This is a genomic window from Paenarthrobacter nitroguajacolicus (assembly GCF_051027655.1).
Taxonomy (GTDB): Bacteria; Actinomycetota; Actinomycetes; order Actinomycetales; family Micrococcaceae; genus Arthrobacter; species Arthrobacter nitroguajacolicus.
Genome location: NZ_CP073234.1, coordinates 4,610,509 through 4,665,369, shown reverse-complemented (window position 1 = coordinate 4,665,369; position 54,861 = coordinate 4,610,509). Strand labels below are relative to the sequence as shown.

General features: G+C 61.8%; 59 protein-coding genes and 1 tRNA gene (2 of these 60 cut by a window edge). 41 read left to right on the top strand and 19 right to left on the bottom strand.

All coding sequences use genetic code 11. The annotated features are described in order from the left end of the window. The 5 genes from KCX59_RS22070 to KCX59_RS22050 all read left to right on the top strand — a co-directional run. Positions 1-1,264 carry the 3' portion of a CCA tRNA nucleotidyltransferase gene (locus KCX59_RS22070; protein WP_179018018.1) on the top strand. 206 nt of this gene lie to the left of the window's left edge, so the window shows 1,264 of its 1,470 coding nt (coding positions 207-1,470); its start codon lies off the left edge, out of view; its stop codon occupies positions 1,262-1,264. After that, positions 1,261-1,842, top strand: a complete 582-nt coding sequence (locus tag KCX59_RS22065; protein ID WP_091464242.1) for a histidine phosphatase family protein — start codon at positions 1,261-1,263, stop codon at positions 1,840-1,842. Before KCX59_RS22070 ends, KCX59_RS22065 begins: the two co-directional genes overlap by 4 nt. A 605-nt stretch (positions 1,843-2,447) precedes the next feature. After that, positions 2,448-2,588, top strand: a complete 141-nt coding sequence (locus KCX59_RS22060) for a hypothetical protein (protein ID WP_017197242.1) — start codon at positions 2,448-2,450, stop codon at positions 2,586-2,588. Positions 2,589-2,734: 146 nt separating this feature from the next. After that, entirely contained in the window at positions 2,735-4,252 is a 1,518-nt protein-coding gene (locus tag KCX59_RS22055) for a glycosyltransferase family 87 protein (protein ID WP_179018017.1), read from the top strand. Further along, positions 4,245-5,690: a phytoene desaturase family protein gene (locus tag KCX59_RS22050; RefSeq protein WP_179018016.1), complete on the top strand. Its 1,446-nt coding sequence runs from the start codon at positions 4,245-4,247 to the stop codon at positions 5,688-5,690. The genes KCX59_RS22055 and KCX59_RS22050 overlap by 8 nt, the downstream gene beginning before the upstream one ends. A gap of 7 nt (positions 5,691-5,697) precedes the next feature. Here KCX59_RS22050 and KCX59_RS22045 read toward each other — a convergent pair whose 3' ends face one another. Continuing rightward, positions 5,698-6,303: an NAD(P)-dependent oxidoreductase gene (locus tag KCX59_RS22045; protein ID WP_179018015.1), complete on the bottom strand. Its 606-nt coding sequence runs from the start codon at positions 6,301-6,303 to the stop codon at positions 5,698-5,700. A gap of 85 nt (positions 6,304-6,388) precedes the next feature. On the opposite strand from KCX59_RS22045, the gene KCX59_RS22040 reads away from it, so the two are divergent. Next, the gene (locus tag KCX59_RS22040) at positions 6,389-6,787 is read left to right on the top strand and encodes a winged helix-turn-helix transcriptional regulator (protein WP_179018014.1); all 399 of its coding nucleotides are present in this window, start codon (positions 6,389-6,391) and stop codon (positions 6,785-6,787) included. A gap of 48 nt (positions 6,788-6,835) precedes the next feature. On the opposite strand, the gene KCX59_RS22035 is transcribed toward KCX59_RS22040, so the two are convergent. After that, complete coding sequence (locus KCX59_RS22035; protein ID WP_179018013.1) at positions 6,836-7,537, bottom strand: ABC transporter ATP-binding protein; 702 nt, start codon at positions 7,535-7,537, stop codon at positions 6,836-6,838. 24 nt (positions 7,538-7,561) lie between these two features. Beyond that, a complete protein-coding gene (locus KCX59_RS22030; RefSeq protein WP_179018012.1) occupies positions 7,562-8,641 on the bottom strand; it encodes an ABC transporter permease in 1,080 nt (359 codons plus the stop codon). 195 nt (positions 8,642-8,836) lie between these two features. Between KCX59_RS22030 and KCX59_RS22025 the strand changes: the two genes are divergently transcribed. The 3 genes from KCX59_RS22025 (at position 8,837) to KCX59_RS22015 (ending at position 12,934) form a co-directional block, all read left to right on the top strand. Continuing rightward, positions 8,837-10,117, top strand: a complete 1,281-nt coding sequence (locus tag KCX59_RS22025; protein WP_179018011.1) for a sensor histidine kinase — start codon at positions 8,837-8,839, stop codon at positions 10,115-10,117. Next, positions 10,114-10,770 (top strand): response regulator, encoded by a 657-nt coding sequence (locus tag KCX59_RS22020; RefSeq protein WP_091464223.1) that lies wholly within the window; start codon positions 10,114-10,116, stop codon positions 10,768-10,770. The genes KCX59_RS22025 and KCX59_RS22020 overlap by 4 nt, the downstream gene beginning before the upstream one ends. Before the next feature lie 166 nt (positions 10,771-10,936). After that, positions 10,937-12,934 carry a penicillin-binding transpeptidase domain-containing protein gene (locus tag KCX59_RS22015; RefSeq protein WP_179018010.1) on the top strand — a complete coding sequence of 666 codons (1,998 nt, stop codon included), beginning with the start codon at positions 10,937-10,939 and terminating at the stop codon, positions 12,932-12,934. Here the strand turns inward: KCX59_RS22015 and KCX59_RS22010 are convergent. Then, positions 12,918-14,507, bottom strand: a complete 1,590-nt coding sequence (locus KCX59_RS22010) for a serine hydrolase domain-containing protein (protein WP_179018009.1) — start codon at positions 14,505-14,507, stop codon at positions 12,918-12,920. The two genes, KCX59_RS22015 and KCX59_RS22010, sit on opposite strands and share 17 nt — an antisense overlap. A gap of 160 nt (positions 14,508-14,667) precedes the next feature. Between KCX59_RS22010 and KCX59_RS22005 the strand changes: the two genes are divergently transcribed. From KCX59_RS22005 to KCX59_RS21995, 3 genes are all read left to right on the top strand, one after another. Continuing rightward, the gene (locus KCX59_RS22005) at positions 14,668-16,350 is read left to right on the top strand and encodes an ABC-F family ATP-binding cassette domain-containing protein (RefSeq protein WP_091464216.1); all 1,683 of its coding nucleotides are present in this window, start codon (positions 14,668-14,670) and stop codon (positions 16,348-16,350) included. Between the two features lie 155 nt (positions 16,351-16,505). After that, a complete protein-coding gene (locus tag KCX59_RS22000; protein ID WP_179018008.1) occupies positions 16,506-17,273 on the top strand; it encodes a DeoR/GlpR family DNA-binding transcription regulator in 768 nt (255 codons plus the stop codon). Beyond that, complete coding sequence (locus KCX59_RS21995; protein WP_091464212.1) at positions 17,270-18,457, top strand: MFS transporter; 1,188 nt, start codon at positions 17,270-17,272, stop codon at positions 18,455-18,457. The genes KCX59_RS22000 and KCX59_RS21995 overlap by 4 nt, the downstream gene beginning before the upstream one ends. Here KCX59_RS21995 and KCX59_RS21990 read toward each other — a convergent pair. Further along, positions 18,402-19,106: a phosphatase PAP2 family protein gene (locus KCX59_RS21990; protein ID WP_179018007.1), complete on the bottom strand. Its 705-nt coding sequence runs from the start codon at positions 19,104-19,106 to the stop codon at positions 18,402-18,404. The genes KCX59_RS21995 and KCX59_RS21990 overlap by 56 nt on opposite strands. Before the next feature lie 54 nt (positions 19,107-19,160). On the opposite strand from KCX59_RS21990, the gene KCX59_RS21985 reads away from it, so the two are divergent. The 9 genes from KCX59_RS21985 to KCX59_RS21945 all read left to right on the top strand — a co-directional run bounded on the left by KCX59_RS21985 (position 19,161) and on the right by KCX59_RS21945 (position 28,549). Beyond that, positions 19,161-20,663 carry a bifunctional phosphatase PAP2/diacylglycerol kinase family protein gene (locus KCX59_RS21985; protein WP_179018006.1) on the top strand — a complete coding sequence of 501 codons (1,503 nt, stop codon included), beginning with the start codon at positions 19,161-19,163 and terminating at the stop codon, positions 20,661-20,663. A gap of 164 nt (positions 20,664-20,827) precedes the next feature. Next, positions 20,828-21,772, top strand: coding sequence for an ABC transporter ATP-binding protein (locus KCX59_RS21980; RefSeq protein ID WP_091464204.1), 945 nt, complete (start codon positions 20,828-20,830; stop codon positions 21,770-21,772). A gap of 2 nt (positions 21,773-21,774) precedes the next feature. Further along, positions 21,775-22,626 (top strand): ABC transporter permease subunit, encoded by an 852-nt coding sequence (locus KCX59_RS21975; protein WP_179018005.1) that lies wholly within the window; start codon positions 21,775-21,777, stop codon positions 22,624-22,626. Between the two features lie 27 nt (positions 22,627-22,653). After that, entirely contained in the window at positions 22,654-23,943 is a 1,290-nt protein-coding gene (locus KCX59_RS21970) for a sensor histidine kinase (RefSeq protein ID WP_179018004.1), read from the top strand. Beyond that, positions 23,940-24,632: a response regulator gene (locus KCX59_RS21965; RefSeq protein WP_091464196.1), complete on the top strand. Its 693-nt coding sequence runs from the start codon at positions 23,940-23,942 to the stop codon at positions 24,630-24,632. The genes KCX59_RS21970 and KCX59_RS21965 overlap by 4 nt, the downstream gene beginning before the upstream one ends. Before the next feature lie 97 nt (positions 24,633-24,729). Then, the gene (locus KCX59_RS21960; protein ID WP_178994629.1) at positions 24,730-25,491 is read left to right on the top strand and encodes a hypothetical protein; all 762 of its coding nucleotides are present in this window, start codon (positions 24,730-24,732) and stop codon (positions 25,489-25,491) included. Then, positions 25,488-26,027 carry an RNA polymerase sigma factor gene (locus KCX59_RS21955; RefSeq protein ID WP_179018003.1) on the top strand — a complete coding sequence of 180 codons (540 nt, stop codon included), beginning with the start codon at positions 25,488-25,490 and terminating at the stop codon, positions 26,025-26,027. The genes KCX59_RS21960 and KCX59_RS21955 overlap by 4 nt, the downstream gene beginning before the upstream one ends. 164 nt (positions 26,028-26,191) lie before the next feature. Next, positions 26,192-27,634 carry an amino acid permease gene (locus tag KCX59_RS21950; RefSeq protein ID WP_179018002.1) on the top strand — a complete coding sequence of 481 codons (1,443 nt, stop codon included), beginning with the start codon at positions 26,192-26,194 and terminating at the stop codon, positions 27,632-27,634. Between the two features lie 138 nt (positions 27,635-27,772). After that, a complete protein-coding gene (locus KCX59_RS21945; RefSeq protein ID WP_178994623.1) occupies positions 27,773-28,549 on the top strand; it encodes an IclR family transcriptional regulator in 777 nt (258 codons plus the stop codon). On the opposite strand, the gene KCX59_RS21940 is transcribed toward KCX59_RS21945, so the two are convergent. From KCX59_RS21940 to KCX59_RS21930, 3 genes are read right to left on the bottom strand one after another with little or no spacing between them, the layout of a single operon-like run. Then, positions 28,495-29,319 carry an IclR family transcriptional regulator gene (locus KCX59_RS21940; RefSeq protein ID WP_179018001.1) on the bottom strand — a complete coding sequence of 275 codons (825 nt, stop codon included), beginning with the start codon at positions 29,317-29,319 and terminating at the stop codon, positions 28,495-28,497. The genes KCX59_RS21945 and KCX59_RS21940 overlap by 55 nt on opposite strands. Before the next feature lie 50 nt (positions 29,320-29,369). Further along, positions 29,370-30,110, bottom strand: a complete 741-nt coding sequence (locus tag KCX59_RS21935; RefSeq protein ID WP_179018000.1) for a cyclase family protein — start codon at positions 30,108-30,110, stop codon at positions 29,370-29,372. Then, positions 30,107-30,550 (bottom strand): hypothetical protein, encoded by a 444-nt coding sequence (locus KCX59_RS21930; RefSeq protein WP_179017999.1) that lies wholly within the window; start codon positions 30,548-30,550, stop codon positions 30,107-30,109. Before KCX59_RS21930 ends, KCX59_RS21935 begins: the two co-directional genes overlap by 4 nt. 163 nt (positions 30,551-30,713) lie before the next feature. Here KCX59_RS21930 and KCX59_RS21925 point away from each other — a divergent pair, with 163 nt between their 5' ends. From KCX59_RS21925 to KCX59_RS21915, 3 genes are all read left to right on the top strand, one after another. Next, positions 30,714-31,595 carry an intradiol ring-cleavage dioxygenase gene (locus tag KCX59_RS21925; protein WP_179017998.1) on the top strand — a complete coding sequence of 294 codons (882 nt, stop codon included), beginning with the start codon at positions 30,714-30,716 and terminating at the stop codon, positions 31,593-31,595. Between the two features lie 37 nt (positions 31,596-31,632). After that, positions 31,633-32,940, top strand: a complete 1,308-nt coding sequence (locus KCX59_RS21920) for a M18 family aminopeptidase (RefSeq protein ID WP_178994615.1) — start codon at positions 31,633-31,635, stop codon at positions 32,938-32,940. 224 nt (positions 32,941-33,164) lie between these two features. Continuing rightward, entirely contained in the window at positions 33,165-34,571 is a 1,407-nt protein-coding gene (locus KCX59_RS21915) for an amino acid permease (protein WP_017197270.1), read from the top strand. 85 nt (positions 34,572-34,656) lie between these two features. On the opposite strand, the gene KCX59_RS21910 is transcribed toward KCX59_RS21915, so the two are convergent. After that, positions 34,657-34,803, bottom strand: a complete 147-nt coding sequence (locus tag KCX59_RS21910) for a hypothetical protein (RefSeq protein ID WP_179017997.1) — start codon at positions 34,801-34,803, stop codon at positions 34,657-34,659. 118 nt (positions 34,804-34,921) lie between these two features. Here KCX59_RS21910 and KCX59_RS21905 point away from each other — a divergent pair. Beyond that, positions 34,922-35,004 (top strand) — tRNA-Leu (locus KCX59_RS21905). A gap of 63 nt (positions 35,005-35,067) precedes the next feature. Here the strand turns inward: KCX59_RS21905 and KCX59_RS21900 are convergent. Further along, positions 35,068-35,406, bottom strand: coding sequence for a YnfA family protein (locus KCX59_RS21900; RefSeq protein WP_178994612.1), 339 nt, complete (start codon positions 35,404-35,406; stop codon positions 35,068-35,070). 233 nt (positions 35,407-35,639) lie between these two features. Between KCX59_RS21900 and rpsF the strand changes: the two genes are divergently transcribed. The 4 genes from rpsF (at position 35,640) to rplI (ending at position 37,416) form a co-directional block, all read left to right on the top strand. Further along, positions 35,640-35,945, top strand: coding sequence for a 30S ribosomal protein S6 (rpsF, locus tag KCX59_RS21895; protein ID WP_011776755.1), 306 nt, complete (start codon positions 35,640-35,642; stop codon positions 35,943-35,945). A gap of 50 nt (positions 35,946-35,995) precedes the next feature. Next, the gene (locus KCX59_RS21890; RefSeq protein ID WP_011776754.1) at positions 35,996-36,577 is read left to right on the top strand and encodes a single-stranded DNA-binding protein; all 582 of its coding nucleotides are present in this window, start codon (positions 35,996-35,998) and stop codon (positions 36,575-36,577) included. A gap of 128 nt (positions 36,578-36,705) precedes the next feature. Beyond that, a complete protein-coding gene (gene rpsR / locus KCX59_RS21885) occupies positions 36,706-36,945 on the top strand; it encodes a 30S ribosomal protein S18 (protein WP_003800144.1) in 240 nt (79 codons plus the stop codon). An 18-nt stretch (positions 36,946-36,963) separates the two neighbouring features. Continuing rightward, positions 36,964-37,416 carry a 50S ribosomal protein L9 gene (gene rplI / locus KCX59_RS21880; protein ID WP_024818808.1) on the top strand — a complete coding sequence of 151 codons (453 nt, stop codon included), beginning with the start codon at positions 36,964-36,966 and terminating at the stop codon, positions 37,414-37,416. 130 nt (positions 37,417-37,546) lie between these two features. Here rplI and KCX59_RS21875 read toward each other — a convergent pair whose 3' ends face one another. The 3 genes from KCX59_RS21875 to KCX59_RS21865 form a co-directional block, all read right to left on the bottom strand. Further along, entirely contained in the window at positions 37,547-37,969 is a 423-nt protein-coding gene (locus KCX59_RS21875) for a DUF1801 domain-containing protein (RefSeq protein ID WP_054809001.1), read from the bottom strand. Between the two features lie 169 nt (positions 37,970-38,138). Further along, entirely contained in the window at positions 38,139-39,671 is a 1,533-nt protein-coding gene (locus KCX59_RS21870; RefSeq protein ID WP_179017996.1) for a DUF6297 family protein, read from the bottom strand. 1 nt (position 39,672) lies between these two features. Next, complete coding sequence (locus KCX59_RS21865) at positions 39,673-40,350, bottom strand: ABC transporter ATP-binding protein (protein WP_178994609.1); 678 nt, start codon at positions 40,348-40,350, stop codon at positions 39,673-39,675. Between the two features lie 58 nt (positions 40,351-40,408). Here KCX59_RS21865 and KCX59_RS21860 point away from each other — a divergent pair, with 58 nt between their 5' ends. The 3 genes from KCX59_RS21860 (at position 40,409) to KCX59_RS21850 (ending at position 42,634) form a co-directional block, all read left to right on the top strand. After that, positions 40,409-41,200, top strand: coding sequence for an IclR family transcriptional regulator (locus KCX59_RS21860; RefSeq protein ID WP_178994608.1), 792 nt, complete (start codon positions 40,409-40,411; stop codon positions 41,198-41,200). 23 nt (positions 41,201-41,223) lie between these two features. Next, entirely contained in the window at positions 41,224-41,574 is a 351-nt protein-coding gene (locus KCX59_RS21855) for an iron chaperone (RefSeq protein ID WP_178994607.1), read from the top strand. A gap of 160 nt (positions 41,575-41,734) precedes the next feature. Then, positions 41,735-42,634 (top strand): diacylglycerol/lipid kinase family protein, encoded by a 900-nt coding sequence (locus KCX59_RS21850; RefSeq protein ID WP_178994606.1) that lies wholly within the window; start codon positions 41,735-41,737, stop codon positions 42,632-42,634. Positions 42,635-42,639: 5 nt separating this feature from the next. On the opposite strand, the gene KCX59_RS21845 is transcribed toward KCX59_RS21850, so the two are convergent. Continuing rightward, complete coding sequence (locus KCX59_RS21845) at positions 42,640-43,512, bottom strand: hypothetical protein (RefSeq protein WP_256871499.1); 873 nt, start codon at positions 43,510-43,512, stop codon at positions 42,640-42,642. 154 nt (positions 43,513-43,666) lie between these two features. Between KCX59_RS21845 and KCX59_RS21840 the strand changes: the two genes are divergently transcribed. From KCX59_RS21840 to KCX59_RS21825, 4 genes are all read left to right on the top strand, one after another. Then, entirely contained in the window at positions 43,667-44,224 is a 558-nt protein-coding gene (locus KCX59_RS21840) for a hypothetical protein (protein ID WP_179017995.1), read from the top strand. A gap of 35 nt (positions 44,225-44,259) precedes the next feature. After that, complete coding sequence (locus KCX59_RS21835) at positions 44,260-44,808, top strand: hypothetical protein (protein ID WP_179017994.1); 549 nt, start codon at positions 44,260-44,262, stop codon at positions 44,806-44,808. Further along, a complete protein-coding gene (locus tag KCX59_RS21830; protein WP_054809004.1) occupies positions 44,808-45,101 on the top strand; it encodes a DUF4287 domain-containing protein in 294 nt (97 codons plus the stop codon). The genes KCX59_RS21835 and KCX59_RS21830 overlap by 1 nt, the downstream gene beginning before the upstream one ends. A 79-nt stretch (positions 45,102-45,180) precedes the next feature. After that, entirely contained in the window at positions 45,181-45,630 is a 450-nt protein-coding gene (locus KCX59_RS21825; RefSeq protein ID WP_178994601.1) for an SRPBCC family protein, read from the top strand. Positions 45,631-45,681: 51 nt separating this feature from the next. On the opposite strand, the gene KCX59_RS21820 is transcribed toward KCX59_RS21825, so the two are convergent. The 4 genes from KCX59_RS21820 to KCX59_RS21805 are packed head-to-tail and all read right to left on the bottom strand — an operon-like array spanning position 45,682 to position 50,389. Then, positions 45,682-46,671 carry a 2-hydroxyacid dehydrogenase gene (locus KCX59_RS21820; protein WP_178994599.1) on the bottom strand — a complete coding sequence of 330 codons (990 nt, stop codon included), beginning with the start codon at positions 46,669-46,671 and terminating at the stop codon, positions 45,682-45,684. 2 nt (positions 46,672-46,673) lie between these two features. Next, a complete protein-coding gene (locus tag KCX59_RS21815; RefSeq protein ID WP_178994597.1) occupies positions 46,674-47,657 on the bottom strand; it encodes a hydroxymethylglutaryl-CoA lyase in 984 nt (327 codons plus the stop codon). After that, positions 47,654-48,904, bottom strand: a complete 1,251-nt coding sequence (locus KCX59_RS21810) for a CaiB/BaiF CoA transferase family protein (protein ID WP_178994595.1) — start codon at positions 48,902-48,904, stop codon at positions 47,654-47,656. The genes KCX59_RS21815 and KCX59_RS21810 overlap by 4 nt, the downstream gene beginning before the upstream one ends. Positions 48,905-48,949: 45 nt before the next feature. Then, positions 48,950-50,389, bottom strand: a complete 1,440-nt coding sequence (locus KCX59_RS21805; protein WP_178994593.1) for a GntP family permease — start codon at positions 50,387-50,389, stop codon at positions 48,950-48,952. 137 nt (positions 50,390-50,526) lie between these two features. On the opposite strand from KCX59_RS21805, the gene KCX59_RS21800 reads away from it, so the two are divergent. The 5 genes from KCX59_RS21800 to KCX59_RS21780 all read left to right on the top strand — a co-directional run bounded on the left by KCX59_RS21800 (position 50,527) and on the right by KCX59_RS21780 (position 54,318). Then, positions 50,527-51,039 (top strand): GNAT family N-acetyltransferase, encoded by a 513-nt coding sequence (locus KCX59_RS21800; protein WP_179017993.1) that lies wholly within the window; start codon positions 50,527-50,529, stop codon positions 51,037-51,039. A gap of 173 nt (positions 51,040-51,212) precedes the next feature. Next, positions 51,213-52,178, top strand: a complete 966-nt coding sequence (locus KCX59_RS21795) for an alpha/beta hydrolase (RefSeq protein ID WP_256871498.1) — start codon at positions 51,213-51,215, stop codon at positions 52,176-52,178. A 59-nt stretch (positions 52,179-52,237) separates the two neighbouring features. After that, positions 52,238-53,185 (top strand): alpha/beta hydrolase, encoded by a 948-nt coding sequence (locus KCX59_RS21790; protein ID WP_179017991.1) that lies wholly within the window; start codon positions 52,238-52,240, stop codon positions 53,183-53,185. 100 nt (positions 53,186-53,285) lie between these two features. Further along, positions 53,286-53,912 (top strand): FMN reductase, encoded by a 627-nt coding sequence (locus KCX59_RS21785; RefSeq protein ID WP_179018105.1) that lies wholly within the window; start codon positions 53,286-53,288, stop codon positions 53,910-53,912. 49 nt (positions 53,913-53,961) lie between these two features. Beyond that, on the top strand, positions 53,962-54,318 hold the full coding sequence (locus KCX59_RS21780) for a zf-TFIIB domain-containing protein (RefSeq protein WP_364308550.1): 357 nt from the start codon (positions 53,962-53,964) through the stop codon (positions 54,316-54,318). A gap of 3 nt (positions 54,319-54,321) precedes the next feature. Here KCX59_RS21780 and KCX59_RS21775 read toward each other — a convergent pair whose 3' ends face one another. Beyond that, positions 54,322-54,861 carry the 3' portion of a hypothetical protein gene (locus tag KCX59_RS21775; RefSeq protein WP_179017990.1) on the bottom strand. The gene runs 36 nt beyond the window's last position, so only the last 540 of its 576 coding nucleotides appear in the window; the start codon falls outside the window, past its right edge; it ends in the stop codon at positions 54,322-54,324.

Sequence of the window (54,861 nt, the reverse complement as noted above, 5' to 3'; positions counted from 1 at the left end):
GGCGGATAACTTCTGGGAAATCGGGCGCGCCTTCGGCACCGTCGGTATGAAGAAGAATGGCTTCCAGATCGAAGTCACCACGTATCGCGCGGAGGCTTACGACCCCGATTCGCGAAAGCCGGTGGTAGCGTTCGGCAACTCCCTGACCGACGACCTGCTGCGCCGCGACTTCACCATCAACGCCATGGCGCTGCGGCTGCCAAGCCTGGAACTCGTAGATCCGTTCGGCGGCGTCCGCGATCTCCACGCGTCCGAGCTCGCCACGCCAGGCGCCCCCGAGGCCTCTTTCTCCGACGATCCGCTGCGCATGATGCGCGCGGCCCGATTCGCCTCCCAGCTAGGCGTCTCGGTTCACGACGACGTCCGGCTCGCCATGTCGCAGATGGCCGACCGCATCAAGATCATCTCCGCCGAGCGCGTCCGGGAAGAGCTGGTCAAGCTCATCAACGGAGCGCACCCGCGGGTAGGCATAGACCTCCTGGTGGACACGGGGCTCGCTGAGTTCGTGCTCCCTGAGGTTTCCGCCCTGCGCCTCGAAGCCGATGAACACCACCGGCATAAAGACGTGTACCAGCACTCGCTGCAGGTCCTTGAGCAGGCTGCCGCATTGGAAACAGGACCTGACGGTCCCGTGCCCGGCCCTGATTTTGTGCTGCGGTTCGCAGCGTTGATGCACGACGTCGGCAAGCCGGCTACGCGCCGCTTTGAACCGGGCGGTGCGGTGAGCTTCCGCCACCATGACGTTGTTGGTTCCAAGCTGACAGCCAAACGGATGAAAGCGTTGCGTTTCGACAACGAGTCGATCAAAGCTGTGTCCCGCCTGGTCGAACTGCACATGCGTTTCTACGGTTACGGCGATGCCGGCTGGAGCGATTCCGCTGTACGTCGCTACGTCACCGATGCAGGTCCTCTCCTGGAACGCCTGCACCGGCTTACCCGCTCCGACGTCACTACGCGTAACCAGCGCAAGGCCGACCGTCTGTCCTTCGCCTACGATGACCTTGAGCATCGCATTGCGGCGCTTCTGGAACAGGAATCGCTGGCGGCCGTCCGGCCTGACCTTGATGGAGCGCAGATCATGGCGCTCCTGGGACTCAAGCCCGGCCCGGTAGTGGGGCGGGCTTACAAGTTCCTTCTGGAAGAACGGATGGAACACGGACCACTATCCCCCGAGGAAGCCGAGCAGAAACTTTTGGCTTGGTGGGAAGCGCAACCCGAGTCCGCCGTCGTCGAGCCTTTGACCGAAACTGAGGAGCCCTCATGAACGCAGCGACTTCCCCGCGTCCGCAACTCTGGATCCTTCGCCATGGTGAGACGGAATGGTCCAAGAGCGGGCAGTACACAGGTCTGACGGATCTTCCCCTCACTGTTGAGGGTGAACAGCAGGCTGTTGAAGCCCGCAAGGTCCTGGAAAGCATCGACTTCGACCTCGTCCTGACTTCACCGCTTCGCCGTGCACGCCGCACGGCAGAACTTGCAGGCTACCCGGAGGCTGTCCATGAGCCGCTGGCCGTCGAATGGAACTACGGCGACTATGAAGGCATCAGCTCGGACCTGATCCGCAAGGACAACCCCGACTACCTCATCTGGACCGATGGCGTGCCCAACGGGGAAACACTGGACGAAGTTGCTGCACGGGCCGACAAGATCATTGGACGCGTCCTGGAATCCGGAATGGACAACGTCCTGATAGTGGCCCACGGTCATTTCTCCAGGATCCTCACCGCCCGCTGGCTGGAAATGGATGCCCGCGAAGGCCGGCACTTCATCCTGGGAACGGCGAAAGTCTGCACCCTTGGTTGGGATAAGCGGACGCCCGCAATTGTTCGTTGGGGCCTCTAAAACAAGAGTTTAGAAAAAGTTTTAGCGAATTAGCTAATTTCGCTGGTCAAACTCCTTCTTCATGAGGTAGCTTATATCTTGTTCCCAGAGCGACCCGCCGGGAACAAGGCGCGCATTCCCTGGTTCAGTCAGCCGGGACAATGCCACAGCAGGCTGCTTATCAGCCAGAAAAGGAGGTTGGGAAAAATGATTACTTTGACTAGCGGACGGAAGTTGACCGTCACTGCTACCCCGGCCTCTGCTGATGATCGACGCCATTTTTGCTCTCTGACCCACTCCTGAACCACCGGACCGGCTTGTTTGCCGGCGGTGTTCCTGACGGCCTTCCTGTCTTTGGGTGGCTGAGTAGTCAGTTGTAGGCGCGGACCCACGCAGCATGCCGCGGGTGCGCAGTTTCCCCATAGTTCGGAACCAGCTTCTTGTTGGGTCGACTGCTGGAAGCACGCGCTATTGCACGGCGATTCGGGCTTTCCCGATTCGGTCCGCAAATCCCCTTATTAGCCTCGGCTATTTATGCCCTTTTGGCCCTTGATTTCTTTTGAATTCATTTGGCTTTAATTGTCGCGCCTAAATGCCGGTATTTCTTTGACGAAAGGAGGTGAACCATGCGCAAACGCCCCGAAGACATGCGTTTCTACAAGAGCACCGATGCTCCCAAGGACCGCACTTTGTTCAACGGCCAGCTGCTCGACCAGCGCCGTGAAGACGTCTACGTTGTCCTGCACCAGATGGGACTCATCCGCTGATTCCCTTCAGCCAGCAAGAAGGAGTTCAGATGCCACACATTCATGCTGAACCTCAAGGAGCCCACGCGGCTACGCGTGGGCTCCTCCCCTTTTAATCCCATGAAGCTCTGACCCCGTGCACCTCGCAGGACTGTAAGCTCGATCGCATGCAGGAGACGAAGCCTCACCGGCTACAAAAACGTGCCCGCTTTGTGGTTCCTAGCCGCAGCGACTCCCTGCTTCGCAACTTCACGGAACTCGTGGGGGGACCCTTGGGCAAGCATTCGTCGCCAGGGAACATTCAACCCGGCCCGTTCACTGTAGAACGGGTCCTGATAATCCTCACCGTTGTGGCTGCACTGCTCGCCGTAATCGCAAAGGATTACTGCCGCATCCGTGGCTGGGAGACTCCTGGCCAGTTCTACGCGACCTGCTATTCCGACTTCCCTGAGCTCTTCCGGAACCGCGGCCTCGGTGAGGGCATATTTCCCTTCTTCACCCAAGGCAGCCTGTTCGAGTATCCAGTGCTCATGGGCATCATCGCCGGCGTGACAGCTTTTCTAGTGCCCGGCCAAGGCATGGGGAACGAACGCATCCTGGGTTACTTCGATGTCAACGCAACACTGATCGTCGCGATTTGGATCGTTACCGTCCTCCTGACCGCCAGGATCAACAGGCGCCGCCCTTGGGACGCAGCCATGGTGGCCGTAGCACCCGGGATCATCCTCGCCGGGTTCATCAACTGGGACATGTGGGCTGTGGGGCTGCTGGCTCTGGGCATGTACTTGTTCTCCAGGGACAAGCTGATCCTGGCTGGAGTGGTCATCGGTCTGGGAGCTGCCACCAAGCTGTACCCGGCCCTCATACTCGGTGCCGTGTTGCTGTTGGCCCTCCGAACCGGCAAGCTGCGCGCCTTCTTCATCACAGCTGGTGCGGCCGCAGGATCCTGGCTGGCGGTGAACTTGCCCATCGCAGCGATGAACCCTTCGGGCTGGCGATACTTCTTTGAATTCAGCCAGGATCGCCCTGCCGGGTACAGCTCACCTTGGTTTGCGTACAACCTCGTGGCGGACAGGGTCCGTTGGGTGCAGATTGACGGCGCAGCCATCAATTCCATGGCACTGTTCCTGTTCGTCCTGGCGTTCGTACTTATCGGTGCTTTGGCCTTATGTGCTCCACGGCGACCCCGTCTGGCCCAACTGGTGTTCCTGATTGTTGCCGCATTCATCCTGACCAACAAGGTTTACTCGCCCCAGTTCGTCATCTGGCTCATACCGCTCCTCGCTCTGGCCCGGCCCCGCTGGCGCGATTTCCTCATCTGGCAAGCCGCAGAAGGGCTGCACTGGGCCGCCGTCTGGATGTATCTGGGCCAAACCACCAGTGGCGGATCCGTCCAGCACAACATTGATATGTCCTACTACGTGCTGGCCGTGGGCTTACATATGGTTGTAACGGCATATCTCATGCTGCGGGTGGCCATCGATATTTGGGACCCTGCCCAGGATCCACTACGCGCGTATGGCGAGGACGATCCCCATGGTGGACCATTTGACGGCGCCCGGGACTGGCTGAGGCTCGACGCTTTCCGCCCCTCCCGGTCAGTGTTGCCGTGGCGTCCTCGGGCTACGGTGGAGACTATCGACCCCAAAGCATCCCAGCGTACGGAGGTAAACAGCGATGGTTGATGTCGCCGTCGTCGGCGCCGGTCCTAATGGCCTGGCCGCCGCAGTGGTTATGGCCCGTGCGGGCCTGAGTGTCCGTCTCTACGAAGCAGCCGATGCGATCGGTGGTGGGTCCCGGACCAGTGAGTTGATTGAACCCGGCTACCTCTACGACGTGTGCTCCGCGGTGCATCCCATGGCTGTTGCGTCGCCCTTTTTCCGCGCTTTCGAGCTGTCGCAGCGCGTGGACCTGAGGGTGCCGGAGGTCCAGCATGGTACGCCGTTGGACATCGGCGGTGCGGCCTTGGCCTACCAATCCCTGGATCGGACGGTGCAGGAGCTGGGTGTCGATGGACCCGCTTACCGACGCCTGATGCAGCCGTTGCTGGAGCGGGTGGACGGGGTTGTGGAATTTACGTCCAACCAACTCCTGCGCATTCCAAAGGATCCTCTGGCGGCAGTCAGGTTTGGGCTGGCGACCCTGGATCAGGGGACCCCGATCTGGATGCGCCGATTCCGCGAAGAAGCCGCCCCTGCGCTGCTGACGGGTGTGATGTCGCATGCCCTTGGATCGCAGCCGTCCCTTAGCTCAACGGGTGCCGGGCTGTTGCTCAGCACTCTGGCCCACGCGGGCGGTTGGGTGATACCTGTTGGCGGCTCCATGTCCATTGCCCGTGCCATGGCTGACGATCTTACTGCTCACGGCGGCACCATCCATGTGGGCGAACGCGTGGGTTCGCTGGATCAGGTCCGGCCGGCGAAGGCCATCCTGCTGGATGTTGCCCCGCCAACTCTGGCGCGCTTGGGTGGCTCGGAAGTTCCCGACCGTTACCGTCGAGCACTTGAAGCATTCCGCTTCGGGAATGCAGCATGCAAGGTGGACTTCATCCTGTCCGGCCCTGTTCCTTGGCGTGATTCCGCATTGGCGAAGGCAGGGACTGTCCACGTTGGCGGTTCACGGCGGGCAATGGCAGAGTCCGAGAACCTGGTGGACATGGGCAAACATCCAACGGAACCCTATGTCCTGGTGTCCCAGCCATCCGTGGTGGATTCGACGCGGGCTCCGGAAGGTCGCCACGTTTTATGGTCTTATTGCCACGTCCCCGCCAACTCCAAGGTGGACATGGCCGAAGCTGTCACAGCGCGCATCGAGCGGTACGCACCAGGCTTCCGGGATGTTGTGGTGGCGTCAAAGACCACGACGGCGGCGGAACTGTCCGCGTACAACGAGAACTATGTTGGTGGTGACTTCAGTGCAGGACTGTTGGACCTGCGTGGTCTGGTGCAACGGCCGGTTGTGTCCAACGTGCCTTGGCGAACGCCAATGGAGGGCGTGTATCTGTGTTCCTCGTCAACGCCGCCTGGTCCGGGGGTTACGGGAATGCCCGGGTACCACGCGGCAAGGTATGCCCTGAAGGACATATTCAAGATGCGAGTACCCGGGCTGGGCGTCGGACTGTAGCGGCTCGTTAGTTGGCGGCGGTGAAGCGGGCGCGGCGGTGCGCCGGGCTCTCGATCTCGTCCAGCATGGCTACTGCGTAGTCCTGCGTGGAGATGCTGTTGCCGGCCGGTGAATCCTTGGCAACCGTGTATTCACCGGTGCGCTCACCCGGCTGGATGACGGGAGCGGGAGCCAAGACGGTCCAGTCGATGGTCTCCGGGGTCTGCTTCACGGCTTCGAAGGCCTTGGCTGCGGTGGTGGCCTCTGCCTTGTAGGCCTCGGGGAAGTCGGGGGAATCGAGCAGGCGGACGCCGTCGATCTCCAAGGTGCCGGCACCGCCGACGATCATGAGGCGGGTTCCCTCGGCATTGCTGTAGGCGGAAGCCATCGCGTCGAGCCACTCGCCGTGGTCGCCGCCGGTGCGGCTGGGGCCCGTAGCCAGCACAACGACGTCGTGATCCTTGGCGATGGAGACGAAGGCCTGGGCGTCAGCCAGATCAGCTGCCTGGGCAGCGGCACCGGGAACCTCTGCACCCTTGCGGGAGATGGCTGTGACCTCATGGCCGCGGGTGATGGATTCGTTGACGATCTGGCTGCCGACCATACCGGTTGCGCCGTAGACTGCGATTTTCATAGCTCTCCTTGAGGTTGGTATCCTTGCCAATAACCCCAACGGTATCCAGAGGATACTGATAGCTTCAAAGGAACTGAGTTACCTTTTGGATACTAACGACCTCCCGGCAAATATCCTCGACCCCAACTGTCCTTCGCGGGTGGTCTTCCAACGCATCGGCGATAAATGGGCTTCGTTGGTGATTCAAGTGCTCGGTGACGGGCCGGTCCGCTTTTCGGAACTGCGCAAAATGGTGAACGTAGTTACTCCCAAGGTCCTGACGCAAACCCTGCGCGCCCTGGAACGCGACGGCCTGATTACCCGTACCGTCTACGCGCAGGTACCGCCACGGGTGGAGTATGAGCTGACAGGTTTAGGCGAGTCCCTGTTGCAGCCGCTCACCATGTTGCGCCACTGGGCGGAGAATCATGTGCCCAGCATTCTCGAAGCCCGTGACGCCTACGACGAAGCGCAAGACGAAGCCCTCCTCGGCTCCCCCAACTAGGTAACAGCAAATGTCCCATTGAGCGCTCAAACCGACAGGTGCTGTTACCTAGTTGGGCTGCGCGGACGGGACCAGCGCACGGCTGATTCGTCCATCACGCATCGTGGTCACGGCGTCAGTGAGAGGCAGGAACTCTGTGTCGTGAGTGACCATGACGGTGGCTGTCTGGAATTCATCCGTGACCTGCCGGAGTAGCCGGACGATCGACTCGCTGCGTTCGTGGTCCAGCGCGGCCGTTGGTTCATCGACGAGAAGAACCGTTGGGCTTCCCATGAGGGCCCTCGCAATGTTCACCCTTTGACGTTGGCCTCCGGACAGCTGGTGTGGCCTCTTGTGTGCCACCCCGGACAGCCCGACGACGTTCAGTAGTTCCGCCGCCATCTCGCGTTCGTCGCGCACGGGCTTTCCCCGCAGATGTTCGCGGATCAGCAACTGCTCGACGGCGGTCAGTGAGGGCAGCAAGTTGGCCTGCTGGAAGATGATGCCCACCTTGTCCCGGCGAAGGGCTGTGCGTTCAGCCTCCGAAAGGGCCGACACATCCTGTCCGTCGATGATGATTAGCCCCGCCGTAGGTTTGACGAGAGTCGCGGCGACGGCCAGCAAGGAGGATTTTCCGGATCCGGAAGGACCCACGAGGGAGAGGAATTCACCCCTGCGGATGCTGAGGTTGACGGCGTCCAATGCCTTGAGAGTGGAACTGCCGTCAGGGTATTCGAGGGAGACGTTGTTCAGGGTCAGTGCCGGAGTCATGATGCATGCCTTTCTGGGAATGTATTAGTTGCCGCCGAGGGCCAGCAGTGGATCGACCTTGGTGACATTTCTGACGGCCAGGACAGCCCCTGCCAAACCGAGGAGGACGATCCCTGCGATGGGAACCAGCGTGGTCACAGGCGTGATCAGGAAGGGTGCCGCTTGAGCCGCGAAGAATCCGCCTGCCACGCCAATCAGTCCGCCCACACCGGCGCCGATCAGCAGGACCAGGGCGGCCTGGGCAAGGGCATCCCGCAGCACGTAGCCGGATGAAGCTCCCATCGCTTTGAGTACGGCTATGTCTCGTGTGCGTTGCACGGTCCATACGGTCAAGAAGGCGACGATCACCAAGGCTGAGATCCCGTAGAGGAATGCCTGCATGAGCATGAGTGACCCGTTTTCACTCTTGTAGGAGGCCAAAGCTTGGAAGGAGCCCACGGGATCCGAGCTGACGGTGCCAGCCGCGGCGTTGGCGGCGTTGAGGTCCACGGAAGATCCGGCGTCGTAAGTTGCGGTGATAACAGTCGCTGTCCCGGGGGCCGCGTGGGCGATGGTCCGCCACGTGTCGAGCGTCGTCCAGACCACTCCGGTGTGGGAGTACCACTGGTCCTCCACAACCTCGGCCACGGTAAGGTCTGTCCGGCCCACACGGACCCGGCCGCCGGCCTCCAGCGAGAGCTCCTTTGCCAGAGTTTCGCCAATCACCACCGTCCCGTCCTCCACAGCTGCCGGAGCCCCTGCCCCACCAAAGACGGCGGTGTTCGCAGTACCGCTCGGTGCGCCACCTTCCCCTAGCGACAGCACACGGCTTTGGCTGATTCCGAGTGCCTGCGCCGAAGTAACGCCGGGCTGGTCCCTCCACGTCTCCAGCTGCGCGGAGGAAACTTCCGATTCTGTGAAGGACGCCTTTGGCTCCCCGCCGGTAGGTGCGCCGAAGACGATCTGCTGAACGGGCAAGGCCCCAATGGCCGACGTCGACTGGTTGCCCAAGCCCGCCGTAAGCCCGGAAAGCATGACGAGCAACAAGGTGATCAGGGCGACGACGCTGGCCATGAGCGCAAAACGGCCCTTGGCGAAGCGAATGTCGCGGATGGCAAGAAACATCGTATTCCTTCGATTCATTGCGGGCTTGGTCCCGTCCATATCAACTCTTCCGGCGATGCGTGGAAGGGACATCGGGAGCCGGATGGATTGGCTGGCATCGTGGGGTTGAGCTGACGATCAACCGAATGGTTGATTCAGGCTTCAGGGGACGGAAACGCGGTTTCTCCGAGGAATGTCGGGGATACGCTGGGATGCATGCAGTCTCCCGCTGGCGCCGCCACAATACTCCGCGTGCTGCGAGTGAGCCTGCATGTCGGTTTCGCGGTTCTGTTGCTTGTGGCCGTTGTCCGTTTGGTGACGGGAATGGGAACCAGCGGCGCACCGTCGGCTCTGGCTGTGGCCGCTGGACTGGGGCTTTCGGCCTTGCTGGCGCTGGTGTACCTCAGTGGCACGCTTCTGGAAAAGCGTCATGCAAGCGACGCAACGCGCTTCAATCCCGCACCTTACGCGCGCTGGTGGTTGGGCGCGGTGATGCTCGTGTGGCTGCTGCTCCTCCTGGTCAGCAGCGACTTCGCATGGGTGGCCTTCCCTCTGTTCTTCCTGCAACTGCACCTGCTCCCCCGCGGACTCGCCTTGCCCGCGATTGGTCTGAGCACTGCCCTTCTGGTGGGCACGCTGTGGTTCCACAGCCGGGGAGCATCCGACGGCGGCCTGCAGCTTGCGATGATCCTGGGACCGGTGTTCGGGGCCGTGTTCGCGGTGGTCACGGGGCTGGCGTACCGTGCCCTCTTTCTCGAAGCCGAAAACCAGCGCACTGTTGCTGACGAACTCCGCAGAACACGAGCGGAACTTGCCCGAACCCAGCACGACGCCGGAATGCTGGCTGAACGTGAAAGGCTCGCCCGGGAAATCCACGACACCCTGGCCCAGGGTTTCTCCAGCATCGTCTTGATGGGAAGATCCGCAGAGAGAGCCTTGGACGATGGCGATGCCACTGCTGCCAAGGAGCGGTTACGGACGGTACAGGACACGGCGTCGGCCAATTTGGCTGAAGCGCGCAGCTTTGTTCGCGGCCTGCGTTCGCCGGACCTTGAGGAGTCAGGACTCGTCGACACCCTCCGCCGACTCTGTGGGAAAACGGAAACGGAGGCCGCTGCGCGGGGTTCCGCGCTGCGCTGCCGCTTCGAGCTGGTTGGTACGCCTGTGGAACTGCCGAACACGTACCAGACCACCCTGCTCCGGGCCGCCCAGGCTTCCCTCGCGAACGTATGGGCTCACGCCCACGCGCGGGCCGCCGTCGTGACCCTGTCCTTCCTTGGCGATGAGGTAACCTTGGACGTTTTCGACGACGGCGTTGGTTTCGAACCGTCGACGGCGGTGGGTCCAGCGCGTGGCGATGGGACCGGCGTCGGGCTTCAGAGTTTGCGGGAACGGCTGACCGCGCTGGACGGGCGCTTGGAAATCGAGTCGGCACCCGGTGAAGGAACAGTGGTTGCGATTCGCGTGCCGCTGCCGGCGGATGAAGGTGCTGCGTGAGTGATATCCGTGTCTTGCTAGTGGATGACCACCCGGTGGTACGGGCGGGGCTGCGGGCCATGCTCGCCGACTTTCCAGGTGTCACGGTGGTGGCCGAAGCGGCGGATGGTGACGCCGCCCTGGTGGAACTCAGCAAGCTGCACACCCTTGGCGAGCCCGTAGACCTGGTGCTCATGGACCTGCAAATGGGCAGCGGCATGGACGGTGTGACAGCCACGGAAAAAATCAAGGCCGGCGAGGCTGGGACTCCCCCGCCCCCTGTGCTGATTCTGACGACTTACGACACCGACGCCGACATCCTCGCCGCGGTGGAGGCCGGTGCCAGCGGCTACATGTTGAAAGACGCCCCGCCGGATCAGATTAGACAAGCCGTTTTGTCCGCTGCTGCCGGGCAAACCGCGCTGGCACCCGAAGTTGCGGCGCGGCTCATGGGCCGCATCCGGAATCCTTCGCCCGCCCTGAGTGCCCGGGAAGTCCAGCTGTTGGAGCTCTTGGCGACGGGCATGAGCAACCGTGCCATGGCCAAGCAGCTCTTCATTTCCGAGGCCACGGTGAAGACGCACTTGGTGCACATCTACTCGAAGCTTGGCGTCGACAACCGAACCGCGGCCATTGCCGTAGCGACGCAGCGCAGGGTCATCCGCGGGCGCTAACTCCCAACTAAGTAGCATTAAATGCCGTTTTGAGCGCTCAAAACGGCATTTAATGCGACTCAGTTGGGTTCGGGGCGCCGGGTTTACGTGGGCTCCTTGGCCCGGGCTTCGTCCGTCTGCTGGCCGGGACAAGAAACTGTCAGGGGAACGGTGCATAATGTCGCAAATGGGGAAATTGAAAAAACACAGCCTTGTACTTGGTCTCGTATCGCTGGTCACGGCTGGTTCATTGACCGCCTGCGATGACGGCCGCGCCGGTGCGGAAGGAGCAGCCAAGCAGCTCGCGTCCTCGCTGGCAGCGCTCGACGTCGGCCAACTGGCCGTTGAGGGTAAGGACGCCGCCGCGGCCAATGATCAACTCAAAGCCGTGTTCGAGGGACTCGACGCCAAGCCGGCGGTCGCATCCGGCGACGTAAAACTCGACGGCGACACCGCAACCTTTCCCCTTAACTACACCTGGAACATCGGCTCGGCCAAGTGGGAGTACAGTTCCGAGGCCACGCTGAAGAAGTCCGGCGACAAGTGGGCTGTCCAGTGGACCCCCGCAATTCTGGCTCCCGAACTCTCCGAGGGTGAAACCTTGTCGGTCAAAACAGTTCCCGCCCAACGTGGTCAGATCCTCGGCGCCGGGGATGCGCCGATCGTTGAGGACCGTCCGGTCTTCCGTGTGGGCATCGACAAAACCAAGGTTCCGGCAGAGCAAGCCGATGCTTCTGCCCGTGCCATGGCGACGCTGCTCGGGCTCGATGCAGAAGAATACGCCAAGCAGGTTGCCGCCTCAGGTCCGCAGGCTTTCGTCGAGGGCATCGTGCTGCGTGCCTACACGGCGGAGGTCACTGAGGCGAAAATCGAGGCCATTCCGGGCGGTTCGAGCATCCTGGACTCCATGGCTTTGGCTCCCACCCGGACTTTTGCCCGCGCCTTGTTGGGCAGCGTTGGCCAAGCCAGTGCCGAACAGATTGAAAACTCCAACGGTGCGCTGCGTGCCGGGGACACCACGGGCACCGGCGGCCTGCAGCAGAAGTACGACTCCTTACTGCGAGGCAAAGACGGCGTGGAAGTTCTCGCCACGCCCGAGGTGAAGTCTGAAGGCGAGACGCTCGGCACAAAGGTGTTCTTCTCGTCTCTCCCGTCCCCCGGCACTACGCTCAAAACCACCCTTGACCTGAAACTCCAGCAGTTGGCCGAAGAGACGTTGGCTGGTGTTGGACCAGCGTCGGCCATTGTTGCCCTCAAGCCGTCCACCGGAGCCGTCCTTGCTGCCGCGTCCGGACCCGGCAGCAACGGGTACAACACGGCTCTGCTTGGTCAGTATGCGCCCGGGTCCACGTTTAAGATCGTCGATTCACTGGCGATGTTCCGCAACGGCGCTACACCGGACTCGAAGGTTGAATGCCCCTCAACGCTGACTGTGGACGGCCGCACGTTCAAAAATGCCGAAGGCTACCCCGAAAGCTCCCTTGGCTCGGTGGCCCTGCGTGACGCGTTCGCACACTCCTGCAACACTGCCTTCATCAACGCCCGTGATGCCGTCAGCCAGGACCAGCTCGAATCCGCAGCCCAGGCCCTCGGCGTAGCGGTTGAAGCTCCCAAGCTTGGCGCTGACGCGTTCCTGGGTTCGGTTCCTGGCGCTGCCGAAGGTACCGAGCATGCTGCTTCCATGATTGGCCAGGGCAAGGTGCTTTTTTCCCCGCTCTCGGCCGCGGTCATGGCTGCTTCCGTCGCCAACGGCGCTCCCGTTTCTCCGCAGCTCGTGTTGAACGCCGATGGCGCCCAGAACGCTGACGCCGCCCAGAACCCCAGCGCCAGCGCCGCGACCACCGAAAGTGGCGGCGCGTCGCCGTCGTCCGCTTCAGTAAGCGCCGCTCCCGTGTCACCGGCGTCCACCAAACCGATCACCAAGGAAGAAGCCGCTGCGCTCTCAGACATGATGCGGGCCGTGGTGACCTCCGGGCACGCGGGATTCCTCGCGGAAGTCCCCGGGACGCCGGTAGGGGCAAAGACCGGTACCGCGGAATTCGGGAATGACAACCCGCCCAAGACGCATGCGTGGATCGTCGCAACGCACGGGGACCTGGCAGTTGCCGTGTTTGTGGAAGAAGGCGGCCTCGGCGCCACCACCAGCGGACCCCTGCTGAAGTCCTTCCTTAGCGCGGCTGGCTGATACCGCTTGGATGCGGAGCCATCCGCACCTTCCAGAGCAAGAGAGCTGTTCGCGGGATGGGCCAGAGAAGGGCCAAAGCCAGGACCGGCACCAGGAAAAGTCCGACGTCGGGAAACTGGCGGACGATGACGGTGAGGTTCGTGTCAAACCTGGCGGGTGCATAAACGAAGCACAACCATAGTGCGAACGCGTCCAAGACAAGCGCGCTGAAAACCAAGGTGAGTGGCTTCCACTTTGGGGGTGATGTGCGGCTCCTGAGCAGGATGGAAAGTGCCAGCCACAAACTGAGCAACTCTGCGAGCAGCAATGCCAGTGCGACGACCCAGCTGTAGCGCTGCAGCCAGTCCTCCTGCACAACTGTTGGTGCAGGGGGCTGACCGTGGAGGATCCGCAGGACATTGCTATCCACGGCCTTCAGTCTTGAGGGTGAAGAGGTGTCATTGGCGTTGATAACCAACGCGACACCAATTCCGGAAGCGGGAATCATTGCCAGATACGTGTGGGAGTTGCCCCACTCGCCCTGGTGTTCCAGCAGCAGCGGCAATTCTCCGTCAAGTGGTTGCTTGGAAGTATCCGCGGACTCCACAAGTGGACGGGTGAACCACCCCATGCCGTACCCCTTGGAGCCGTCCACTTGTACGCGGGGCTCGAACATCGCGTTCACGCTCTGCGGCTGGAGGACGCGTCCTTCGCCGTACCGCCCCTGTCCCAGCAGTGCCGTTAACTCGTGACCCAAGTCCTCGGCGGAAGAGTACATGGTGGTGGACGGCATGCCAGTGGCTGGCGCAGGTGCATCCGTCTGACCCCAGAACGAGCCAAACCATAACGAATACCCGGCAGCCACATTGTCAGCGCGGGCAGCCGCCTGCGTCGGGTGGCTGTGGATCATGTCCAAGGGTTCGAAGACGTGCTGCCTCACGTAATCGCCGAAAGGCTGGCCTGAGACCGTTTGGACCAGGAGGCCCAGAATGTTGTAGTTTGCGTTGGCATACCCAAAGGCTTCGCCGGGTGACCTGGCCAGAGGAGCGCCTGACAGTGCACGGACACCTTCTTCCAGGGCTTCGGGACCTTGGGTGTCGCTGCCTTCAAACGCCGTACCTGCTGAAGCCATTCCGCTGGTTTGGTGCAGCAGATGGCGGACTGTGATCGCGGACGCGCGGCTATCCTTCAATGCAAACCACGGCAAGTACGTCTGGACAGGCTCATCCAACTCCAGCCTGCCCGCCTCAACCTGCTGCATCACGGCAATTGCTGTGAGTGACTTGGTGGTGGACGCCAGGAGCACCGGCGTCTGAGCGGTCATGGGCCGTCCCGAGTTGTCGGCGCGGCCAAACGCAGCTGAATGCACCTGGACACCGTGCTGGACAACCACGACGGCGGCACCGGGAACCCCGAGCGTCTCAAGCTGGGCCTGGAGGAAGGTGTCCAAGGCCTCGTAGGCCGATCCGGTGATCTCCGCATTCGCTGCCGGGATGGCGGCGTTACCCGCTGCCGGCGGGCCAAGGCCTCCCACCATAATGGCGGCCAGCAAACAAGCGAGAAGGCTTCGCGATGACCGGGAACCAATTTGCATGCCATCACCTGCCCTGGGCTGACTGTCCCTTCACGGTAGCTCTTCACGGCAGAGGGGGACAGAAGGAAACCATGCACCGCCAGCGGGGCGTAAGTCAGCCGGGCACCCAAGCCGGCCGCCGCCGTCGAGCGCTATTACGCCGCCGTGGGAGGATTGAAACGTGGCCCATATTGACGTTTCCGGCATCGACTACTTCCTCTCCGACGGCACCCAGCTGCTCAACGGGGTGACTTTCAAGGTCCCCGATGGCACCAAGACGGCGCTCATCGGACCCAATGGAACGGGCAAGACCACCCTGTTCAAGATCATTTCCGGCGATCTCACCCCTGACGAAGGTGTGGTGGGCCGTTCCGGAAACATGGGCATCATGCGGCAGTTCGTTGGGCAGGTCCGTGACGAATCGACCGTCCGGGACCTCCTGGTTTCCACGGCACAAGCCGGCCTCGCCGCTGCTGCGAAGGCCGTGGAGGACGCCGAACTGGCCATGATGGAGCACGATGACGAGCCCACGCAGATGAAGTACGCGCAGGCGATCGTGGACTGGGGAGACGCCGGCGGGTACGACGTCGAAACCGTCTGGGACGAAGTGTGCATGGCAGCACTCGGAATTTCCTTCGACAAGGCGCAGTTCCGCCGCGCCTCCACGTTGTCCGGTGGTGAGCAGAAGCGCTTGGTGCTCGAAGCCCTGTTTGCGGGTCCGGATGAGCTCCTGCTCCTGGACGAGCCGGACAACTATCTGGACGTCCCTGGCAAGCGTTGGCTGGAGGGGAAACTCAACGAGTCCAAGAAGACTGTGCTGTTCATCAGTCACGACCGTGAGCTGCTTAACAACGCCGCCGGCCGCATCGTCACTCTCGAGCCCGGCATCAACGGTGCCGGGGCGTGGATTCATGGCGGTGGCTTCGGATCCTACGTTGAGGCACGCGCTGACCGTAACGCCCGTTTCGAGGAACTCCGCAAGCGCTGGGACGAGGAGCACATCAAGCTCAAGGAACTCGTCAATATGTACAAGAACAAGGCCGCGTTCCGCTCCGACATGGCTAACAGGTACCAGGCAGCGCAGACCCGCCTCGCCAAGTTCCTGGAAGCCGGCCCGCCCGAGGCATTGCCGATCGAGCAGAACGTCAAAATGCGCCTTAAAGGTGGTCGAACGGCCAAGCGTGCTGTGGTGGCCGAGAAGCTCGAACTGACCGGGCTCATGAAGCCGTTCTCCACCGAGATCTGGTTTGGCGATCGCGTTGGTGTGCTCGGTTCCAACGGTTCCGGCAAGAGCCATTTCCTGCGCCTCCTCGCCACCGGCGGCACAGACCCCGAGCGCGAGCACCTGCCGGTGTCCGACGTCGTGATCGCTGAAGTGCCCCACGAGGGCACTGTGAAGCTGGGAGCCCGCATCCGGCCCGGCTTCTTTGCCCAGACACACGTCCGCCCTGATCTGTTGGGCAGGACCTTGTTGGAGATCCTGCACCGTGGAGACGAACACCGCTCCGGCCTTCCCCGCGAGGCGGCAGCTGGAGCCTTGGATTCGTACGGCCTGGCCGGTCAGTCCGAGCAGAAGTACGAGTCCTTGTCCGGCGGCCAGCAGGCTCGTTTCCAAATCCTGCTCCTGCAACTCTCCGGCGCCACCCTGCTGCTGCTCGACGAGCCCACGGACAACCTGGACCTTCACTCGGGCGAGGCTCTGGAGCGGGCCATCGATGCTTTCGAAGGGACCGTCCTGGCAGTCACGCACGACCGCTGGTTCGCCAAGTCCTTCGACCGCTTCATGATCTTCGGGTCGGATGGCAAGGTCTACGAGTCCGAGGAACCTGTTTGGGACGAGAAGAGGGTGGAGCGCGCCCGCTAACCCCGGACGCTCTCTCACTTTCCAGCGGTATTCCGCGAACGCTCTTGCACCTGCTGCGAGAGCGTTTCGCTTTAGGCCATGGGATGTGCGAGAGCGTCGGTGCGCAAATGAGCACACCGGATGATTAACTGAGCAAACATTGCTACGGTTGAAGCATGGGGACTGCTGACCGCCACCGACTCATTGGCGAGTTGTTGCGCAACCGCGAAGAAGCCACGGTGGATGAACTCGTCCAAGCGACGGGAGCCTCCGGGGCCACCATCCGCCGCGACCTCGAGAGCCTCGCTGCCAACGGTGTGCTGAAACGGGTCCACGGGGGCGCCCGCAGCCTGGTGGCCCGAGGCGACAACCCCGGCTACGGGCAACGCGAGTTGGAAGACCACGACGCCAAAATACGGATCGCAGCAGCCGTGGACGCGCTCCTCAGAGACCGCGAACACGTGTGGCTGGACAGTGGATCCACCGCCACGGAGATCGCACGCAGGCTCAGCAGGCGCGAACTCACCGTGATGCCCATGTCCTTGCACGGCGTGGAGGCACTGACGCGTACCAAGGATGGCCGCACACCCGAGCTCATCCTCCCAGGTGGCAGCCTCATCCCAGGTGAGCAATCCTTCCGGGGACCCATGACGCAAGCCAACATCCGCTCGCTAAGGTTCGACACCGCCGTCGTAACTCCCTGCGCCCTCAATCTGAAAGACGGCCTGCTGGCCCACGACCTCGAGGACGCCGCAGTCAAGCGCGCCGGTCTGGAATCGGCAAGCCGGGTGATAGTGGCGGCTTCAGGAAGCAAATGGAATGCCAACGCGCTAGCACTCGTTGCAGCCATGGACACCGTGGCCGTCATCGTGACAGACCAGGAACCACCCCCCGAAGATCTTGCCCGGCTCAACAAACTCTCCGTGGAAGTTGTGATTGCATGACCACCAACACCAGAAGCACCACCAACGTCAACGCCGCTGCGGTGGCGACGTTCCTGATCTTCGGCATGAACGGTTTGGTCTTCGCCAGCTGGGCTGCCCGCATCCCCGCCGTGACCGAGGCACTCAGCCTGACGTCCGGTCAGATGGGCACTCTGTTGCTCTGCACCGCCGTCGGGTCCTTGCTGGCGCTTCCATCAGCCGGATGGGTGGTGGGCAGGATAGGTACAGCCAATACGGTCCGGGTGGCCGGCATCGTGGCTGGGGCTGCCGGCGCGGCAATCGCCTTCTCACTGATGGCCGCGTCCGTTCCGGGCACAGCCGTTGCCCTGTTCTTCTTCGGCATCGGCATCGGCCTGTGGGACGTGGCGCAGAACATTGAAGGCGCCGACGTCGAGCACCGGCTCAAGCGCACCATCATGCCGCAGTTCCATGCTGCCTTCAGCGGTGGCGCGTTCCTGGGCGCACTGATCGGTGCCGGCCTCTCCCAACTGGGTGTCGGCTTGCCGGAGCACTTGTTGGTCATCGCGGCCATCGCCGTCGCTTTGGCGCTGACGGTCCCTAAGTACTTCCTGCCGCACGCGGTTGAAGAAATTCACGACGGCGGCGTGGCGGCTGAGAAGGGCCCCACGGCTTGGCGGGACGGCAGGACGCTGCTCATCGGCGTCGTAGTCCTCGGCGCCACCCTCACCGAAGGGGCAGGCAACGACTGGATCGCGAAGGCTGCCGTGGACGGGCTTGGCGCCTCGGAATCCACAGGCGCGTTGCTGTTCGCGCTCTTTGTTCTCGCTATGACCATCATGCGGTTCTTCGGCGGCAAGGCGATCGACAAGTTTGGACGAGTGAACGTCCTCCGGGCCAGCATGGCCGCGGCCGCCGTTGGCCTTGCATTGTTCGTCTTCGCCGGCAATGTAATCCTGGCAGGCGTTGGAGCAGCCCTTTGGGGCATCGGCGCAGCGTTGGCTTTCCCTATGGGAATGTCGGCCGCAGCGGACGATCCGAAGCACGCAGCTGCACGCGTTTCAGTGGTTTCCACCATCGGCTACGTAGCGTTCCTGGCTGGCCCGCCACTGCTGGGCTACTTGGGTGACCACACCGGAATCCACTTGGCCTTGCTGGCCATCGGAGCGCCTATTTTGCTTGCCCTGCTGCTTGCCGGCGTTGCGAAGCCCTTGCCGCCCAAATAGTCTGTCCGTCCGCTTGCGCATTCTCCTTGATGCATATATCACGGAAACGCCACCACATCAGCAGGACAATGCCGGCGGCGAGGCACGCACCACCGAGTACGTCGCTTAGCCAATGGGCCGAAAGGTAGGTGCGGCTGATCATCATGGCGATAACACCAATGACTGCCATCAGTGCCATCCACCAACGTCCAATCAGTATGGAAAGCACCAGCAGGAAGGCAGTTGTCGCAGAGACATGCCCCGATGGGTATGAACCTGTATCAGATAAAACCCTGGCGCCCTCCGGCCTATCTCTACCCACCACGGCTTTGGCAAGCTGCGTCAGCGCCAGCACGACGATGCCGCTCAACGCGGCGAAGACCGCCGCCATGGGTCGCTGCCATATGACGAGCGAAATCGCGAGCACCACATGGAAGACGAGCATCCCCGCGTAGCCGGCCCAGTTGAGGACGACGTTGACTCCATCCCAGAAGGGTGAGTGCAGGCTGAAGGCGTAGGCCTGCCATATGGTGTCCACGCCGTTGAATGCCGGTTCCCCTTGCCCTGCCATAAGCAGCACCCCGGGAACTGCGAACGCACAGAGCAGGAGCACTCCGGGGGTGACCAACTGCCAGCTGGGAGGTTGACGCGGATGGAGTACACGAATCATCCATTCATCGTAGCGACGGCAGCTTGGCGACACCGCAGGCGTTAGTGTGATGGCATGCGAGGCTTCTTGGGCAAAGGCCCCAAACGGGTTGCGAGATTCGATCACTTCCTGGTCCGGGCTGTGTCCCGGCAACCCCAGGGTGATCACGACGTGTTCTTTCGCGAACTCTCTGCTGCGGCCACCAAAGGCAAACTTTGGTTCGGTATTGCAGGGATCATGGCTACTTTCCCCGGAAAGCCCCGGAGGGCAGCCCTGCACGGCCTCCTTGCCTTGGGTGTTGCCTCCGGGGTTACAAATCTGGTCTTCAAAACGGCGCTGCCCCGGACCCGCCCGCTGCCCGAGCATTTGCCCATCTTTCGTTTCGTGCACCCCCAGCCGATCAGTTCTTCCATGCCGTCCGGTCATTCCGCGTCGGCGGTGGCCTTTGCAGTAGGCGCCGGTATTGTCTCCCCGACGCTGGGCGCCTTGTTGGCTCCCATCGCTGCGGGGGTCGCCTACTCGCGCGTGCACACGGGTGCCCATTGGCCCTCCGATGTGGTGTTCGGTTCCGCCCTGGGGGCGGGAGCGGCCTTACTGACCCGCAAGTGGTGGCCAGCGCGACCGCCCGAACCGACTCCCCGGCGGACTCCTGCGGAGGCCCCGGCAATTTCCGACGGCGAAGGGCTGAGTATCGCTGTCAACGTCCTAGGTGGCTCTTACTCCCCCGAGACTGCGGAATTGTTGAAAGTTATATTCCCTAAGGCTTATATACGGGAAATTTCTGAGGGTGAGGACGTCGCGGCCGAGATAGATGCGGCGGCAACCCGGCCAGGCACCGTTGCGCTCGGTGTCTGGGGCGGTGACGGAACGGTTGGCACTGCCGCGGCTGCCGCCGTCGAGCATTCACTGCCCCTCCTGGTGCTTCCGGGCGGAACCCTCAACCACTTCGCCCGCGACCTCGGCACCAGCTCGATTGACGACGCGATCGATGCTGTGACTAAAGGACATGCGGCGTCCGTCGACCTGGGACACGTGGTGGTGCAGCGGGGCCTCCCCGAGACGCCGGAGACAACGAATCTGGCCATGCTGAACACTGCCAGCGTCGGCGTGTATCCCAACTTGGTGAGGCGGCGGGAGCGGCTCCAGCCGGCCATGGGCAAACCGCTGGCCGGCTTGGTGGCGTCCCTGCGTACGTTCGGCGTGAACTCCCCCACCACCCTCCTGGTGGATGGGGTGAAACACAAGCTGTGGATCCTCTACATGGGCAGGGGCCGGTTCTATCCCAGCGATCACGCGCCGCTTCGCAGGCCGGTGTTGGACGACGGTGTTTTCGATCTGCGCATGATCACAGCCGATGAGCCGTTCGCCCGGGCGCGACTACTGTGGGCGGTAGTGACCGGCACCGTTGCCGCGTCCAAAGTCACCCACTTGACCGAGGCCACCACAATCACGGTGGAGGCTATTGGGCAACCATTGGTCCTGGCGGTTGACGGGGAGCCGAAGCCCGGAGTCCGGAGTGCGAAGTTCACTGTGAAACCGCGCGAGCTCACCGTGTACTCGCCGCTGCCGGCGGACTGAGTTGGCCGACGGGATTGACCGGACCGGGTCATCCGCGAGGACTACCCTGACTGAACCCTGAATCATCCCTGAGACAGGCGATTTACCGCCCCTCCGTGAGTAGCGTTGTAGGTACATTCAAAACTCACTTGCACACATATGTGCTCCGAGGAGGGAACGCTTCCATGATCGAAGCAAAAGGCCTGACCAAGGTCTACGGCGAGAAGACCGCCGTTGGCGGCGTCAATTTCACTGTCCAAGCCGGACGGGTGACGGGCTTCCTGGGCCCGAACGGTGCCGGCAAGTCAACAACAATGCGCATGATCATGGGACTGGACGCTCCTACGTCGGGTTCTGTAACCGTGAACGGTGAGCCCTTCGCCCAGCACAAGGCGCCGCTGCGCGAGATTGGTGCCCTTCTGGACGCCAAGGCCGTCCACACGAGCCGCACTGCCTACAACCACCTTCTTGCCATGGCGGCGACGCACAGCATCCCCAAGAGCCGGGTTCGTGAAGTCATCGAGATGACCGGCCTGGGTGACGTTGCCAAGAAGAAGGTCAAGGGATTCTCGCTCGGTATGGGTCAGCGCCTCGGCATAGCCGCCGCGCTGCTGGGCGATCCACAGACCATCATCCTGGACGAGCCGGTCAACGGCCTCGATCCTGAAGGCGTGGTTTGGGTTCGCAACCTCGTCAAGTACCTGGCCTCCGAAGGACGCACAGTTTTCCTGTCCAGCCACCTCATGAGTGAGATGGCGCTGACGGCAGACCACCTGATTGTGATCGGTCGAGGCAGGATCATCGCCGACGCACCCATTGCCGAAATCATCACCGGCAAGGGCCAGGCACGCACCCGAGTCCGCACTGATCAGCCGGAACGCCTCATGCAGCTCCTTGCCGGAACCGGTGTCTCCGTGGAGGTCCACGAACGCGAACTGCTGGAGGTTTCAGGGCTGGATCCCCGAGGCATCGCACGCACCGCCTTGGAGAACCAGGTCATGGTCTATGAGCTGACCCCGCTCCAGGCAAGCCTTGAAGAGGCTTACATGGAACTCACCAAGGACGAGGTCGAATACCACTCGCACATCACCACCGGGGCCTCGGTTCCCGCTCAGGTCGGAGGGAAATAAACATGAGCACCACTACCTTGGACCGCAAGTCCATCCGTAACTCCGTCGGTCCCGGACCGGCGTTCCACCGTGTACTCAACTCGGAATTCATCAAGTTCCGCACTTTGATGTCCACTCTGATCCTCCTGGCCTCCACGGCACTGGTCATGGTGGGCTTCGCAGCTCTCTCTGCTTGGGGAACAGGACAGTTTGCGGAGCAGGCCGCCGCCGATCCCGAAGTGGCAGCCGCCATGGCTGCCCAAGGCGGGGATCTGGCAGTCAGCATCCCCACGTCAGGTATTTCGTTCGCCCAGCTCATCCTCGGTTCCTTGGGCGTCCTGCTCATGAGCTCCGAGTTCACCACCGGCATGGCACGCTCAACGTTTGCCGCCGTTCCCAAGCGGCTCACGCCATTCCTGGCCAAGCTCATTGTGGTCATGGTCAGCGCCTTCCTGCTGACAGCGGTGTCCATTTACATCGCCGGCCTGGTGTCGCTACCAATCGTTGATACCTACGACCTCAAGCTGGATCTCGGCAGTTCGCAATCCATCAAGCTCCTCCTGGTCAACAGCCTCTACGTTGCAGCTGTGGCGGCCATTGGCATGGCCCTGGGAACAATCGTCCGTAACTCGGCCGGTGGCATCATGAGCCTGGTGGGACTTCTGTTCGTTGCACCCATAGCTTTCCAGCTCATCCCCGGCGACTTCTTCAAGGAAGCCAACAAGTACCTGCCCACCAGCACCATCACTCCGATGACCGCCGTCGAGCACGTCCCGGACACGCTGGAAGCGTGGCAGGCTGCGCTGGTTCTTGGTGCTTGGGTGGTTGTGCCGGTAGCCCTGGCCATGGTTCTGCTCAAGAATCGGGACGTCTAGGACGGGGTTGCCGTCTAGGCTCGATCCATGACTGAAGTTTCGCAGATGAAGGACGCGTCGGGCACCACGGCCGACGCGTCCTTCGCTGAAATTACCCAGCGCCGCAGGGGCAGGATCCGGCGCTACTTCTACAAGCGCCCACGGGCCATGGATGCCGTGGTGATCCTTTGCTACCTTCTGTTGGCGTTGCCCACCATCATTACCTCGATCATCGATGGCAAGTGGCTCGTGGTGACAATCCTGCTGTTGATCGCCATCGCGTTGATTTTCAGGCGGCAGTTCCCGCTTCAGGTGGTGCTCGCCGTCGCGCTTCTGGAAATCGCGGCGACCATCCTGAACCCGTGGGGCTCGAACGTTTCTGCGGGTCTTTGGTTTGCGCTCTATGCCGTGGCGTCCCTGAGGAAGCGTGCACTGGCACTGGTGGTTTTTGCTGCAGCCAGCCTGCCGCTGAGCCTTCTCTACTTGTTCATGTGGACGAGCCCCAGCCAGATGGACAACTTGCAGGACGTCCCGGAGAACTTCCACCTCATCAACAACATCGCCACTGCGGCATCCATCATGCTGTCCAACCTCCTGGCTACTGGCATCGGCATCTCGGTACGGCAGCGCAGGGAGCATGAAGCGGAAATCGCGGCGTGGGCCGCGAGGACGACGCAGCTCGGCAAGGTCACCGAGCGCAACAGGATCGCCCGCGAAATGCACGACGTCGTGGCCCACTCGCTGACAGTCATGATCAGCCTTTCAGACGGGGCCGCCGTGGTGGTCAAGAAGGATCCGGATCGAGCCGGTGAGGTCCTCGGTGAACTGTCCCGCACCGGAAGGGTCGCGCTGGCCGATATGCGCAGGGTCCTCGGGGTTCTGCGGGATGATTCCGGGCGACCGGCACCGCTGACGCCCCTCGAATCCGGGCAGAACCTGGCGAAACTCCTGGACGGTTTCCGCACCGCCGGACTGCCGCTGCACTACGCCCATTCGGGGCCGGGCCTCCCGGCCGACCCCGCTTTTGAACTGACCGTCTACAGGATCGTGCAGGAGTCGCTGACCAACGTCCTGCGGTACGGTCGGTCGCTGAGCCGCGTTGACGTGCACGTGGCCCGCGACGGCGATTTGGTCACCATTGACGTGCTCGACGACGGCCGCGGAACCCGCGAGGGCAGCAGCGAATCCGTGGGCAGCCTGGGGACCGGACAAGGCATTGCGGGAATGAATGAACGTGCCGGAATCTATGCTGGAATCGTTACTGCCGGTCCAGGAAAAAGGGGAGGCTGGGCAGTCCATGCCGAGCTCCGCTGGAACGGCGAAAAGGGGGAATCATGACCGAAGACAACATCAAAGTGCTGCTGGTGGACGATCAGCCACTGCTGCGGATGGGCTTCCGGCTCATTCTTGAAGGCCAAGAGGACTTCCACGTTGTGGGCGAGGCTTCCGATGGGATTGAGGCCGTGCGCCAGGTTGAGGCCCTGCAACCGGACGTAGTGCTGATGGACGTACGCATGCCCGGCATGGACGGCATTGAAGCCACGCGTCGGATCTCGGATTCAGGCTCCGATGCACGCGTCATCATCCTGACCACGTTCGACCTTGATGAGTACGCCTTCACCGGACTACAAGCCGGGGCCTCCGCATTCCTGCTCAAGGATGTTGCTCCCTCTGAGCTGGTCCACGCAGTGCGCCTGGTTGCCAGTGGCGATGCTGTGGTGGCGCCACGTGTTACGCAACGGCTGCTGGAAACTTACGTTCGCGGGGGCGTCGTGCCCGGTCACGCGCCGAGTCCGCATCGGGACCCGCTCCTGGATGAACTCACACCGCGGGAAACGGAAATCCTCACCACCATCGCGGAGGGCCTCTCCAACGCTGAGATCGCCCACAAGTTCTTCCTATCCGAGGCCACGGTGAAGACCCACGTCCGCCGAATCCTGAGCAAGCTGCAGCTCCGGGACCGGGTGCAGGTTGTGGTCTACGCCTACGAAACCGGGCTCGTGGTGCCGAGCAACCCGGACTACTGACACTCAGTCTGCCCTCGAAATAGCTTGCTGCAACGTTTGCTGCGCGTCCGGACATGTACAGGTTGTTAGGACACGGTACGCAAGCTTTGGGGGAACGATGAACGATGAGCAACTGGATGCGCAACTCCAGCGGGCAGATCCGGCAAACAAGTGGGCCTTCGAACCTGATGCTGCTCACAACGTCGTCAAGGAACTGCGGGCGGGAGCATCCCGCAAGTCAACTCCCCGGAAACGGAGTAGTTGGATTTCGCTGTTGGTCGCAAGCGCGGTGGGAGCGGCCGGCGTCGGGGTGGCTTCCCCGGCGGTAGCGCAGTTCATGGGATTCCTGACCGAGGAGGTCGAAAACCCGTTACCTGTTCCAACATCAACCGGGGACGGCAACATCCGGAACCTGGACGTACCGGGTTCGGAATGGATCAATCCGCTTGCCTCCGACTACGCAGAGTTCGCCAAGTCCAAATACAGTTCGCTGCCGTTGCCCCCGAGGTATGACGAAGAGCGACTCAAGAACGCCTCCTCCCTGAAGGAAGCGAAGGTGTATCAGGACAATGATCAGGGCAGTGGCACCGTCACTCAGGACATCGCACCTACCGTCCGGTACGAAGGGTTGGTTCGGTGCCTATGGGAAGCAGAATGGCTGGACCGGCACTCTGCAGGCGACCAGGAAGGGCAAGCGAAGGCGGTCTCTGTCCTCAAGCAGTCCCTCGCATGGCCAGCCACGATTGCCACGGACGGGGGTGGCGTGGTGGACCGCATGACGGCGTCCGTTGCCGCAGCCGAAGCAGGTAACGCTGAGACTGTAGAAGCTGATCACCGATCCTTGGGTTGCAGGGACATGATCAAAGGTCTGGAGCAGTGACTCCGACCCCTGCCGGCGCTGACTTCTCATGGACGACCATCCTCGAAGACCGGTTCGAGGAAAATGTCCGGGAGCTGACACCTGCGCTCATGGCATACTTCGTGCGCCGAGTTGATCCCGTAGAGGATGCGGCCGACTGTGTGTCCGAGGCGCTCCTGGTCCTGTGGCGACAGCGCGACCGACTGCCAGAGGGCCAAGCGGAGGTCCGCGCGTGGAGTTTCGGCGTTGCCAAAGGAGTGTTGGCAAACCACCGCCGGGGAAAGGTCCGCAGGGGAGCGTTATCGGAAAAGCTGCGTCAAGGGCTCGTACATGAACCGCAAGCACCATACGAATCCGATGGGGAGGTTCACAGAGCCCTTTCCCTTCTTCGGCTGAAGGACAGGGAATTGGTCATGTTGATTGTCTGGGACGGATTCGGAGTCGCTGAGGCAGGGGCGATCCTGGGACTCTCTGCAACTGCGTCGAGGACCCGCTACTCGCGCGCGCGAAAGCAGTTGAAGGACACTCTGGAACGTAATCCTGAGTCGAAGGAGTAGCTACACCGGCGGACATGGCGTGCGTTATATACATTCACAAATGCATTTAACGCTCATTAGAGCTTGGTTCTGTGTTACCTTCGTCACTACAAGCGCCGCTTCGGCTCCCCACACCGAGAGTTCCCGGCGTGCCGTTCGCATCTGTCAGTTAACGGAGACAAGACATGCAATCTTCTACACCCCTGAAGCTGGACCATCCATCCGCCGCCCTTCCGGCCCCCGTGGAAACCGGCCTGCGCCGGTCAATGGGGCCGCGGCACTTGATCATGATCGCAATGGGAGGTGTCATCGGTTCAGGCCTGTTCCTGAGTTCCGGTTACACCATCTCCCAGGCAGGTCCCCTCGGTGCCGTCATTGCCTATCTGGTGGGAGCCTTCGTGGTCTACCTGGTGATGGCCTGCCTCGGAGAGTTGGCCATTGCTTACCCGGTCTCCGGTGCCTTTCACATCTACGCTTCCCGTTCCATCGGTCCGGCAACAGGCTTCGCCACCGCTTGGCTTTACTGGCTCTGCTGGGCCGTGGCAATCGGATCTGAGTTCACAGCCTCAGGATTGCTCATGCAGCGGTGGTTCCCGGATATTGAGGTCTGGGTGTGGTGCCTCGTCTTCGCCGCCATGCTGTTTGGGTTCAACGCCTTTTCCTCCAAGTTCTTCGGAGAATCCGAATTCTGGTTCTCAATCGTCAAGGTGGGGGCCATTATTGCCCTGATCGTCGTCGGCGGGGCTGCCCTGTTCGGCTTCCACCCATTGTCGGAGTCAAACAACCATCCGTTCCTCTTGGAGAACTTCAACACTTCGGGTGGTCTATTCCCCAACGGCTTTACCGGCGTCCTGGTTACTGCGCTGGCCGTCTTCTATGCCTTTTCCGGCTCGGAACTCATTGGCGTAGCGGCCGGGGAAACCAAGGATCCGGCCAAGAACATCCCCAAAGCCATGCGCAGCACAGTCATCCGCCTCCTGATCTTCTTTGTGGGTGCCATTGCAGTCATCGCGGCTACTGTGCCCTTCGACCGGGTGGGGCTGGACGAGAGCCCCTTCGTCACGGTCTTTTCCTCCGTCGGTATCCCCTTCGCGGCGGACATCATGAACTTCGTCATCATCACCGCGCTTTTGTCCGCCGGGAACAGCGGACTGTTCTCCTGCGCACGCATGCTCTATTCGCTGGCAGATGAAGGGCATGCCCCCAGAGCGCTCAGGCGCCTGACCCGGCGTGGAATACCCCTTATTGCCCTTTCCGTCAGCATGGTGGGTGGGCTGGCATCGCTGGTCAGCAGTGTGGCTGCGCCAGAGACCGTCTACCTTGCCCTTGTTTCCATCGCAGGCTTCGCCGTTGTGGGCGTATGGATGTCCATTACCGCATCCCATTTCTTCCACCGCAGGGCTTTCGTCCGCAATGGTGGGCGCGTGGCGGATCTGGCTTACAAGGCGCCTCTTTTTCCCTTGGTGCCTATCTTGGCCTTTGCGCTCTGTCTGGTGTCCCTGGTGGGTATAGCTTTTGACCCTTCCCAGATTGCCGCCCTGTACTTCGGTGTTCCCTTCGTGGCCGCCTGCTACCTGTTCTTCCACTTCCGGTATGGCCGGAAGTCCCGGGCAAAGCGTCCTGCTTGATCTGACCCTTGCACCAAGCTTCGCGGCCGGCCGAATTGTCCGGTCGCGAAGCCTGTTTTGCCAGCAAGCCGCAATGACCGTGCGCTAACGCCCGCGTGTGAGAATTGCGTGAACGGCTTGATGGAAGGAGCAGTTTTCGTGGATGTGTCACCAGAAGCGTCGTCATTGGCGCAGGGCCTTCGTCTTGTTCGCTTGGTAACGGACCGCGAGAAGCAGGGCCGCCAACTCCTGGGAGTGTCGCAGTTGGCGGCAGAGCTGGACATGGAGCAAAGCCGGGTGTCCCGGTTGGCTCAGGAGCTGTGTGACCTGGGACTGCTCGAACGCGTAGACCGCGGTCCCTTTCGGACAGGACCGCGGTTCTTCAGTCTCGCTGCCGCCCTCAATGCCGGGTGGGTTCATCAGTCACGTGCTGAGCTGGAGGAGCTGGTGTCTGCTCTCGATTTGAGGTCCCGACTCTCGGTGCGCGACGGAGTCAGGGTTCTCTTGTTGCGTTCGTCCACTAATAACTCGGTGCTGGGTGGGTTCGCCAAGCCCGGCATGGTCACCCCGGTATGGTGCACGGGTTCGGGGCGGGCATTGCTGTGGGATCACTCAGTCACTGAGTTGGAGTCCCTGCTCGCCGAGGTCAATTTCATCGGCGTCGGCGGCCCGGCTGCAGCGCATTCTGCAGCGGAGGTCGCAGGACTCATGGAACGCGACCGGACCCAGGGTTTTGTGCTGGCTGCCGAAGAGTTTGAACACGGAGTTTGGGAGTTGGCTGTCCCTGTCCGCGAAAGCGGAGGCCGAATTGCGGCGGCCCTCAGCGTTCTGGGTAGCCGGTCAAGCCTGGAGGCGTCCGCCTCGGAGATTGCTGCGGTTCTTCAGTCCGCTTCAACGCGGCTGGGTGCCGGGGCGGAGCTCGCTGTCCAAGGTTGAATCAGGGACGACCTGCGTCCGCCCACCTGGACCTCAAGCCAATCACGCCATGAGCCGAGTGCTATGGCGAATGCCTCCCGCTGGGGTCCGATGCGTGACTTGGGCCCAACGACCTGCAGCGCCGCTGCGACTTCCCCCTTGAAGTCCCTGATCGGGGCGGCCAGTGAGTAGAGCCCGGGCTCGGCTTCCTCATCGACTATTGAGTAGCCACGGGTGCGCGCTTCGTTGAGCCGTTTCAGGAAGTCGTCGACGGACACCGGCGTATTGGGACCGTGTTTGACGAACTCCACGTCATCAAAGATCTTCCGTATCTCATGCTCTTCGGCATCCCAAAGGAGTGCTTGGCCGGCATCACTGCAGTAGGCGGGGTAGGGGCGGCCAAGCCATGAACCCACCAGATTGGCACTGTCCGGAACTTGCTCGCCGATGGTGACCGTACTGTTTCCGCTGAGCACGCCCAGAAAGCAGGCCTCGTTGGTTTCGGAAGCGAGGCCTTCCAAGGCAGTGAGGCCGTCAGTCTTCAGCCGCTGATCAGTTACCAATTGGGCGTCTGTCAGGATGGACCAGTCCAAGCTGTATTCACGCTGCCCGGTACGCCTGAGGAAGCCTTCCTGCTGTGCACCTTTAAGGCTCCGCGACACTTGACTACGGTCCTTGTCCAGGCGGGCTGCGATGTCAGCCACCGTGCCGCCGTCGAATCCCTCGGCATGACGTGCCCCCACTGCAAGGAGGGCCATCATTCCACGGCCCATGCTGGAGGTCTTTGACATGGATCGATTCTAGCCACCCGGCTGGGGCACGCGTGTATGGGATGGAAGTTCTAGTGGATGGAGAAGACGCGAGCCGGGAAGCCACTTCCCTCGAGCGGTTTTGCCCACGTTGCGATCAGGGCGGCCCCCGCCTCAGGAACGTGATCCAGGTTGGCCATTAATTCGATCTGCCATTTGTCCTTGGCGAGGACATAGGTTTCCAAGCTGAAGTCCTTGCGGGAGGTAGCCATGCCAGGGTCGGTGTCAGTTTGTTCGTGGCCGACGGCGGTGACGTGGCACTTTTCGATGAGGTACTCCAGGACGTCCCGAGACCACCCGGGAGTGTGGCTTATTCCGGCGTCGTCGACGTTCGCCATTGCTGCGGTGTCAGGCCAGCGGCGGCTCCATCCAGTGCGCAGGGCCACGAATGCACCTGCCGGGATTTTCCCGTTACGCGATTCCCATCGAAGGACATCGTCCACACTGGGCGTGGCATCCGGGTCGGCCACGACCCGGTTGCTGATGTCCAGGACAACCAATGGCAACACCATGTCCTCGACGGGAAGCTGATCGAGCGTCCGCCCGCCACGGACAAAATGCGACGGCGGATCCACGTGGGTGCCCCACTGGCCCACTATTGAATACCTGTGGGCAGTGAAACCGTCACCCTTCTCCAGATCGAAGAGGGTTTCCCTGGCCTCGTCCGGGAATGCCGGAAAGTGGGGCTGGCCCGGATGAAAGGAATGGGTCAGGTCGGTGAAAGTTCTGTTGAGGAGAAGTGGCGCCAAGTCCTGCCATAGGGGGGAGCTCATGATGCCAGCCTCGTTTCGACCTGAACGGCGCTGCTGGAGACACTGAGAGGTCCCGAGACTTCGATGACGGGAACTTCCCACGGGTGGATGTCGACTATCCGTTGAACGAGTGCTTGGACAGCGGACTGATCCAGGGCGTCGTCAAAGTAGGTGGTGAACACGAACGTGGGTGAGATTGTTCGCTGGCCTACGGTGCCCAGCGTGGGGTTGGCGCCCTCGGCCACGGTGAAGCCTTCGAAGCCTGCGGAAGACTCGAAGACATGGTGATAGTTACCGAAGCCGCCGAGTTCCGGAGTGGCTTGCAGTTCCTCGAGCAGGGATGTGATGCCCGCATCCGCGTTCAATGCCTGGAGGTTGCCCCCTGCCAGTTGCGTCATTGTCTCCACGGGAATGGGCCAATGGATGCGAAGCTTGCGCACCGCTTTGAGTTCGATGTTCATGGGGGACCCTTCTGTCAGTATGTCTTCGAGATATCGTGCCACGACGTGACGAGCATTACAAGCATATGAAAATGTTTATACTGCACACCGTGGCGTCGATCTTCACAGCCGCGGCACAGTTTCCCCATGTACAACCCATAGGCGCGGCGCGTTTCATGGATGCATGACAACTCCTCACCCCGACCACGATCGTGGCCTTGAATTCGACCTCTCCACGCTCTTGAGCCGGCGTCGCAGCTTGGGGGTGCTCCTCGGTGCCGGAACGGCAGCAGCCCTGGCGGCCTGTACGCCGGGTGCGGGAGGCGGCAGCGCATCGCCGTCGAGCGCTGCCACAGCTACCGCCACCGTTACTGAAGGCGCGACGGCGGCCGCCTCGCCAACCGCTACGAGCACCGTGACCCGTGCCTTCGCAGAATGCGGAGTGGAGATCCCGGAGGAGACTCTTGGGCCCTACCCGGGCGACGGTTCCAACGGCCCCAACGTGCTGGAGGCGTCCGGAGTGGTCCGTCGCGACATCAGGTCCAGCTTTGGAACTTCCACCACCAAGGCCGAGGGCGTGCCGCTGACAGTGACCCTGACGCTCCTGGACAACGCGAACGGTTGCGCTCCTATGGCCGGTGCCGCCGTGTACGCCTGGCACTGCGACAAAGACGGGAAGTACTCGCTTTACGATTCAGGCATTGAGAATGAGAACTACCTTCGCGGCGTCCAGGAAGCCGACGCCAACGGGCAACTCACCTTCAGTACTATTTACCCCGGTGCCTACAACGGCCGTTGGCCTCATATTCACTTCGAGGTATTTGAGTCCATGAGCAACACCTCGGCCGCCGGACAGGTGCTCGCCGTCTCGCAGATAGCGCTCACTGAGACTGCCTGTAAGGAGGTTTACGCAACTTCCGGTTATGAGTCCAGCGCCCGAAACTTCCCGAACACTACCCTGACCTCGGACAACGTCTTTGGTGACGATGGAGGCATATACCAGCTGGCGACTATGTCCGGTTCCGTGGCGGGTGGTTACACGGCCGCGCTGAACGTCACGGTTTAGGCCGTTCAGCTGCGAAAGCAGGGCTAGACTCGGGGGCATGCCTTCGAATGCCAGCGCAGCAGTTGACCACATCAAGGACCTGGGCGAGTACGTTTCGGCGTCTCCGTCGAGCTTCCACGCGGTGCATGAGGCTGCTCGGCGGCTGGACGCCGCAGGCTTCACCGCGTTGAACGAACTGCAGCCTTGGGACGACGGAGCCGGCAAGTTCTACATCATCCGTGACGGGGCGCTCATCGCTTGGGTGACCCCCGAAAACGCCGGCCCCACCACTGGTTTCAACATCCTTGGTGCACACACAGATTCGCCCTCGTTCAAACTCAAGCCGAAGCCGACCACCGGAAAATTCGGCTGGCTGCAGGCCGGGGTGGAGGTCTATGGCGGGCCTTTGCTTAACTCCTGGCTGGACCGTGAATTGCAGCTGGCAGGCCGATTGGTGCTTCGTGACGGCACTCAGCACCTGACCGCGACGGGTCCGCTCCTTCGCTTCCCGCAGCTTGCCATTCATTTGGACCGCGGCGTCAACGACAACGGGCTCCACCTGTCCAAGCAACAGCATATGAACCCTATCTTCGGCCAGGGCGACCCCGCCGGAGAGGACCTCTTGGGACTGCTCGCGTCACGTGTGGAAGGCATCACCGTTGATGCTGCGGACATCGGTGGTTACGACGTCGTAGTGGCGGACACGCAGGCACCGGCAGTTTTCGGGGCCAAGGGTGAGTTCTTCGCCTCAGGCCGCTTGGACAACCTTTCATCCACGCACGCGGGCCTGGTGGCGCTGATAGCGCATGCGTCCTCTGTGCCGACAACTGGTCCCATCGCGGTCCTGGCGGCGTTCGATCATGAGGAGATCGGCTCCAACTCGCGCTCCGGTGCCTGCGGACCCATCCTCGAGGACGTTTTGGTGCGCATCTCCGACGGCTTGGGTGCGTCGGTGAGTCAAAGGCGGCAGGCCATGGCGGCGTCGTTCTGTGTTTCTGCGGACGCCGGCCACGCCGTCCACCCGAACTATGTGGAGAAGCACGATCCCGCGAACAGGCCGGTGCTGAACGGGGGCCCGCTGCTCAAAATCAATGCCAACCAGCGTTACGCGACCGACGCTACGGGTGCGGCTTTGTGGGCCCGTCTCTGCGATGAGTCCGGTGTTCCGTATCAAGAGTACGTTTCCAACAACGACCTCCCATGTGGTTCCACCATCGGGCCCCTGACTGCTACCCGCCTCGGCATCCGAACGGTGGACGTGGGTATTCCGCTGCTGTCCATGCACTCTGCGCGGGAGCTGTGCGGCGTGGAGGACGCGAAGAGTCTGGCGACTGTAGCTGAGCAGTTCTTCCGGGCAGCGGTCTAGGCAGAAGCCTAAAGCAGTCATTTCAGGGGTATTACAAAAGTTTCCTATAGGAAACTTTGGATTCCTCAAGGTTTACATTTTGTACGTCCATCTCTTTTCATTACCCGCAATTTGTTCAGCTGCACAGGATGCGCGTCGGTGTAGGAGGTTAACGTGAATTAGTCATGTGGCCCGTGGCACACCACTGCGGCCAACCTCAAAACCTCAAAGGACGGCGCCGATCCATGCACGCTGACCAACAGCTTTCAAAGTCCCTAAAACCCAGACACTTGTCCATGATCGCCATCGCCGGCGTCATCGGGGCAGGCTTGTTCGTTGGGTCCGGGGCCGCTATCCAGCAAGCGGGACCGGGCATCCTGGTGGCCTACCTTGCTGCCGGCCTCGTGGTCATCCTAGTCATGCGCATGCTTGGTGAGATGGCTGCAGCCAACCCTGAGACCGGTTCGTTCTCCACTTATGCCGACAAGGCGTTGGGCCGTTGGGCCGGATTCAGCATTGGCTGGCTCTACGCCTGGTTCTGGATCATCGTGCTCGGCATCGAAGCCACTGCCGGTGCGGCCATCATGCATCGCTGGGTGCCGGGCGTTGACCAATGGGTCTGGGCGCTCATTCTCATGGTGCTCCTCACGCTGACCAACCTCGGCTCAGTGAAGTCCTACGGCGAGTTCGAATTCTGGTTCGCGTCCATCAAGGTAGCGGCAATCGTCATCTTCCTGCTGGCCGGAATCGTCGCCATCCTCGGCTTCATGCCGGGCGTCTCAGCGCCGGGCGTAGCCAATCTGCTGGAGCAGGGCGGCTTCATGCCCAACGGTCCCGGCGCAGTCCTCGCGGGTATCCTCGTGGTGGTGTTCTCCTTCTTCGGCGCGGAGATCGCAACCATTGCTGCCGGTGAATCCGAGAACCCGGTGGACGCCGTCAAGAAGGCCGTGAAGTCCACTGTGTGGCGCATCCTGATCTTCTACATCGGCTCCATTGCCATCGTGGTGACCTTGCTGCCCTGGAATGACGCCTCCGTCGCCAAGAGCCCGTACGTTGCTGTCATCGAGCTCTACGGAATCCCGGGCGCCGGCACCATCATGGACATTGTTGTCCTCACGTCGGTGCTCTCCTGCCTGAACTCGGGCCTGTACACCGCCAGCCGCATGCTGTTCTCGCTCTCGCAGCGCGGCGACGCTCCCAAGTCCTGGATGAAGATCTCCAAGCGTGGTGTGCCTGCCGCGGCAGTGCTCGCTTCCACCGTGGTTGGATTCCTCACCGTCGGAGCGAACTACATTGCCCCGAACTCGGTGTTCCTGTTCCTCGTGAACACGTCAGGTGCCATCGCGTTGTTCGTCTGGCTGGTCATCGCGACCTCGCAGCTCATTCTGCGCAGGCGAATGGGCGCGGCAGCCAAGGATCTCGACCTCAAGATGTGGTTCTTCCCGTACCTCACGTGGATTGCGATTGGCGCCATCGTGGCACTCATCATCGGTATGGTCATCATCGAATCCACCCGCGAATCGCTGTTCCTATCGCTGGCCCTGGCTGCCGTTGTGGTGGGCATCGGCGTGCTTCGCTACCGCAATAAGGGCAACACGCCCGCCACTCCGGTGCTTGGCGGGGAAGCCGAACGCGCCAAGATCGGTTCCTGACCGCCGTCGTTAGTTCTGAAAGCGTCACCATTTCTCAAACGGGACAGCCGCCGTCAATGCTCGACGGCGGCTGTCCCGTTTTGTTTTATTGTTCGGCTTGGTCGTTGCGTTTCTTGTCGGCCTGCAGGATGCCGTCGCGTACGCCCGCACGGATCACGAAGTACAGGAAATAGAGGGCGATCGCGGAGAAGACAACCGTCAGGACCAGGGCGTTCAGGGGTGTGGCATCCATGGCCCCAACCCTAGTGGGACTCTATCCGGGCAACAGGAATCCACGGATTGCCGTTCTTCGTGTTAGTGTTTTTGACGCTGTCAAGGAGAATAACGAAACACGTTCTCCTGATCACCTTGCGCGGGTGGCGGAATGGCAGACGCGCTAGCTTGAGGTGCTAGTCCTCGAAAGGGGGTGGGGGTTCAAGTCCCCCTCCGCGCACAAAGAAACCCCCGGAAGTTGATCTTCCGGGGGTTTTGTCGTTCGTGGGCCTGCTTCCGGGCCTCAGCCGCCGGTCCGCGGTGCAAACATTATGACGCCCACCCCAACGAGGCAGATGGCGGCGCCGATGACGTCCCAACGGTCCGGCCTGAAGCCATCCATGAGCATTCCCCATGCAAGCGAGCCGGCGATGAACACGCCGCCGTAGGCCGCGAGGACGCGGCCAAAGTGGGCGTCCGGTTGGAAGGCCGCGAAAAAGCCGTAGATGCCCAATGCGACGACGCCGAGTCCTGCCCACCACCAGGCTTTGCCTTCGCGCACAGACTGCCAGATCAGCCAGGCGCCGCCGATCTCTGCGACGGCGGCCAAAACGAACAGAATGATGGACTTCAGGACGGTCATAACCCCAGTATTCCGTGCTGCGAAGCCAGGTTATCCACATACGCAACCTGACCGGTTCCGGCCGACTACCCCGCCGAATAGCTTTGAGTGCAGGAGATGCACTAAGATATTGAAGTCTGTGTTACGCCCTCTTGCCGTGTTTTGCGGCCGGGGAGCGCCAACGCAGCATCGCAAATGAACCTCCTGTTACGGAAATACCGTAACCGCTTAGCCCAAAGGAGGTGGGTTCACATATGCGTCCTTACGAATTGATGGTAATCATCGACCCCGAGGTCGAAGAGCGTACCGTAGAGTCGTCGCTTCAGAAGTTCCTCAATGTCATCACCACCGATGGTGGAACCATCGAAAAGGTAGACATCTGGGGCCGTCGCCGTCTGGCGTATGACATCAAGAAGAAGTCCGAAGGTATCTACGCCGTGGTGAACTTCACCGCAGCACCGGCTACCGCCAAGGAACTTGATCGCCAGCTGTCTCTCAACGAGACGATCATGCGCACCAAGATCATCCGCCCTGAAGACCAGAAGGTCGTTGCTGAGTAATCAGCCCCTTCCAGATCTTTACCCCGCAGGAACGAACAAGGAGGCAGTAGATGGCAGGCGAAACCACTATTACGGTCATCGGTAATCTCACCAATGACCCCGAGCTGCGGTTTACCCCGTCTGGCTCAGCAGTAGCGAACTTCACCATCGCTTCTACTCCCCGGACCTTTGACCGCCAGTCCAATGAGTGGAAGGACGGGGAAACCCTATTCCTCCGCGCATCGGTATGGCGCGAAGCAGCCGAGAACGTGGCCGAGTCCCTCACCAAGGGCATGCGCGTCATCGTTTCAGGCCGTTTGAAGAGCCGTTCTTACGAAACTAAAGAAGGCGAGAAGCGCACCGTAATCGAGCTTGAGGTCGATGAAATCGGCCCGAGCCTGCGTTACGCAAACGCCAAGGTCAACCGTACCCAGCGCTCCGGCGGTGGCCAGGGTGGCTTCGGTGGCGGTAACGCCGGTAATTCCGGTGGCTTCGGAGGTGGCGCTCCTGGTGGAAACCAGGGCGGCGGCAACTCCGGTGGAACCTGGGGCGGCAACCAGCCCGCACAACAGCAGGATGACCCTTGGGCTACGCCCGGTGTCAGCAACGCTGGCGGCTGGGGCAACGGCCCGGATTCCGAACCTCCCTTCTAAACACCAAATAAACGTCCGACGCCGGACGCTCGCCGGAAGAGCCGAAAGGCACCATGGTGACAACCGCCGTCGAACACCACCATCCCGTGGATCAATATCCACGGGCTCCATAGAATAGGAGCTCCACGATGGCTAAGGCTGAACTCCGTAAGCCCAAACCAAAGTCCAACCCCTTGAAGGCCGCTGACATCACTGTCATCGACTACAAGGACGTAGCATTGCTGCGCAAGTTCATCTCTGACCGCGGAAAGATCCGCGCTCGTCGCGTCACTGGCGTTACCGTTCAGGAACAGCGCAAGATCGCCCAGGCAATCAAGAACGCCCGCGAAGTTGCTCTGCTGCCTTACTCCGGCGCTGGCCGCGGCTAAGGGAAGGGATTAACAAACATGGCAAAGCTCATTCTGACCCACGAAGTAACCGGTCTCGGTGCTGCTGGCGATGTCGTCGAGGTGAAGGACGGTTACGCACGTAACTTCCTGCTGCCCCGCGGCTTCGCTCTGACCTGGAGCAAGGGTGGCGAGAAGCAGGTTGAGTCCATCAAGGCTGCTCGCGCCGCTCGTGCGCACGCTTCTGTTGAAGCTGCACAGGCCCAGGCCCAGGCTCTGTCCTCCAAGAAGGTCAAGCTCGAGGTGAAGGCTGGCGAGTCCGGTCGTCTCTTCGGCACCGTCAAGCCTGCTGATGTCGCTGCTGCTGTTGAGGCCGCTGGCCTCGGCGCCATCGACAAGCGCAACGTTGAACTGCCGAACCACATCAAGTCTGTTGGTTCGTACACGGCTAACGTTCGCCTGCACGAGGATGTTTCTGCTGTCATCGACCTCGAGGTCGTAGCCAGCAAGTAGTCTCTGACTGCATCTGAAGACCCCCGCTACCGGATTCCGGCGGCGGGGGTCTTTTTTCTTTGCGCCGAGTTGCCACTTAACACCAATGTTGGCGCTCAACATCGGTGTGAAATGCCATCTCGGCGCGAGATTATGGCGTGTGGAACTCCTCCATCACGTGCTTGTACCCGGCACGGATCATCTCGGCCAGGGTGTCCCGGTCCACGTCGTCCAGCTTGTTCACATAAAGGCACGCGGCACTGGCCTTGTGCTTGCCAAGTTCCGGGAGCAGACGGTCTGCGTCGGGACCTTCGGTGAGGCCGTAGAGCACCAGGCTGGCCTTGCGCGGTGAAAATCCGACGGCGGCGGCGTCGCCTTCGCGGCCGCTGTCGTACTTGTAGTGATAGCTGCCGAAGCCGACGATCGACGGCCCCCACATGACGGCTTCCTTGCCGGTGATGTCGCGCATCATTTCCAGCAGTTCAAAGCCGTCCTCGCGCCGCTTCGGGTTCTCCACGGCGGCCAGGAATTCTTCCACGGAGACGTCCGTGGGCTGGGTCTTGTTCTCTGCCATAGGGGTAGTTTGGCAGACGCGGGACGGGTGCGTCAGCAGAAAAATCGGCCAGCATTCCGGGCGACGCCATGGTGGAGGACCCGGTGAGGGGCAATTTCCATGCCGGAGCGGCTCAGTGGCTGATCGGCAGCGGCCGGAACGAGGCCCTCCGAGCAGCCGCTATTGCCAGTCAGATGCGTTTCGCTCGCGACAGGACCACCACCAGGAAGATGCCGGCGCTGAAGACCGCCTGAATAATGATGACGGACGTCGGCACGTAGCCGAGGTACAAGGCGAGCAGCACGGGGACCATGGCCAAGATGGTCACGTCCAGCCCGCGCATCAGTGAGCCCAGCTGAGCACGTGGAACCGGACCGAACGGCGTCTCAACCGGAGGCGCGGTCCAGTCCGGCGGGGTCCTGGTGGCTGCCCGGAGCGTCCCCGCACCCATGCCCACACCTGCGAGGGCGCCGACGCCTATCAACCAGGGATTCGCCGCACCCAAGAGAACCAAAAGTCCGCTCAGCACGCCCATCCACACAGCCATTGCCAAGCACGGCATGAGCGCGCGACTGGACCTCACCAGGGCGGGATGCAGCGGCAATAGCGCGTCGAGCTCAGGAACGAGCGCCGTCTTGCGGGCCACACTCCCCATACCGGAAGCCGTTGCGCATCCGGAGATCACGATCACCGCCAACTGTGCGAACTCGGGCAGCCCGCCTTCCACGAGCAGTATCGCGGTACAGGCAATGAGCCACAGAATTGGCGGCACCAGTGGGGGATTGAGCCTCAGAAAAGCGACCACATCAGCGCGGATCAGCGCCCGAAGCGCGCCGCGCGAAGGCCGGGCGTAGAACCTGGCTGCCCTGCCGCCGTCGACCCTTTTACGGTTCCCGCCAAGTGCTCGAAGCACCTCGTTGGGGTCCATCATGAACAAAGACGCACCCGCGTGTCCGGCGACGGCGCCGCCGCGAACCAGCTCGTCACCCCGCACCTGACCGGCGCGTGGCACCACCACGGCAAAGAGTCCGACGGCGGCGACTGACACCAGCGCTGTTGGCCACGGGGAGGAAGGCAACGCGGGAAGGACGGAGCACGCAAGAAGTACACTGGCCGCAATCGCCTTGCCAAGCCGGGGGCCCAGTAAACCAAGCTGCTGTACGGCTGCCAGAACAACCGCGATAGCGCCGGCCGCACCGAAGGTGAGGGAAGCAAGAACGTGTTCGAGGGGCGCGCGGTCAACAGCAGTCACCATGCTGAAGGGCAGGTAGATGATGGCCGAGCCAGCTGCAGTTAGTGCGACTTTGCGAACGAAGGGCGGCAGGACCATGGGGCGGCGGTCAACGGGAAGCATCAGCCACCAGGTGCTCTCTGCGCCGTTGACGGTCATCGGTCCAAGCTTCCGTGCAAGGTTGTTGATGACGAGGAGGGCCGCGAAAGTGATGGATGTCCACAGCAGGGATTCCGGCAGGACGAGCCATGGTGCCCGGATGATGCTGTTGGCCGTTGATGCCCGGTCCGCGATTTCGTTGCGCAACGCCAGGACGAACGAGGCCGCAATAGTCAGTGCCACACCAAGGCCGAGTCCCCAGCTGTAGGCATCGACGACGAGGTCTCCCCTCGAGGTTCGGCTGCGTTTGTAGCGTCTGGCGGACCGGCGGGTGAATCGAACAATCTCAGAGGCCAGCTCACGATTCTGCGGGGAACGTTCGAGGGCGAGCATGTCAGGACCCTGCAATGATCGAGGCCCCCTGCTCCGGATCGAACTCCCGGACTTCCTCGTCAATGACCAAACAGGTGGAAGCCGTGGCGAGCAGCAGTTGGGGATCATGGGTGACCAGCACTACCGCTCCGCCGTCCTTTGCATGGTCTGCGATCCGTTCCCCAATGGCTACCCGCATCCGGGGATCAAGCCGCTGTTCCGGCTCGTCCAGGATCAGCAGCGATGACGGCCGGATAAGTCCAGCGGCAAGCAGCAACCTGCGGCGTTGGCCGGAAGACAAGGCATCGGGGATGGCGTGGGCCCTGCCCTGGAGCCCGAAGAATTCCAGTTCTTCCTCAACGCGCGCTTCGGGGTCATCCAGGGAGTGCCCGCGGGCGATGAGGAGCAAGTGCTCGCGGACGGTCAGGGACGGGAAGAAGAGGTCGTCGTCGAAAACGGCGGAGACTTGCCGGCGGAACGGCACGGCGTCCGGATCGATGAGGAGGCCGTGGACCTTCACGTCGCCGGCCAGGGAGGCCTGCCGCCCTGCGATGGTCCGGGCTACCGTGGACTTTCCTGCGCCGTTGACGCCGACGATTCCCAAGACTTCGCCCGCGTCCACCGATGCGGAAACTTCGCCGCAAACCGGAGCCCCGGCATAGCCGACCAACAGGCCTTCGGCCTCCAACACTGTCCCCATGGTGCAACCCTACCCGCGGGATTGGCGCCACCCCGCTGCACCGTTTAGCGTGAGTCATATGTCAGCATCCGATGCTTCCGCGAAGGCCAACGGCAACCCTCTGCTCGTTCTGGGCAAGATCACGTCCATCCTGGATGCCTTCTCCTTGTCAAAGCCGGTGCTTCAGTTGGCCGATATCCGCGAGTTCACCGGCATGCCCACGTCCACGGTGCAGCGACTGGTGACCAATCTGACATCCCAGGGCTTCCTTGACCGCGAGGGGGACGCCTACCGCATCGGAATGCGGATGGCGTATTGGGCCGCGCCCGCAACCCGGGGGATGGAGGTTGTGGACATCCTGAGTCCGCTGCTCAAGACCCTGCGCGACACCACCGGCGAGACCGCATGCTTCTTCAAAGCCGAGCAGCACTACCGGGTTTGTGTCGCCATGGCCGATACCCATCACGCTCTGCGCCGCGAAATGCACTTGGGCAAGATTGTCCCGCTGCATGCAGGTTCTGCAGGCAGGGTTCTGCTCGCATGGTCTCCAGAGCTGATGGAAGCCGTCCTGCGGGATCCTTTGGAGTCCATCACCGACTACACCATCACCAGCTCCGAGGAACTCGAAGCTGCGGTAAAGAAGACCCATGCGGACGGGTTCGCGATCACTGTGGGGGAGAGGGAAGACGGGGCGTCAGGCCTTTCTGCCCCTGTTTTCGATTCAGCCGCCGGCTTGGTGGGAGCCGTAACCATCAGCGGACCGACTCTTCGGATGCCGCTGGAGACGTGCGAGGCCTGGGTGGAACCCCTTCTCGCTACAGCCGAGCACATGACCAGGCTCATCGGTGGCCGGTTCCCCGGCGAGAGCTGAATCCTCAAACCCCAAGGAGAATGATGCCTGAGAAACCCCTAACAGTGGACGCGTATATTTCCGTCCAGCCGGCGGCCACCCAGCAGGTCCTCCATGAAATCCGCCGAACCATCCACGCCGCCGTGCCGGATGCGGGGGAGATGATCAGCTACGGCATTCCCACCATCACCATAGGCGGGCACTATGTGGTGTACTTCGCTGCTTGGGCGCACCACATCTCTGTCTATCCGGTCCCTCGGGGTGATGAAGGCCTAGCCACGGAACTGGCCCCGTACCTGTCAGGCAAGGGGACCCTGAAATTTCCGCTGGCCAAGGAAATTCCTTTCGATTTGATAGCTAAAGTTGCTGCCCAGCTCGCGGCAGAGAAGAGATAAAGGTCCCCGACTTCTCCGTTGACAGCTATCGTGACAAACTCAAGGAGCTGGACGAGCACATGAGAGCTGGCCGCCCCTTCATCGCTCACTCCACCCGGCACCTGATTGACGCCCAGCGAATTGGGTAGAAGTTAAGCGGGCGCACCTAGGAGGAGCACGTATGGATTCTGCACGGACCTTTGAGTCGATTGTCATCATCTTCAATCCCAACAGCACCGGGGATGCGCCTGAGCTGGCGCAGCAACTGCACGACAAACTGAAGGAGCTGCTCACTTATCAGCCCGACATCACCCTTCAGCCCACGGAGCACGCCGGGCATGCGGTGGACCTGGCACGCGAAGCGGCCATAAAGGGCGGCGACGTCCTGGTGGTCTCGGTGAGCGGCGATGGCGGCTACAACGAGGTGGTCAACGGTGTGATGCAGGCCGAAAATCCGAAGGCCGTTTCTGCGGTATTGGCGGCGGGTAATGCCAACGACCATAGCCGGATTATTGGCACCAAGCCTTTGGAAGAGGCTATTGCGGAGGGCCGTGTACACAACATTGATCTGCTTCGCATTCACACGGGCCAAAAGGAAAATGAACCCCTGGAATACGCGCATTCCTACATCGGATTCGGCCTCACCCCGGTGGTGGCCACCGAACTCGAAAAGGGCAGCAAAGGTGCTCTCAAGGAAATGGTCACTGTTATCCAGACCTTCTCCAAGTTCGAGCCCTTTGGCATCCGCTTGGCTGACGGGAAGCGCCGAAAGTTCGACAGTCTTGTCTTCGCCAACATCAATGAAATGGCAAAGTACGCCACGTTAAGCGAAGCGGAGGACCACCCGTCGGATGGGAAATTCGAGGTGATCGTTTTTCCGCACATGCCTAAATGGCGCACTCTCCTGACTGCATTGAAAGCCACCACCCAAGGCCTGGGCGATCAGCCGAGTGTGAGTAGCTACGAATTCACCACGCTCAAACCGTTGCCGTACCAAATGGACGGCGAGGTGAAGTCCGTTGAAGCCAACGTCAAGGTCACAGTGGAGTGCGCTCCCCGTGCCTTGGCTACCCTCGGTTAGGCCCGTTAGCTGGCGCAGGACGTGGTGACGAAGTCGTAGATCCGGCCTCGCAGTTCGTCCGGTGCCGCGATCTTCAGCAGACCCTGCCGTTCTCCCACCTTGATTCTCAAAGGCAGGAGGGTCCCCACCTTGTCTTCCGCTACAGCATGCGGATCACAACGGGCGGGCCGGATGGTCAGTGGCAGCTCTTGCTTGGCCGTGCCCAGGAGGACGTTCCTGGGCCAGGGGGCAGCGGGGGATTGGGCCAGTAACGTGGTTTCGTCGATCGCCTCAATAGTGAGGCTTTGCGCGTCAGTTCCCGGCGTGATGATTAGGCGTACGACGGCGGTACGACCGTCCGCAGCCACCTCAAGTCGCGGGTCCAAGACTATTGTTGCGACCGCGGCTGCTTCCGCTGCGATGCATAGCTCGTCGGCGTTCCTGTGCAGGATGCCGAAGGGATCTGAGGCGCTGGTGTTCTCCTCCACAGGATCCTTGCCCGGCGCTGCGTAGCCGACCGTGGCCTCGAGTTCCAGTGACCCACCCTCTGATCTTCCGCAGGAGGCCGTAGGCAAATCAGCAGGAAGGCTCTTGGGCTGACGGGGTGGTAACTCAAGGCTGCCCGCCGACGGCTGCCAGGATATGTCTCCTTCAAATAGGGGAGAGTGGAGCCGGGCGCTGGTCACTGTGAGGGGCATGTCTGTGGTGTTGGTGAGCTGTATTTGGATGGCTTGCTTGCCGTATTGGTCCCTTGATTGGTTGACCTCCACGGTGATGGGCTGTGCAGTTGCGGTGGTGGGTTGCGTGCCGGCTTCGCCGGAGTCGCATGCGGCCACAAACGGCGTGGCCATGGCGAGGGCAAAACCCGCCGCAAGCGAACGCCACGTCCGGCTCATCATGCCATCAGTGTAGGGGCGCCGCTAAGTTGCGCGGTACAAACGACGCCCGGCAGTGTTTCATTCCCCTGGTTTGTTGGAGCGCCTGTCATATGTGCTCCGGACGCAGGTCTGGCATTCCCTGTTGGTTTGGCATGGCTGTGCAAGAATTCGAAACATGAATGATCCACGAAGCAGAATTCTTCCGGTTCTCCGCGAGGGCGAGCAATTGTTCTGGGTTGGGCAGCCTGATCCGCGGGTCCACTTCACGAGGGCTGATGCATTCCTCATTCCGTTCAGCGTCCTTTGGGGAGGGTTCGCCGTCGTTTGGGAAGTACTTGCCATTGCGGCAGTTAGGCAGCCACTGTTCATGATCTGGGGTATACCTTTTGTTCTCGTGGGACTCTATTTTATTTTCGGGCGTTTCATTATCAAAAAACGCCGGAAAATTTCCACGGTTTATGCGCTGACAAGTTCGCGAGCGATCGTCTGCACGGGAGAGAGGTCCGTAGCGGATTCTCCTGTCATGGGTATGCCAACCAAGGTGGACCGGTCCAGGAGCGGCAGGCACATCAGCGTGACTTTTGGATACCAAGGCATGGCGGGTCTTATGGGTATGTACCAAAACACCGGGCTGGACATCTTCAGCCTTGGGATGGGCCAAACGGTGGCCTTCTACGACGTTAGCGATACTGACGGACTCATGGCTGCTCTGGACCGGGCGCGGGTCGGATGAGCCCTGGCAACGCACGCCACGATGGAAGGTCCGGCATGAGGACGTGGGTCCGGCAGCATCCGTATCTGGCGCTGGCGTTTGGTTACTTCATCTTCCTGGTGTTCACGACTGCTGCCTGGTTCCTCATCGGCTCCCGAGACCTGGTGGATGCCCTGCTCATAGCTTTCATCAACACTGTGGTTTACGTGCTGCTGGCGCTGTTCCAGATTCGGAATGTACTTAAGACCAAACAGCGTCTGGAGAAAGACGGCCAATTCAGGGCCTTTATTCGTTACCCCGACTCTCTTCCAGGTTCGCTCAGCGGCATCTGGAACCAAGGCATCGCGACTCCCGCCGCTGGCACCATCCGATTCCAGCCTGCCGTTTACGACAGTTTGGAGCCATCGGGACGCCCGACGGAGTTCAGCGTGCAGGAACTTATCCCGGAGCGCCGGAAAATCAGCGGGAAGGACCGCAAGTACATGCCTGCCTACGGGTTTCGAGCCATTACCCTGCTGGCGGACGGAAGCAAGGTGGAACTCGCCGCGAGCCCTGAGTCTTTGGATAGGCTCGTCGATATCGTTAAAAACGAAAGGCGACACTGATGTCATTCCAGGCTTACCTCGACGCTATTGAAGACAAAACCGGGCTCACACCGCGGCAACTGGTTGAAATTGCGGAAACCAAGGGATTCAACGACCCTTCGGTTAAAGCCGGGACCATCCTTGAATGGCTCAAGGCTGACTACGATCTTGGCCGTGGCCACGGCATGGCTTTGGTGCACGTCATCAAGAAAGGGCCAAAGATCGACAGCAAGCACGTGGGATCGGACGGGACCCACCGAGACGATTCGGACACGCTCTGGCTGGATGGCAAGGCCAGCAAACCAACTCCCTGAAACGTGCTGGCGAGCCAACGCTAAGCATGCTTAGCTTGGTGTCAAGCCATTTCATGATGTGCACGCAGAGAGGAACGCCATGTCTACCGTGACGCAGCTGTTCAAATCCCCTGCCGCTGATGTCTGGAAGGTCATCGAAGACGGCTGGCTCTATTCCGGCTGGGTTGTGGGTGCCTCAAGAATCCGCGCCGTGGATGAGCAGTGGCCGCAGGTTGGCGCAAAGTTGCACCATTCCGTGGGCTCTTGGCCTTTTCTCATAGATGACAGTACCCGGGTGACAAGCATGGAACCTGGCCAAAAGTTGGAGCTGCTCGCAAGGGGGTGGCCCTTGGGCGAGGCAAAGGTGCTGATCACCCTCGAGGACCTCGGAGGCCATCAATGCCGCGTTTCCATCGCCGAGGATGCCGTGCGGGGGCCAGGAAAAGTGGTGCCCAAAGCCCTGAGGGATCCCATGATTTCCGTACGAAACCGTGAGACCCTCAGGCGCCTTGAACTCATGGCTGCGGGCGGGGCTGGCCGGAAGAACTAAAGGCGGAAGCGAGGGCCCTGCCCTTGAAGCTGTCCGGGGCGACCAGGATGCTCATGCTCGAACAAGCGGATTGACGGGGTGGAGCGGCAGGCGGCCTTCGGCGATGGCGATCGCGTTGAGGGCGCTAAGCCTGGCCATCTGGGCACGCACCGGGACGGTTGCACTACCCACGTGGGGCAGGAGGACCGTGTTGGGCAACTCGGCAAGGCCGGGGGCGAGTTGTGGCTCGTCCTCGAAGACATCCAAGCCGGCGCCCCCGATAACGCCGTCACGGAGTGCCTCTACCAGGGCCGCCTCGTCGACCACCGGTCCGCGGGCGGTGTTGATGAGAATAGCGTCCGGCTTCATCCGATGCATGACAGACGCGTCCACAAGATGCCTGGTTTGCTCGTTGAGTGGAACGTGCAGGGACAGGAAATCGCTGCTTTCCACCAGTGATCCCCAAGGTACTTGTCGGACTCTGCCCGCGAACTCGCCCAATTCATCATCGCTTACCGGGCGGTCGCCAGGAGGACGTGGTGAGAACAGAACTTCCATGCCGAATCCCAGGGCACGTCGAGCAACGGCGCGGGCGATCCTGCCGAAACCAGCGAGCCCGAGGACGGCGCCGGAGACATCCCGGCCCAACATGAACTCAGGCTCCCACCCGAGGAATTTCCCCTCCCGAACTACTCTGTCCGCTTCCACCACGCGGCGCGCTGTGCCGAGGATGAGGAGCATGGCGATGTCCGCGGTGGCGTCTGTCAGAACACCGGGTGTGTTGCCCACCAGGATGCCGTGCCGACTGGCGGCGTCGACGTCGATGTTGTTGTAGCCCACCGCAAAGTTGGAGACACCTTTCACGCGGGCTTTCGCCAACAGAGGCTCATCGATGACGTCGCGGAGTTGAGTCAGCACGACGTCGTAATCGCCTGTGGCGCACAGTGCGGAGAGCGTCGCGTAATCAGGCGGCTCGGGCAGGATGGTGACCTGACCGGCGTCGGACAGTAGTTGCAGTCCAGGTTCCGGGATGGCCGTGGTGACCAGAAAATGGTGCCCCATGGTCAGTTGCCTCCAGCGGAGGCTGGCTGATTAGCCGAAACTGGCATGACCCAGTCAAAGGCCTCGGCTTTGGAACGAGCTCCCTGGGCTGCCTTGGAGCGGTTCGGTTCGCTCAGTTCGGCCAGCAGCTTTTCCGAAAGCGCCACCAGCTTGCCGAAGACGTCCGGAGTGAGCCACCCAGGACGGGTCGCGAACAAGATGTCTTCGCTGGAAGTGTTGCCACTGGCACCCGGTGCGAATGGGCAACCGCCCAAGCCACCGAGGGCGCCGTCCACCATGGCAGCACCCGCTTGGATGGCGGCGAGCGTGTTTGCCACGCCCAGGCCCCAAGTGTCGTGTCCGTGGTACACGATCCGCCGGGCAGGGGACTCGTCGCGCACGCGGGAGATGAGCCGCGCTACCTGCGCAGGCACGGCTTGCCCCAGGGTGTCGCAGATGACGATGTCCGTGGTGCCTTCGGCGCGGGGATCGTTGGCGATGGAGAGTATGCGTTCCTCCGGAACGTAACCCTCGAACGGGCAGGTGAAGGACGTGGCAATGCACAGTTGGATCTGGCCATCAACAGCTCGCGCGTACTCGACGGCCTCAGGCAAGGCAGCCAAGCTCTCGTCCGTAGTCCGCCCGATGTTCGCTCTATTGTGCGAATCCGAGGCAGACAAACAGTACTGGAAGTTCCGCGCTCCGGCGGCGGATGCCTTGGCAACGTGGCCCGGTGTCGCCACCCAAATCCAGCATTTTTCCAGTTCCTCAGGGGTGAGGGCTTGGACCACTTCCAGCGTGTTGGCCATGGTGGGGACCAGGTCTGCGCGGGCCATGGAACCCAGCTCGATCGCGGGCACTCCGAGTCGCAGCAGTTCCCGCACGGTCTCGATCTTCTGCTCCGCAGGTAGGAGCTTGCCGGTGAGCTGGAGTCCGTCGCGCAGGGTGACGTCCCGCAAGAGAACGTTGCCCAGCGTTGAGGCAAGGGGGCTTTCAAATCGGTTCATGGTCGGAGGGCCTCCTCGCGGCCGGAAGCCGCATCGATCTGTGCGGCATCCATGTTCAGGAGTCCGCCAAGGATTTCTTGCGTGTTTTCGCCCAGGTCCGGACCCAGGTTCCGAATGGGCAGGGACTGGTCCCCGATCACCGGAACAATGCCCGGGAATCCGACGCCTGGGAGGACTTCCTCGCCTGTGGAAACGTCGAATTTCTGGATCATGTTGCGCGCGGCGTACTGGGTGTCTGTGCTGATATCGGCCGCTGTGTAAATGGGGCCGGCGGGGACACCGGCGGCTTCGAGTGCTGCCAGGGCTTCAGCTCCTGAAAGTGTCGCTGCCCACTCGCCGATTGCCTGATCCAGTTCTTCGCGTTTCGCCCAGCGCCCGGCATTCGTTTGCAGGGAGGGGTCCTCTGCGAGGTCCGGGCGGCCGATTGTCTGCATGTAGCGCTGGTAAATCGAGTCACCGTTGCCGGCAACCACGATGCTCGCACCGTCCTTGCACACGTACGCGTTGGAAGGTGCGATGCCTTCCATCCGGCCACCAACACGCTGCCGGTCCACGCCGTAGGCCTGATAGTCCGGGATCAGCGATTCCATCATGGAAAACATGGCCTCATTCAGCGCGACGTCGATGATGCGCTCGGTGAGCGGAACCGCGCCGGCCGAGTCCCGGCGTCGGGCTTCACGCTGGTACAGGCTCATCATGGAGCCGAAGGCGGCGTACAGGCCCGCGATCGAGTCCCCGATGGAGACGCCCACACGCACCGGCGCTCGGTCGGGGTCGCCCACGAGGTTGCGGAACCCGCCATAAGCTTCGGCGACGGCGGCGAAACCTGGCCGCTCGGACAGTGGCCCGGTCTGCCCGAAGGCAGAAATGCGGGTGACGATCAGGTCCGGATTGGCTTTATTGAGGACCTCCGGGCCCAAGCCCCACTTTTCCAAAGTGCCGGGGCGGAAGTTCTCCAGCAGGATGTCGCACTTGGCCACCAGTTCCAGCACAGCCTGCTTGCCTGCCTCCGTGCGCAGATCCAGGACCACGGACTTTTTGTTGCGGTTCAGCGTGCGGTAGAGCATGGACGTGTTGCCCTTGTGCAGGCGCCAGTTACGCAGTTCGTCGCCGGTACCGGGCCGCTCCACTTTGATGACCTCAGCTCCGAAGTCGGCCAGCAGCCTGCCGGCGGTGGGCGCGGCGATGTAGTTACCGAGTTCCAGGACCCGGACGCCGTCCAGAGGGGCGATTGTTTGGTGTGTCATGGTCTTCTTTCGTGCGTGGTGGGTAGGCGGTAAGCGGGGGGCCGGTCAGAACAGCAGGCTCATGGGCAGGATCAGGAGGATCGCCACCACGGAGGCTACGGACACTCCCACCGTGACCGATTTGAGTGCACCCCTCACACTCTGGCCCAAAAGTGACTGCAGGAGCCAGAACGTGTTGCTGGTGACGTGAACCATGAAGAGCGATCCCGCACCTGCCGCCAGGGCCAGCAGTACAGGATCAAGTCCAATGGCTGGAGCGATGGGCGCAAGCAGACCGGCCGCCGTGATGGCAGACAAAGTAACGGACCCGACGGCGATGTGCAGCACTGCAGCGATTGCCCAGACCACCAGCAGCGGGGCCACCGTGCTCGCGGAGAAGAATCCGCCCAGAATGTCACCCAGACCAGCAGCCGCGACCGTTGCGGCCAGCGATCCGCCCACACCGGTGAGGATCAGGATCTGACCGCTTTCCTTGAAACCGACCGCGATGGCCTCCTCAACTTTTTTCTGTCCTATAGCCGCGCGGGTCACCAAGCAGGTGCCGATAAGGCCGATCAGCAGGGCAATCACGGGCTCACCGAGGAGCTGCAGCCAAGGGAGCTGAATCTCGAAGATCTCCAGGATGGCCCCGGCACCAATGAGTAGCAGGGACGTCAGCAGCGGCGCGAAGAGCAGGAGCAGTGGGGCTTCTTTGCGCTCGCGTTCGACGACGGCGACACTTGCGCCGGCAGGCTGGGCGCTTGATGCCGTAGTGCCACGTTCGCTGTTGGTGGTCGGCGTCGATGCCAGGCCATTGTCCGCGGGTTCCTCGCCTTCGCTGTCCTCCTCAGCCACGAACGTGTGGTCCTCGTCCTTGGCCTCATTCCAGAATCCGCGACGGAACAGGAACGTCATGATGGCAATCGAGATGATGATCGTAGGGATCACAAGGAGCAAGCCGAAGAGCAGCATCTTGCCGAGCGGCACATTCAGGAGGCCGGCCAGCGCGAGAGAGGCGACGCCGGGAACGGTGAAAACGATGCCGCATTCCAGCGCAATAGCCATGGCCGTAGCCATTCGTGCCGTGCCGAGCTTGCCGATTTTCGGTGCCAACTTGCGGGCAAGCGGAGCCGAAATGACCAGTAACACGTCGAGGAAGATCGACTGCAGAACCGTTCCGATGGCCAGGCCCATGGTGTAGGGGAGGCGCTTGGGGCCGAACGTTTTGAGGAGGTGTTCCACGAGCCTGCGGATCGCGCCGCTCTGATTGAGGATGGAGCCCATCAGGACGCCGAAAGCGATGAGCAAGCCGACGTCCACCATAATTTCGCCGAAACCGCCGGTGATGGTTTTGACGGTTTCCTCAACGCCGAGGCCCACAGCCAGGCCAAGGTAAACGGACGCGAGAATCAGGGAAATCACCGGGTTGACCCGGAAGCGGACGATCAACAGGACAGCGGCCAGGACCGCCACAGCCGTGTTGATCAGAACAGCAATGTCTGACATGGGGAAATCCGATCGTTGGGCCTTCCACTTTGAAGGCTGAATCTGATGCGGGCATCGTGAGGCAGGCCACATCTCTAATCCCATATTATGAGTTTGAACTCATAATGCAAGCCTTTTTGGAAACTAGACTCAAGGACATGACCTTCGTGATCCGGCCCGCCCGCCCCGTCGACGCATCTGGCATCCTCGCTGCGGATCTGGATGCCGGGCGCACGGCACCCCCTGACGCCGCGCGGTTCGCCGCGAGTATCGGTGCCGCGGTCGCGGACCCCGCACGTCTCGTCGTCGTCGCCGAAGCGCAAGGTGACGCGAATGCGGGAGGAGGGGTCGGCGTCGTGGGTTGGGCCAAAACCCACCACTGGGACTATGACGACGGCCCTGCGTTGGCCGGTCACTACTTGGGCGGTGTCACCGTGCGGCCGGATTTTCGGCGCCTTGGAGTAGCCGCGGAACTGACGGGCGCCCGTATGGCGTGGATTTGGGAGCGGGCTGACCGCGCTTGGTTTGTGGTCAACGCGCAAAACGCGGCGTCGCTTGCTTTGCACCGGAAGTGGGGATTTCTTGAGGTAGCTCGGGGACCCGGTTTTCACACGGTAACGTTCGACGGCGGCGAAGGGGTCCTGCTGCAGGCGGCGCGGCCGCTGTCCTGACCCTCGGGGACGCTCTTCAGCCTTAGCATGGTCCTCAGATGCGCCGACCGGGGGAGTGTGTGATGGGGCCGTTGGAATCAATTCAAGCGAGCACGAGGCAGAGTGGGCCGGCCCGAAAGGGATTGCCCTCGAAGACCCAAAGGAAGCGGTCTACGCGGCAACGCAAACTCGAGTTGGCGATTTTGCTGGTGCTGATCGTCGCCCTGGCGCTTTCGGCAACGCCATGGCCTTCGGCCATGCTGATCCGAAGTGTTTTTGAGCGAGGGGCGCAGGCAACCATCGACGAAATGACGCCGTACGTTCCGGATACACCACTCGAAACCCAGCCTGGCGTCGTGTACAAACCCGGTTCCACCTTCGATGTCTTCAGTCCTGCCGGCACTACTGCGCCGCTTCCTACCGTGGTGTGGATTCATGGCGGTGCTTGGATTTCCGGGGCACAGCGAGATGTGAATCCCTATCTCCAGATCATTGCGGCCGAGGGCTACACCACCATTGGCATGAGTTATCCAATTGCCCCCGAGGCCACCTATCCCACGGCTGTGGGCGACATCAATGAAGCCCTTGCCTATATCAAGGCCCATGCCGCCGAGCTGAACGTGGACACCAGCCGCATCGTCCTGGCTGGCGACTCTGCCGGTGCGCAGCTTGCCAGCCAGATGACCACGCTCACCGTTAATCCGGAGTACGCCAACCTGATGGGAATCCAGCCTGCCCTACAGAAGTCGGAGCTGGCGGCCACCATCCTGCATTGCGGTGTCTATGACCTTCGGGCCATGGCGGACCTCAGCGGAATCGTCGCCTGGGGTTTCAAGACGTCCTTGTGGGCATACACGGGCACGAAGGATTGGTCTGCTACGTACGCTGGCGCGACCATGTCAACCATCGATTTCGTGACCGACGACTTCCCGCCGACGTTCATCAGCGGCGGCAACGGCGACGGTCTCACCTGGCTTCAGTCTGTTCCCTACAGCAACCGGCTGAAGGACGCGGGAGTCCCGGTGACCGAGCTCTTCTGGCCGGCTACGCACGAGCCTGAACTGCCGCACGAGTACCAGTTCCACCTGAACTTCGACGAGGCGCGCGAGGCGCGGGACAAGACATTCGACTTCCTCTCCACGCACGCCCCGAGGCAGTAATTGCCGGGAGCAAGGCAGGGTAATTCAAAGTATCTCCATGATGGAACTATTATTGCTGTATGACTTCCTCCCCTGAGGCCCTTCCTGCCGCGCGCCAGTCCGTTGTCTTCTGGGCTTCGGCCGTATGCGCCGGGGTTTTGGTCCTTGTTCCGGCGTGGATGCTGATTGGCAATCCTGCGGTGCTGCGTGGTCATCCGCTCCTGCCTGCACTGTTGGTGACGGCCCCCGTCGTCGGAGCTCTTTGGGGTGTCCTGCTGTGGCGCCGCCGTGACGCGCTCCGTAAGCGTTCGGTTGTGAGGGCGGTTGGAGCGTGGCTTGGGCGCGCCGGCGTTCTGGGCCTCGTGGCCATGCTGGTGTGGCTGAATCCCTTCGCATACCAAGCCGGCGTTGGGGCTGAAGCCGGATCGGCGAGCTCCATGACGGAGTCGCCGACGGCCATGACCATGGCTCCGGATGGGGCGTCTGCCACCGAGGGGCTGATCTTCTATCCGGGTGCCCGCGTTGAAGCGCGCGCGTATGCGGACATCCTTAAGCCGGCAGTGGATGCCGGGGCCCTCGTGGTGATCCTCAAGACGCCTCTGAACCTTAGCCTGCTGGACGGAAATCAGGCCCGCGGGGTCATGACTGACCACCCTGAAATCTCCTCGTGGACTGTTGGAGGTCATTCGCTCGGCGGAGTCAGCGCGAGCACCTTCGCGTTGGGCAATCCGGACGTGGACGGTTTGCTCCTCTACGCCTCCTACCCGTTGGACTCGATGCGCGACCGCGCGGGGCTGCAGGTCCTTTCCATCTCGGGGTCCGAAGACGGACTGAGTACGCCAGCTAAGATCGACGCTTCCCGCGACTTGCTGCCATTGAATGCCACGTTCGTCGAGATCCGAGGTGGCAATCATGCGTTTTTCGGGAACTATGGACCGCAGCCCGGCGACGGTGAACCCACTGTCGGCCGTGACGTGGCTCAAGGGCAGATCGCCGCAGCCACGGCGTCCTTCCTGGCCCGGGTGTAGGGGCGCCAGGCTCTTCCGGGAATACTTCGGAGCGCGGCCCTGTTCATTGATTTAGATGCAAACGCATGTAAGCTGGATGAACGAGCAACAGGAGAATGCCATGGAAACCCGCCGCATCACCGTACTTTCCGCCGGACTCGGCGTCCCGTCGTCGAGCCGCTTGCTGGCCGACCAGCTGGCCGCCTCCGCTGAGCGGCAACTGCGCGCGGCAGGGTACGACGCGAAGATTGACGTTGTTGAACTGCGCGATCTCGCGGTGGACATCGCCAACAACTTCGTCACCGGCTATGCCGCACCGCGCCTCGCGGACGTGATTGCAGGCGTCGAGGATTCCGACGCCATCATCGCAGTCAGCCCAGTATTCAGTGCGTCCTACAGCGGCCTGTTCAAGTCCTTCATCGACGTCCTGGACCCGAAGTCGTTGGAAGGCAAGGCTGTGGTGCTTGGCGCTACGGGCGGCACCGACCGCCACCAGATGGTCCTCGACTACGCAATGCGTCCCCTGTTCAGCTACTTGCGCACCAGGATCGCGGCTACCGGCGTCTTCGCGGGGCCACAGGACTGGGGAAATACCGACGACGGCGCCTCGCCCCTCTCGGTGCGCGTAGACCGGGCTGCAGGTGAACTCGTGCAGCTCTTGAGCGGGCCGCAGCCACGCCGCAAGAACGACTCGCTTGAGTCGCTGCCATTCGAACAGCTGCTTGCCGGAATCTCAGCAGGCAGATAGGGCGAACTTATTACACGGTCCGATCGTTGGGGCAACCATGAAGTGTCCTGTGGATTCCATTGACCTGGTGATGAGCGAACGAAGCGGCGTGGAGATCGACTACTGCCCGCAGTGCAGGGGTGTGTGGCTGGATCGTGGGGAGCTGGACAAGATCATTGATCGCGTCGCGGCGGAAACCATCCCAGCTCCGGCCCGGCCCGCCGCCGCGCCGTCCCAGCCTCCTATCGCGCCGCCACCCATCTACAATCCCTTTGAGTCGCGGCCTCAACAGCCGCGGTACGACGATAGGGACAGGCGCGACTACGACCGGAGGGACAACGATCGCCGCGACGGCTACGATCGCGACCAGTACGGCCGCAAGCGCAAGAAGAAGGAAGGCTTCCTGGGCGACTTGTTCGACTTCTAGTATTTAGTCGTCCAAGAGCTCGATGAACTCGCGGGCCTGCTTGATGTTGATGTCTGAGTGGCGCGTCAAAGCAAGTGCCGCGCCCTCAACGTCCCCGCTTTTTGCCAGCGTCCGGATTCGTCCGTAGATCTCGTCGTTGAGCATGTTGCTGCTCACTTCCCGGGTGACGTCGCCTTTGCTGACGATCGCCCTATACCTGTAGGGGAAGCGCTCGGGTTCGTCGTCGTCATCGGCAAGCAAGTCTCTGGGCGTGGCCTCTGGCGTGAACGGCTGGGGGTGCGCCGCGAGAGCGCCGACGGCGTTGCGCGAGGCCCGTAGGCCCTCTCCAGTCGCCTGGAGGTAAAGCTTGATCGCCGCCATGCCCTGTCCTTGGGCAATGAGCGAGTAAAGCTGCCGGTGCTGCTCCTGGTTGAGTTTGGCCGCGGACTCCTGTGCCAGCTCCAGTGGGTCCTTGGGTGCATTCGCCGCTGCGATGCTGGCCTTGCTTTCAGTCGAGCGCTTGGTGAAGGAGCGAATAAGCAGGAGCACGCCCGCAATGACCGC

What these genes read in the sequence shown, in the direction of transcription:
- KCX59_RS22065 (WP_091464242.1), top strand. Translation starts at nt 1,261, where the DNA reads ATGAACGCAGCGACTTCCCCGCGTCCGCAACTCTGGATCCTTCGCCAT.
- KCX59_RS22060 (WP_017197242.1), top strand. Translation starts at nt 2,448, where the DNA reads ATGCGCAAACGCCCCGAAGACATGCGTTTCTACAAGAGCACCGATGCT.
- KCX59_RS22055 (WP_179018017.1), top strand. Translation starts at nt 2,735, where the DNA reads ATGCAGGAGACGAAGCCTCACCGGCTACAAAAACGTGCCCGCTTTGTG.
- KCX59_RS22050 (WP_179018016.1), top strand. Translation starts at nt 4,245, where the DNA reads ATGGTTGATGTCGCCGTCGTCGGCGCCGGTCCTAATGGCCTGGCCGCC.
- KCX59_RS22045 (WP_179018015.1), bottom strand. Translation starts at nt 6,303, where the DNA reads ATGAAAATCGCAGTCTACGGCGCAACCGGTATGGTCGGCAGCCAGATC.
- KCX59_RS22035 (WP_179018013.1), bottom strand. Translation starts at nt 7,537, where the DNA reads ATGACTCCGGCACTGACCCTGAACAACGTCTCCCTCGAATACCCTGAC.
- KCX59_RS22030 (WP_179018012.1), bottom strand. Translation starts at nt 8,641, where the DNA reads ATGTTTCTTGCCATCCGCGACATTCGCTTCGCCAAGGGCCGTTTTGCG.
- KCX59_RS22025 (WP_179018011.1), top strand. Translation starts at nt 8,837, where the DNA reads ATGCAGTCTCCCGCTGGCGCCGCCACAATACTCCGCGTGCTGCGAGTG.
- KCX59_RS22015 (WP_179018010.1), top strand. Translation starts at nt 10,937, where the DNA reads ATGGGGAAATTGAAAAAACACAGCCTTGTACTTGGTCTCGTATCGCTG.
- KCX59_RS22010 (WP_179018009.1), bottom strand. Translation starts at nt 14,507, where the DNA reads ATGCAAATTGGTTCCCGGTCATCGCGAAGCCTTCTCGCTTGTTTGCTG.
- KCX59_RS22000 (WP_179018008.1), top strand. Translation starts at nt 16,506, where the DNA reads ATGGGGACTGCTGACCGCCACCGACTCATTGGCGAGTTGTTGCGCAAC.
- KCX59_RS21995 (WP_091464212.1), top strand. Translation starts at nt 17,270, where the DNA reads ATGACCACCAACACCAGAAGCACCACCAACGTCAACGCCGCTGCGGTG.
- KCX59_RS21990 (WP_179018007.1), bottom strand. Translation starts at nt 19,106, where the DNA reads ATGATTCGTGTACTCCATCCGCGTCAACCTCCCAGCTGGCAGTTGGTC.
- KCX59_RS21985 (WP_179018006.1), top strand. Translation starts at nt 19,161, where the DNA reads ATGCGAGGCTTCTTGGGCAAAGGCCCCAAACGGGTTGCGAGATTCGAT.
- KCX59_RS21980 (WP_091464204.1), top strand. Translation starts at nt 20,828, where the DNA reads ATGATCGAAGCAAAAGGCCTGACCAAGGTCTACGGCGAGAAGACCGCC.
- KCX59_RS21975 (WP_179018005.1), top strand. Translation starts at nt 21,775, where the DNA reads ATGAGCACCACTACCTTGGACCGCAAGTCCATCCGTAACTCCGTCGGT.
- KCX59_RS21970 (WP_179018004.1), top strand. Translation starts at nt 22,654, where the DNA reads ATGACTGAAGTTTCGCAGATGAAGGACGCGTCGGGCACCACGGCCGAC.
- KCX59_RS21965 (WP_091464196.1), top strand. Translation starts at nt 23,940, where the DNA reads ATGACCGAAGACAACATCAAAGTGCTGCTGGTGGACGATCAGCCACTG.
- KCX59_RS21960 (WP_178994629.1), top strand. Translation starts at nt 24,730, where the DNA reads ATGAACGATGAGCAACTGGATGCGCAACTCCAGCGGGCAGATCCGGCA.
- KCX59_RS21950 (WP_179018002.1), top strand. Translation starts at nt 26,192, where the DNA reads ATGCAATCTTCTACACCCCTGAAGCTGGACCATCCATCCGCCGCCCTT.
- KCX59_RS21940 (WP_179018001.1), bottom strand. Translation starts at nt 29,319, where the DNA reads ATGTCAAAGACCTCCAGCATGGGCCGTGGAATGATGGCCCTCCTTGCA.
- KCX59_RS21935 (WP_179018000.1), bottom strand. Translation starts at nt 30,110, where the DNA reads ATGAGCTCCCCCCTATGGCAGGACTTGGCGCCACTTCTCCTCAACAGA.
- KCX59_RS21930 (WP_179017999.1), bottom strand. Translation starts at nt 30,550, where the DNA reads ATGAACATCGAACTCAAAGCGGTGCGCAAGCTTCGCATCCATTGGCCC.
- KCX59_RS21925 (WP_179017998.1), top strand. Translation starts at nt 30,714, where the DNA reads ATGACAACTCCTCACCCCGACCACGATCGTGGCCTTGAATTCGACCTC.
- KCX59_RS21920 (WP_178994615.1), top strand. Translation starts at nt 31,633, where the DNA reads ATGCCTTCGAATGCCAGCGCAGCAGTTGACCACATCAAGGACCTGGGC.
- KCX59_RS21915 (WP_017197270.1), top strand. Translation starts at nt 33,165, where the DNA reads ATGCACGCTGACCAACAGCTTTCAAAGTCCCTAAAACCCAGACACTTG.
- KCX59_RS21910 (WP_179017997.1), bottom strand. Translation starts at nt 34,803, where the DNA reads ATGGATGCCACACCCCTGAACGCCCTGGTCCTGACGGTTGTCTTCTCC.
- KCX59_RS21900 (WP_178994612.1), bottom strand. Translation starts at nt 35,406, where the DNA reads ATGACCGTCCTGAAGTCCATCATTCTGTTCGTTTTGGCCGCCGTCGCA.
- rpsF (WP_011776755.1), top strand. Translation starts at nt 35,640, where the DNA reads ATGCGTCCTTACGAATTGATGGTAATCATCGACCCCGAGGTCGAAGAG.
- KCX59_RS21890 (WP_011776754.1), top strand. Translation starts at nt 35,996, where the DNA reads ATGGCAGGCGAAACCACTATTACGGTCATCGGTAATCTCACCAATGAC.
- rpsR (WP_003800144.1), top strand. Translation starts at nt 36,706, where the DNA reads ATGGCTAAGGCTGAACTCCGTAAGCCCAAACCAAAGTCCAACCCCTTG.
- rplI (WP_024818808.1), top strand. Translation starts at nt 36,964, where the DNA reads ATGGCAAAGCTCATTCTGACCCACGAAGTAACCGGTCTCGGTGCTGCT.
- KCX59_RS21875 (WP_054809001.1), bottom strand. Translation starts at nt 37,969, where the DNA reads ATGGCAGAGAACAAGACCCAGCCCACGGACGTCTCCGTGGAAGAATTC.
- KCX59_RS21870 (WP_179017996.1), bottom strand. Translation starts at nt 39,671, where the DNA reads ATGCTCGCCCTCGAACGTTCCCCGCAGAATCGTGAGCTGGCCTCTGAG.
- KCX59_RS21865 (WP_178994609.1), bottom strand. Translation starts at nt 40,350, where the DNA reads ATGGGGACAGTGTTGGAGGCCGAAGGCCTGTTGGTCGGCTATGCCGGG.
- KCX59_RS21860 (WP_178994608.1), top strand. Translation starts at nt 40,409, where the DNA reads ATGTCAGCATCCGATGCTTCCGCGAAGGCCAACGGCAACCCTCTGCTC.
- KCX59_RS21855 (WP_178994607.1), top strand. Translation starts at nt 41,224, where the DNA reads ATGCCTGAGAAACCCCTAACAGTGGACGCGTATATTTCCGTCCAGCCG.
- KCX59_RS21850 (WP_178994606.1), top strand. Translation starts at nt 41,735, where the DNA reads ATGGATTCTGCACGGACCTTTGAGTCGATTGTCATCATCTTCAATCCC.
- KCX59_RS21845 (WP_256871499.1), bottom strand. Translation starts at nt 43,512, where the DNA reads ATGATGAGCCGGACGTGGCGTTCGCTTGCGGCGGGTTTTGCCCTCGCC.
- KCX59_RS21840 (WP_179017995.1), top strand. Translation starts at nt 43,667, where the DNA reads ATGAATGATCCACGAAGCAGAATTCTTCCGGTTCTCCGCGAGGGCGAG.
- KCX59_RS21835 (WP_179017994.1), top strand. Translation starts at nt 44,260, where the DNA reads ATGAGGACGTGGGTCCGGCAGCATCCGTATCTGGCGCTGGCGTTTGGT.
- KCX59_RS21830 (WP_054809004.1), top strand. Translation starts at nt 44,808, where the DNA reads ATGTCATTCCAGGCTTACCTCGACGCTATTGAAGACAAAACCGGGCTC.
- KCX59_RS21825 (WP_178994601.1), top strand. Translation starts at nt 45,181, where the DNA reads ATGTCTACCGTGACGCAGCTGTTCAAATCCCCTGCCGCTGATGTCTGG.
- KCX59_RS21820 (WP_178994599.1), bottom strand. Translation starts at nt 46,671, where the DNA reads ATGGGGCACCATTTTCTGGTCACCACGGCCATCCCGGAACCTGGACTG.
- KCX59_RS21815 (WP_178994597.1), bottom strand. Translation starts at nt 47,657, where the DNA reads ATGAACCGATTTGAAAGCCCCCTTGCCTCAACGCTGGGCAACGTTCTC.
- KCX59_RS21810 (WP_178994595.1), bottom strand. Translation starts at nt 48,904, where the DNA reads ATGACACACCAAACAATCGCCCCTCTGGACGGCGTCCGGGTCCTGGAA.
- KCX59_RS21805 (WP_178994593.1), bottom strand. Translation starts at nt 50,389, where the DNA reads ATGTCAGACATTGCTGTTCTGATCAACACGGCTGTGGCGGTCCTGGCC.
- KCX59_RS21800 (WP_179017993.1), top strand. Translation starts at nt 50,527, where the DNA reads ATGACCTTCGTGATCCGGCCCGCCCGCCCCGTCGACGCATCTGGCATC.
- KCX59_RS21790 (WP_179017991.1), top strand. Translation starts at nt 52,238, where the DNA reads ATGACTTCCTCCCCTGAGGCCCTTCCTGCCGCGCGCCAGTCCGTTGTC.
- KCX59_RS21785 (WP_179018105.1), top strand. Translation starts at nt 53,286, where the DNA reads ATGGAAACCCGCCGCATCACCGTACTTTCCGCCGGACTCGGCGTCCCG.